Source organism: Paenibacillus sp. FSL H8-0168 (assembly GCF_038592955.1).
Taxonomy (GTDB): Bacteria; Bacillota; Bacilli; order Paenibacillales; family Paenibacillaceae; genus Paenibacillus; species Paenibacillus polymyxa_B.
Genome location: NZ_CP151948.1, coordinates 5,453,529 through 5,511,199 on the forward strand (window position 1 = coordinate 5,453,529; position 57,671 = coordinate 5,511,199).

51 protein-coding genes, 1 pseudogene and 1 riboswitch (2 of these 53 cut by a window edge) are annotated in these 57,671 nt (G+C 47.6%); of the genes and pseudogenes, 14 read left to right on the forward strand and 38 right to left on the reverse strand.

The annotated features are described in order from the left end of the window. The 3 genes from glpK to MHI21_RS24180 form a co-directional block, all read right to left on the reverse strand. Window positions 1–900, reverse strand: the 5' portion of a protein-coding gene (gene glpK, locus MHI21_RS24170; protein ID WP_342419036.1) for a glycerol kinase GlpK. 591 nt of this gene lie to the left of the window's left edge; 900 of the gene's 1,491 nt are visible here — the first part of the coding sequence; the start codon lies at window positions 898–900; its stop codon lies beyond the left edge, outside the window. 57 nt (window positions 901–957) lie between these two features. Further along, window positions 958–1,515 carry a glycerol-3-phosphate responsive antiterminator gene (locus MHI21_RS24175; RefSeq protein WP_025721809.1) on the reverse strand — a complete coding sequence of 186 codons (558 nt, stop codon included), beginning with the start codon at window positions 1,513–1,515 and terminating at the stop codon, window positions 958–960. 204 nt (window positions 1,516–1,719) lie between these two features. Then, window positions 1,720–2,673: an alpha/beta hydrolase gene (locus MHI21_RS24180; RefSeq protein ID WP_342419037.1), complete on the reverse strand. Its 954-nt coding sequence runs from the start codon at window positions 2,671–2,673 to the stop codon at window positions 1,720–1,722. A gap of 260 nt (window positions 2,674–2,933) precedes the next feature. Between MHI21_RS24180 and MHI21_RS24185 the strand changes: the two genes are divergently transcribed. Next, on the forward strand, window positions 2,934–3,569 hold the full coding sequence (locus MHI21_RS24185; protein ID WP_039271761.1) for an NAD(P)-dependent oxidoreductase: 636 nt from the start codon (window positions 2,934–2,936) through the stop codon (window positions 3,567–3,569). Between the two features lie 158 nt (window positions 3,570–3,727). Here MHI21_RS24185 and MHI21_RS24190 read toward each other — a convergent pair whose 3' ends face one another. The 8 genes from MHI21_RS24190 to kduI all read right to left on the reverse strand — a co-directional run bounded on the left by MHI21_RS24190 (window position 3,728) and on the right by kduI (window position 12,337). Further along, window positions 3,728–4,915, reverse strand: a complete 1,188-nt coding sequence (locus MHI21_RS24190; protein WP_342419038.1) for a cation:proton antiporter — start codon at window positions 4,913–4,915, stop codon at window positions 3,728–3,730. Between the two features lie 315 nt (window positions 4,916–5,230). Beyond that, window positions 5,231–5,818, reverse strand: a complete 588-nt coding sequence (locus tag MHI21_RS24195) for a GNAT family protein (protein ID WP_342420242.1) — start codon at window positions 5,816–5,818, stop codon at window positions 5,231–5,233. 65 nt (window positions 5,819–5,883) lie between these two features. After that, entirely contained in the window at window positions 5,884–7,245 is a 1,362-nt protein-coding gene (locus MHI21_RS24200) for an MFS transporter (protein ID WP_342419039.1), read from the reverse strand. Between the two features lie 93 nt (window positions 7,246–7,338). Further along, on the reverse strand, window positions 7,339–8,490 hold the full coding sequence (locus MHI21_RS24205; protein ID WP_341162814.1) for a winged helix-turn-helix domain-containing protein: 1,152 nt from the start codon (window positions 8,488–8,490) through the stop codon (window positions 7,339–7,341). Then, window positions 8,471–9,709: an MFS transporter gene (locus MHI21_RS24210; protein ID WP_103047280.1), complete on the reverse strand. Its 1,239-nt coding sequence runs from the start codon at window positions 9,707–9,709 to the stop codon at window positions 8,471–8,473. The genes MHI21_RS24205 and MHI21_RS24210 overlap by 20 nt, the downstream gene beginning before the upstream one ends. 247 nt (window positions 9,710–9,956) lie before the next feature. After that, window positions 9,957–10,733 carry a 2-dehydro-3-deoxy-D-gluconate 5-dehydrogenase KduD gene (gene kduD / locus MHI21_RS24215; protein WP_061831955.1) on the reverse strand — a complete coding sequence of 259 codons (777 nt, stop codon included), beginning with the start codon at window positions 10,731–10,733 and terminating at the stop codon, window positions 9,957–9,959. Window positions 10,734–10,782: 49 nt separating this feature from the next. Further along, window positions 10,783–11,427 carry a bifunctional 2-keto-4-hydroxyglutarate aldolase/2-keto-3-deoxy-6-phosphogluconate aldolase gene (locus MHI21_RS24220; protein WP_025683172.1) on the reverse strand — a complete coding sequence of 215 codons (645 nt, stop codon included), beginning with the start codon at window positions 11,425–11,427 and terminating at the stop codon, window positions 10,783–10,785. A 79-nt stretch (window positions 11,428–11,506) separates the two neighbouring features. After that, the gene (gene kduI / locus MHI21_RS24225; protein ID WP_061831956.1) at window positions 11,507–12,337 is read right to left on the reverse strand and encodes a 5-dehydro-4-deoxy-D-glucuronate isomerase; all 831 of its coding nucleotides are present in this window, start codon (window positions 12,335–12,337) and stop codon (window positions 11,507–11,509) included. Window positions 12,338–12,677: 340 nt separating this feature from the next. On the opposite strand from kduI, the gene MHI21_RS24230 reads away from it, so the two are divergent. Continuing rightward, complete coding sequence (locus MHI21_RS24230; RefSeq protein WP_254349924.1) at window positions 12,678–13,634, forward strand: sugar kinase; 957 nt, start codon at window positions 12,678–12,680, stop codon at window positions 13,632–13,634. Window positions 13,635–13,815: 181 nt separating this feature from the next. Here the strand turns inward: MHI21_RS24230 and MHI21_RS24235 are convergent, their stop codons facing one another. Both MHI21_RS24235 and MHI21_RS24240 read right to left on the reverse strand, forming a co-directional pair. Continuing rightward, entirely contained in the window at window positions 13,816–14,829 is a 1,014-nt protein-coding gene (locus MHI21_RS24235; RefSeq protein WP_322158928.1) for a LacI family DNA-binding transcriptional regulator, read from the reverse strand. A 257-nt stretch (window positions 14,830–15,086) separates the two neighbouring features. Further along, window positions 15,087–16,496, reverse strand: a complete 1,410-nt coding sequence (locus tag MHI21_RS24240) for an MATE family efflux transporter (protein WP_023990870.1) — start codon at window positions 16,494–16,496, stop codon at window positions 15,087–15,089. A gap of 357 nt (window positions 16,497–16,853) precedes the next feature. Between MHI21_RS24240 and MHI21_RS24245 the strand changes: the two genes are divergently transcribed. The 3 genes from MHI21_RS24245 to MHI21_RS24255 all read left to right on the forward strand — a co-directional run bounded on the left by MHI21_RS24245 (window position 16,854) and on the right by MHI21_RS24255 (window position 20,301). Further along, on the forward strand, window positions 16,854–17,861 hold the full coding sequence (locus tag MHI21_RS24245) for an acryloyl-CoA reductase (RefSeq protein ID WP_254349923.1): 1,008 nt from the start codon (window positions 16,854–16,856) through the stop codon (window positions 17,859–17,861). 234 nt (window positions 17,862–18,095) lie between these two features. Next, a complete protein-coding gene (locus MHI21_RS24250) occupies window positions 18,096–18,656 on the forward strand; it encodes an RNA polymerase sigma factor (RefSeq protein ID WP_025721972.1) in 561 nt (186 codons plus the stop codon). Continuing rightward, on the forward strand, window positions 18,616–20,301 hold the full coding sequence (locus MHI21_RS24255) for a DUF4179 domain-containing protein (RefSeq protein ID WP_342419040.1): 1,686 nt from the start codon (window positions 18,616–18,618) through the stop codon (window positions 20,299–20,301). The genes MHI21_RS24250 and MHI21_RS24255 overlap by 41 nt, the downstream gene beginning before the upstream one ends. 108 nt (window positions 20,302–20,409) lie before the next feature. On the opposite strand, the gene MHI21_RS24260 is transcribed toward MHI21_RS24255, so the two are convergent. The 14 genes from MHI21_RS24260 to MHI21_RS24325 all read right to left on the reverse strand — a co-directional run bounded on the left by MHI21_RS24260 (window position 20,410) and on the right by MHI21_RS24325 (window position 35,195). Continuing rightward, the gene (locus MHI21_RS24260) at window positions 20,410–21,234 is read right to left on the reverse strand and encodes a carbohydrate ABC transporter permease (RefSeq protein WP_023990874.1); all 825 of its coding nucleotides are present in this window, start codon (window positions 21,232–21,234) and stop codon (window positions 20,410–20,412) included. Continuing rightward, window positions 21,234–22,100 (reverse strand): sugar ABC transporter permease, encoded by an 867-nt coding sequence (locus MHI21_RS24265; RefSeq protein ID WP_053326352.1) that lies wholly within the window; start codon window positions 22,098–22,100, stop codon window positions 21,234–21,236. Before MHI21_RS24265 ends, MHI21_RS24260 begins: the two co-directional genes overlap by 1 nt. A 16-nt stretch (window positions 22,101–22,116) precedes the next feature. Further along, the gene (locus MHI21_RS24270; RefSeq protein WP_342420243.1) at window positions 22,117–23,349 is read right to left on the reverse strand and encodes an extracellular solute-binding protein; all 1,233 of its coding nucleotides are present in this window, start codon (window positions 23,347–23,349) and stop codon (window positions 22,117–22,119) included. Window positions 23,350–23,546: 197 nt separating this feature from the next. Next, window positions 23,547–24,314 carry an ABC transporter permease gene (locus MHI21_RS24275; protein ID WP_342419041.1) on the reverse strand — a complete coding sequence of 256 codons (768 nt, stop codon included), beginning with the start codon at window positions 24,312–24,314 and terminating at the stop codon, window positions 23,547–23,549. A gap of 12 nt (window positions 24,315–24,326) precedes the next feature. Continuing rightward, window positions 24,327–25,127, reverse strand: coding sequence for an ABC transporter permease (locus MHI21_RS24280; RefSeq protein WP_342419042.1), 801 nt, complete (start codon window positions 25,125–25,127; stop codon window positions 24,327–24,329). After that, entirely contained in the window at window positions 25,124–25,852 is a 729-nt protein-coding gene (locus MHI21_RS24285; protein WP_342419043.1) for an ATP-binding cassette domain-containing protein, read from the reverse strand. Before MHI21_RS24285 ends, MHI21_RS24280 begins: the two co-directional genes overlap by 4 nt. A gap of 344 nt (window positions 25,853–26,196) precedes the next feature. Further along, window positions 26,197–28,272 (reverse strand): ABC-F type ribosomal protection protein, encoded by a 2,076-nt coding sequence (gene abc-f, locus MHI21_RS24290; protein ID WP_342419044.1) that lies wholly within the window; start codon window positions 28,270–28,272, stop codon window positions 26,197–26,199. 104 nt (window positions 28,273–28,376) lie between these two features. Then, complete coding sequence (locus MHI21_RS24295; protein ID WP_179085895.1) at window positions 28,377–28,520, reverse strand: RAxF-45 family protein; 144 nt, start codon at window positions 28,518–28,520, stop codon at window positions 28,377–28,379. Window positions 28,521–28,601: 81 nt separating this feature from the next. Further along, the gene (locus MHI21_RS24300) at window positions 28,602–29,780 is read right to left on the reverse strand and encodes an MFS transporter (RefSeq protein WP_341162802.1); all 1,179 of its coding nucleotides are present in this window, start codon (window positions 29,778–29,780) and stop codon (window positions 28,602–28,604) included. 69 nt (window positions 29,781–29,849) lie between these two features. Then, a riboswitch (purine riboswitch) is annotated at window positions 29,850–29,949 on the reverse strand. 57 nt (window positions 29,950–30,006) lie between these two features. Then, window positions 30,007–30,966 (reverse strand): alpha/beta fold hydrolase, encoded by a 960-nt coding sequence (locus tag MHI21_RS24305; protein WP_341162801.1) that lies wholly within the window; start codon window positions 30,964–30,966, stop codon window positions 30,007–30,009. A gap of 11 nt (window positions 30,967–30,977) precedes the next feature. Further along, window positions 30,978–32,027 carry a glycoside hydrolase family 130 protein gene (locus tag MHI21_RS24310; protein WP_165177988.1) on the reverse strand — a complete coding sequence of 350 codons (1,050 nt, stop codon included), beginning with the start codon at window positions 32,025–32,027 and terminating at the stop codon, window positions 30,978–30,980. Between the two features lie 60 nt (window positions 32,028–32,087). Beyond that, the gene (locus MHI21_RS24315) at window positions 32,088–32,921 is read right to left on the reverse strand and encodes a carbohydrate ABC transporter permease (protein WP_025721962.1); all 834 of its coding nucleotides are present in this window, start codon (window positions 32,919–32,921) and stop codon (window positions 32,088–32,090) included. 2 nt (window positions 32,922–32,923) lie between these two features. Continuing rightward, entirely contained in the window at window positions 32,924–33,808 is an 885-nt protein-coding gene (locus MHI21_RS24320; RefSeq protein ID WP_061829466.1) for a sugar ABC transporter permease, read from the reverse strand. A gap of 67 nt (window positions 33,809–33,875) precedes the next feature. Next, window positions 33,876–35,195 carry an extracellular solute-binding protein gene (locus tag MHI21_RS24325; protein ID WP_165177990.1) on the reverse strand — a complete coding sequence of 440 codons (1,320 nt, stop codon included), beginning with the start codon at window positions 35,193–35,195 and terminating at the stop codon, window positions 33,876–33,878. A 235-nt stretch (window positions 35,196–35,430) separates the two neighbouring features. Between MHI21_RS24325 and MHI21_RS24330 the strand changes: the two genes are divergently transcribed. From MHI21_RS24330 to MHI21_RS24340, 3 genes are all read left to right on the forward strand, one after another. Continuing rightward, window positions 35,431–36,606, forward strand: a complete 1,176-nt coding sequence (locus MHI21_RS24330; RefSeq protein WP_342419045.1) for an AGE family epimerase/isomerase — start codon at window positions 35,431–35,433, stop codon at window positions 36,604–36,606. Further along, complete coding sequence (locus MHI21_RS24335; RefSeq protein WP_250260144.1) at window positions 36,603–37,802, forward strand: glycosidase; 1,200 nt, start codon at window positions 36,603–36,605, stop codon at window positions 37,800–37,802. Before MHI21_RS24330 ends, MHI21_RS24335 begins: the two co-directional genes overlap by 4 nt. A gap of 249 nt (window positions 37,803–38,051) precedes the next feature. Further along, the gene (locus MHI21_RS24340) at window positions 38,052–39,065 is read left to right on the forward strand and encodes a substrate-binding domain-containing protein (RefSeq protein WP_342419046.1); all 1,014 of its coding nucleotides are present in this window, start codon (window positions 38,052–38,054) and stop codon (window positions 39,063–39,065) included. 157 nt (window positions 39,066–39,222) lie between these two features. On the opposite strand, the gene MHI21_RS24345 is transcribed toward MHI21_RS24340, so the two are convergent. Next, on the reverse strand, window positions 39,223–39,435 hold the full coding sequence (locus MHI21_RS24345) for a cold-shock protein (RefSeq protein ID WP_025721956.1): 213 nt from the start codon (window positions 39,433–39,435) through the stop codon (window positions 39,223–39,225). A 119-nt stretch (window positions 39,436–39,554) separates the two neighbouring features. Next, window positions 39,555–40,070, reverse strand: coding sequence for a DUF2179 domain-containing protein (locus MHI21_RS24350; RefSeq protein ID WP_023990890.1), 516 nt, complete (start codon window positions 40,068–40,070; stop codon window positions 39,555–39,557). A 156-nt stretch (window positions 40,071–40,226) separates the two neighbouring features. Between MHI21_RS24350 and MHI21_RS24355 the strand changes: the two genes are divergently transcribed. Then, complete coding sequence (locus tag MHI21_RS24355) at window positions 40,227–40,403, forward strand: CsbD family protein (protein WP_068939077.1); 177 nt, start codon at window positions 40,227–40,229, stop codon at window positions 40,401–40,403. A 255-nt stretch (window positions 40,404–40,658) separates the two neighbouring features. Next, window positions 40,659–41,705, forward strand: a complete 1,047-nt coding sequence (locus MHI21_RS24360) for a stalk domain-containing protein (RefSeq protein ID WP_342419047.1) — start codon at window positions 40,659–40,661, stop codon at window positions 41,703–41,705. Between the two features lie 81 nt (window positions 41,706–41,786). Here MHI21_RS24360 and MHI21_RS24365 read toward each other — a convergent pair whose 3' ends face one another. After that, a complete protein-coding gene (locus tag MHI21_RS24365) occupies window positions 41,787–42,584 on the reverse strand; it encodes a copper amine oxidase N-terminal domain-containing protein (protein WP_342419048.1) in 798 nt (265 codons plus the stop codon). A gap of 238 nt (window positions 42,585–42,822) precedes the next feature. Here MHI21_RS24365 and MHI21_RS24370 point away from each other — a divergent pair. Continuing rightward, window positions 42,823–45,371: pseudogene (locus MHI21_RS24370) on the forward strand (LamG-like jellyroll fold domain-containing protein). A 110-nt stretch (window positions 45,372–45,481) separates the two neighbouring features. Here the strand turns inward: MHI21_RS24370 and MHI21_RS24375 are convergent. After that, complete coding sequence (locus MHI21_RS24375) at window positions 45,482–46,663, reverse strand: NAD(P)/FAD-dependent oxidoreductase (RefSeq protein ID WP_061829474.1); 1,182 nt, start codon at window positions 46,661–46,663, stop codon at window positions 45,482–45,484. A 27-nt stretch (window positions 46,664–46,690) separates the two neighbouring features. After that, the gene (locus MHI21_RS24380) at window positions 46,691–47,122 is read right to left on the reverse strand and encodes a DUF1641 domain-containing protein (RefSeq protein ID WP_013312528.1); all 432 of its coding nucleotides are present in this window, start codon (window positions 47,120–47,122) and stop codon (window positions 46,691–46,693) included. A 501-nt stretch (window positions 47,123–47,623) separates the two neighbouring features. Between MHI21_RS24380 and MHI21_RS24385 the strand changes: the two genes are divergently transcribed. After that, window positions 47,624–48,019: a rhodanese-like domain-containing protein gene (locus MHI21_RS24385; protein ID WP_023990896.1), complete on the forward strand. Its 396-nt coding sequence runs from the start codon at window positions 47,624–47,626 to the stop codon at window positions 48,017–48,019. Window positions 48,020–48,043: 24 nt separating this feature from the next. Here MHI21_RS24385 and MHI21_RS24390 read toward each other — a convergent pair whose 3' ends face one another. Next, window positions 48,044–48,871, reverse strand: a complete 828-nt coding sequence (locus MHI21_RS24390) for an HNH endonuclease signature motif containing protein (protein ID WP_209947656.1) — start codon at window positions 48,869–48,871, stop codon at window positions 48,044–48,046. Window positions 48,872–49,134: 263 nt separating this feature from the next. Between MHI21_RS24390 and MHI21_RS24395 the strand changes: the two genes are divergently transcribed. Next, window positions 49,135–50,652 (forward strand): alpha-amylase, encoded by a 1,518-nt coding sequence (locus MHI21_RS24395; protein ID WP_342419049.1) that lies wholly within the window; start codon window positions 49,135–49,137, stop codon window positions 50,650–50,652. A gap of 64 nt (window positions 50,653–50,716) precedes the next feature. Here MHI21_RS24395 and gpmA read toward each other — a convergent pair whose 3' ends face one another. The 5 genes from gpmA to MHI21_RS24420 form a co-directional block, all read right to left on the reverse strand. After that, on the reverse strand, window positions 50,717–51,466 hold the full coding sequence (gene gpmA, locus MHI21_RS24400) for a 2,3-diphosphoglycerate-dependent phosphoglycerate mutase (RefSeq protein ID WP_190298221.1): 750 nt from the start codon (window positions 51,464–51,466) through the stop codon (window positions 50,717–50,719). Window positions 51,467–51,600: 134 nt separating this feature from the next. After that, on the reverse strand, window positions 51,601–52,341 hold the full coding sequence (locus MHI21_RS24405) for a Bax inhibitor-1/YccA family protein (protein WP_023990900.1): 741 nt from the start codon (window positions 52,339–52,341) through the stop codon (window positions 51,601–51,603). A gap of 146 nt (window positions 52,342–52,487) precedes the next feature. Next, window positions 52,488–52,775: a hypothetical protein gene (locus MHI21_RS24410; protein WP_190298222.1), complete on the reverse strand. Its 288-nt coding sequence runs from the start codon at window positions 52,773–52,775 to the stop codon at window positions 52,488–52,490. A gap of 235 nt (window positions 52,776–53,010) precedes the next feature. Continuing rightward, on the reverse strand, window positions 53,011–55,305 hold the full coding sequence (locus tag MHI21_RS24415; protein WP_342419050.1) for a glycoside hydrolase family 2 TIM barrel-domain containing protein: 2,295 nt from the start codon (window positions 55,303–55,305) through the stop codon (window positions 53,011–53,013). Window positions 55,306–55,506: 201 nt separating this feature from the next. Beyond that, window positions 55,507–56,571 (reverse strand): LacI family DNA-binding transcriptional regulator, encoded by a 1,065-nt coding sequence (locus MHI21_RS24420; protein WP_341162790.1) that lies wholly within the window; start codon window positions 56,569–56,571, stop codon window positions 55,507–55,509. A 179-nt stretch (window positions 56,572–56,750) separates the two neighbouring features. On the opposite strand from MHI21_RS24420, the gene pepT reads away from it, so the two are divergent. Next, on the forward strand, window positions 56,751–57,671 hold the 5' portion of the coding sequence (pepT, locus tag MHI21_RS24425; RefSeq protein ID WP_023990904.1) for a peptidase T. Its footprint extends 315 nt past the window's final position; 921 of the gene's 1,236 nt are visible here — the first part of the coding sequence; the start codon lies at window positions 56,751–56,753; the stop codon falls past the right edge of the window.

The window sequence follows — 57,671 nt, forward strand, 5'->3', positions numbered from 1 at the left end:
CGCATACTTTACCTGACCGTTCAGCCCCCATGCAATGGTCGTAATCAGTCCATGCTCCGAATCACAGGGTTCATCTCCCGTATTCATCAGCATAAAGCATCCTGTACCGTATGTATTTTTAATCATGCCCTTGTCAAAGCATCCCTGACCGAATAGAGCTGCTTGCTGATCGCCCGCCGCTCCGGCAATAGGGATTTCCTGCCCAAAAAAGTGATAATCCACCGTATGAGCATATATCTCAGAAGATGATTTCACCTCTGGTAGCATAGACGCAGGAACGCCGAGAATATCCAGCAGCTCCTCATCCCATTTTAGCTCATATATGTTGTACATGAGTGTGCGGGCCGCATTGGAGTAGTCCGTTACATGTGCTTTACCACCGGACAATCTCCAGATTAGCCAGGTATCAATCGTACCAAACAGCAAATCCCCACGCTCCGCTTGAGCTCGTGCCCCTTCGACGTTGTCGAGTATCCATTTGACCTTGGTGCCAGAAAAGTAGGGATCAATGAGTAGTCCCGTTTTGCTATGAAAAATATGATCAAATCCACGGCTTTTCAATTCCTCGCAGATCCCGGCTGTTTGCCGTGACTGCCATACCAGTGCATGATATACAGGCAGACCCGTATGTTTATCCCACACCACTACGGTTTCCCGTTGATTCGTAATACCAATCCCGGCAATTTGGCTGGCTTTCACACCTGATTCCGACAAGCAGGAGGCGATGACGGCCAAAATAGAGCTCCATATCTCATTTGCGTTTTGCTCTACCCACCCCGGCTGGGGAAAATACTGTGGGAACTCCCGTTGTGCCTTGTATACCACTTTTCCCTGCCGATCAAACAAGATGGCCCGCGAACTGGTTGTGCCCTGATCCAAGGCAAGAATGTATTGCTCCATCGTTTTCCAGCCTCCTTGCATATTTATGTATGGTTGCCCACTTGATTCAAATAAAAGCTATTGCTTATAATGCTCGAACAGTTGTTTATTGGAGGTCGTAACTGCTGTGGCTCCCGCAGCCAACGCCGCTTCCACATCCTCAGGGGTGCGAATAAGTCCGCCCGCCAAAATAGGAATGCCCGTGCGTTCGCTAACTTCCTTAATCATCGGTGGAACAACACCGGGCAGCACCTCAATATAATCAGGTCGTGTTTTTTCCACCAGCGCGTAGCTTTTTTCCAGCGCAATCGTATCGAGCAGGAACACCCGCTGTACAGCAAGAATCCCCTTCTTTTTAGCGGTTGCAATCACCCCGGATCGGGTCGAAATAATCCCAAACGGCTTAATTTCCTGACACAAATATTCAGCCGCATACTCGTCATTCTTCAAGCCTTGCACCAGGTCGGCATGCAGAAGCATTTGCTTGTTGCGACTTCTAGCCATCTGGTACAGGTTGCGCAGCTGCGCTACATGCGTATCCAGAAAAACCGCATACTCATAAGAACTGTCCAAAATACCCTCCAGCTGCTTCATATGCTTAGCTGCAGGTAGAATGCGTTGCCCCTGAAATGGCATGAATATCCCCCTTAGGCTGAATGTCAGTCAAACTCGTTCAAATTTTATATTATCACTCTGTTCGACGAACGTGAAGCGGTTTCATTGCAGATATGTATAAAGGCTGCCTTCCCTGTAATAGATGTCAGCAGGAAGAAGACAGCCAATCGTTCAAAGAACTGGATCAAATCACACGACGGCACCCTTAAAACGCTCTATAGTGTACTAGCCCTCAAACCCTTGGCGCAGCCATGAGGTAGCGAGCGTGATCGCACCGCGCTTGGCCGCGGTTTCCGACAATGGGTTCAGCATCACAAAGTCGTGGATGATGCCCTGAAAGCGTGCAGCGGTTACCTCTACCCCTGCTTCACGCAGCTTGTTCGCATAGGCCTCACCTTCATCGCGCAGCACATCGGCCTCGCCTGTAATGACCAGCGCACGCGGTAGCCCTTTGAGCTGTTCTCTGGTGGCACGTAATGGGGAAGCCGTGATCTGCGCTCGTTCATTGGGATCTGTCGTATATTGATCCCAAAACCATTGCATTCCTTCGCGGCTCAGGAAATATCCTGTGGCGAACTCCTGGTAGGATTCCGTGTCAAAGGAAGCGTCCGTCACCGGATAAAATAACAACTGCTGCCGGATGGAAGGACCACTGCGTTCTTTGGCCAGCAGCGTTACGGCCGCGGTCATGTTACCGCCGACACTGTCTCCGGCTATCGTCAGCGTATCGGGCTTCAGTCCATGCTCGCGCCCATGCTGTGCCACCCATTGAACGACCGCGTAAATTTCCTCAATCGCCGTCGGATATTTAGCTTCAGGTGCCAAGCTATATTCCGGGAATACAACGGCTGCCTGTGAGCCGACTGCCAATTCACGAATCAGACGATCATGCGTGTGGGCATTACCGAATACCCAGCCTGCTCCGTGAATATATACAATGACCGGGAGATCGCTTGTCACTTGTTGTGGACGAACAATTCTGACATTTACCTCACCGCCAGGCCCACCTGGAATAGTTAGATCTTCTACATCTGCGGCAGGTTTGTCTGCTGGACCGGATTGAACCTCATTGACCGTTTCACGTCCTTTTTCAGGACCCAAATCATATAGAAACGGAGGCTTGGCATTATCGTCTGCAAATTTTTGTGCTGCGGTTTCAAGCTGTACTTTTTTACTCATATCGGTTCACTCTTCCTTTCTTATCTGTGGTCTACATATATCCAATATGGCTTAAGTTTGCTCATTCAGTTTCACCTTATATATTTAAACGAGTTCCTCTCTTTCCAATCGGAGGACTTTAGTTTGCCCAACAGAAGAACTTGACTTTTATTTTATATTGTAACTATAATAGTTACATATTAAAGTTCGTAAATGCACTGGGTACATTTACGATCAAACGAATGAATCATCCACATCATATTTATAGGAGGCTATCTATTATGAAAATTGCAGTTATTGGTGCAACCGGTAAAGCAGGAAGTAATATCGTAAAAGAAGCATTAGACAGAGGGCATGAAGTAACCGCCATCGTCCGTGACTCGGCTAAAGTAACAGAAAGTCGTGCTACTGTAGTACAAAAAGACGTTTTTGATCTGAAAACAGATGATCTGAAAGGCTTTGACGTAGTCGTTAATGCATTTGCCGCTCCACTCGGACAAGAGCATCTGCATGTCGATGCAGGTAACGTACTAATTGAAGGTCTGCGTAATGTATCCGGTACTCGCCTGATTGTCGTAGGTGGTGCAGGCAGCTTGTTCACTGACGAATCCCAAACACTTTTGGTAAAAGATGCCCCCGGCTTCCCTGATTTCGTATATCCAACAGCAAATAACCAAGGAAAAAACTTGGAAATTTTGCGTGGTACCAGCGACCTGAACTGGACTTTCATTAGTCCTTCTGCGGAATTTGCTCTGGGTAAACGTACAGGCTCTTACCAAGTGGGAAAAGACACGCTGTTGGTTAATTCCAAAGGTGCAAGCTATGTCAGCTACGAAGATTATGCAGTTGCCGTAGTGGACGAAATCGAAAAACCACAACATCTGAACCAACGTTTCACTGTGGTGTCCGAGTCCTAATTTCCCTATTCTTGCAGCACATTTAGCATAAAAAAGACCCTTTGCCCATTTTCTCATGCTGCATGGAAAGTCCGCTTTACTCTAAATCAGACTTTCCATGCACGCTATGAGAAGCTGTACCCGAAGGGGCTTTTTGTTATGACCTGTTGAAGCTCTCGTTATGACTTGTCAATGCTGGCCTTCTTTTCTGTATCGTGAGCGGAAGTCTCCCTCTTATCGCTAAAACACAGCTTGAGAATCGGAGGCGAAGCCAAGGTCGTCAGAATGATGGCAATGATCACCGATGTAAAATATTGCTGTGCCAACAGACCCGACTGTAGACCGGTAGCTGCGATAATAAGTGCGACCTCGCCGCGAGATATCATCCCGGAGCCGATCGCAAGTGCAGAACGGTTATCGAAGCCCGTCAGCCGCGCCCCGAGACCTCCCCCGATTAGCTTTGTCACCAGCGCAATCAGTGTCAAAACAACAACAAATCCGAGCTGCTGTCCTACTCCCTCAAAGGAAACATTTAATCCGATGCTGACAAAAAATACAGGAACAAAGATGGAATAAGCGATGGGCTCCACCTTTTCTTCTACGACGTGCTTAAAGCTGGTTTGTGCAATGGCAATCCCGGCCGCAAAGGCTCCGATAATCCCTGCCATCCCCAACATATCCGCAAAATACGCAAACCCAAAGCAAATAATCAACGCAGTCGTGATGACTGCTTCAGTCACCTTGAGTGGAGCAAGTATTTTCATAAGCCATGGAACAACGAACCAGCCCCCTAGAATAGCTACGACGAAGAAAACTAGCTTTTTGCCAACAAGAAGCCCCAGCGAAGTTTCTCCACCCATACCGAATATACTCATTACTACCGCTAGCAGCACCACGACAAGCACATCATCCAGCACTGCCGCACCCAAAATGGTCGAGCCTTCCCGGGTATTCAGCTTATTCATATCCTTGAGTACCTGTACCGTAATGCTTACCGAGGTAGCACTCAGAATAATTCCTAGAAACCAGCCTTCATGCACCGAGAATCCAAAGGCTTCCCCTACACCAAAACCGCAAATTAACGGTAAAATAATTCCTCCAACCGCCACAGCTACCGCAGGCTTCCAGTTACGTCGAAGTTGATCCAGATCCGTCTCCAGTCCAGCAATGAACATCAGCAGCAGCACGCCGATTTCAGACATATCATGAATCAGCGAATCATTCTGAACCCATCCTAATACGGCTGGGCCCAGGACAATTCCTGCGATAAGCTTTCCCAACACCGCTGGTTGACCGAGCTTGACGGACAAATGACCCGCGACTTTTGTGAACAGTAGAATCAGCAGAAGATATAGTATAAATTGCATAGGCTGATAACCTCCTTTTATTTAATCCTTGAACTCATCTGCGCATATCCCACAATATTGAAGAAAACTGATAATCATAAAATGCTAAACAAACGTGCAAAATATGTGTCTGACCTAAAACAAACGGCTCGCAAAATAAAAAGGGAAACCCGAAATACAGCACAGGTTCCCCTAAAAAAGACATAAAGGAGCCTTGGTGACAGGCTCCTCCGGTAAATTCATATATTCATTTGATGTTGTCGGTCATACTTGCGCAAACGAGCAATCTTATCTTTTAATTATATCTCTTCTGCAAACCCGTGTAAACGTGTTGAATCAATTTTCTGCTTTTTTCACATAGCGGTCGCGGTATTCGTGGTCCAGCATACTCATCAGAATCGAATCATGGTATTCATAATTGTAGAATAAAGCATCCCGCTGCACACCTTCGCGCTGAAAGCCTACTTTTTCATAGCAACGAATGGCACGTTCATTAAAATCAAATACATTCAGCTCAATCCGATGCAGATTACAGATACCGAATCCGTAACCCAGCATGAGTACAAGCGCTTCGGTACCGTAGCCTTTCCCCTGATTTCCCTGCTCATTGATCGCAATACGGATGTTGGCACTGCGGTTCAGGCTGTCCATATCCTGCAGGGCTATATCCCCAATGACACGATCATCTTCGCGAAGCGCAATCAACAGCAACAGGCTTGAGGCATCCTGTCCTTTAGCTTCAATATAACGGGCAATTTGATCCTTGGTAAAGCTGCGTTGTGTGCCTGTCAGCCTCCGCACATCCTGATCGAACAATGTATTATAGTATAGCTCGGTGTCCTCTACGTTAACGGGACGCAAGTATACCCGTGATCCTTCAAGTAACCGTGCCACAGGCTCTGAGGATGAAGTTTGTTGAGTCATCATGATCTCTCCCATGCTAAAAATATAAATGACGAAAATCAAAGCAAATTATTGCGCAAGATCGACTACGCAAGGTCTGCATTTTGCTCCGTAGTCAGGCTAGAATCAGCGAGGGACTCGCGCCAAATTACGGATTGAAGCAGCAGGCCTGCCAAACCCAAGATTCCAACAGTCATCCCGATCCAGACAAAAGCCGTTCCCGCCCCTGCTATTCGGATCAATACTCCCCCTGCAAGCGGGGAAACGACCATGATTGCTCCAATCACGGTACTTTGGATACCAAAGACGCGCCCCACCATATCAGCAGGGGTTTTGGCTTGTAATATATAATTTTGGGTGATAATGTACAGGCCGTTGCCCACGCCCAGCACGGCCCCGATCATAAGCAGTACAGGAAATCCTGTTCCGGGTTGTGCCCAGCCTAAAGCAGCAATAGCCCCGCCAACCAGCACATATCCACCACCGAGCCCCCAGCCTGCGCTTATGCGATTCAAGCGATTAAGCACAAGCATGCAGCCGACGGCGCCAGCACCAATGGCTGAAACCAGCCAGCCAAGCAGCGATTCATTACCTGGAGCGAGCACTCGCAGCAATGTAGGGAACTGGTAGTCGATCATGAGAATGGCGATCAAGCCGAAAAGTCCGAATATAAGCGTATGCAAAAGCATTCGACTGCGCCATAAAAACGCCCAGCCCTCACGCCATTGGTTGAAAAAACGAGATGCGCGGACATGCTCCTCCCGCATTTTGGCTTCATCAGCCTCAGGCGCCGTATGCGCAGCCGACTTTCCTTGCTGCCCGGCTGCAACAGCTTGTTGGTCTGCGCTGACCAGCGCCGGACCGATTCCGCGCAGCGGCCACAGCAACAGGCCGGAACAGAGACGCAGCAATGCATTGAGAATAATGCATGCCTGAGGGGACAACACAGTCAAGGTCATAGCGCCCAGTAATGGGCCCGCCACTTTGGAGGCCTGATTGACCAGCCCATTCAGCGAGGTCGCCCGAAACAGGTCGTCGCTGGCGACTACCGTGCGGGTCAAGCCTTGCTGTGAAGGCATTTGGAATACGCCAGCCGCCGCGCGCAGACCAAGCAAAGGCAGCAGCCACGCCGGGCCCGGGACGGCGAGGATGGCCAGCGTCAATAAGGCGATAGCTGCATCGCAGACGATCATCAGCCTGGCCTTGTGTACCCGATCGGCTAACGTGCCCGCGATGGAACCCAGCAGCAGACCCGGTAGGGCCATCACTACCGGAATCAGTGCAATCATCATAGGGTCGGCTTCCCAGCGATAGGCAACAAGCACCTGAATGGCGATAGCATCAAACCAATCGCCAAAGGAGGCAGCCGTGTGCGCCGCAAACATCCGTCGAAAACGGCCATTGCGCCAAATGCTAGGCGTGGATTGCAGTTCTTTCTTTTCCTTCATTATCTACTCACCCTGCTCTCATTTTCAGCTTCTTTTAGCAATAAGAACATTCTAGCGGGTCTATATCAGAGGAAAATCAGACGGCTAAAAACATCAGACGACAGAAAGTGTTTGCTCCAACCAGTGCCTTAGCGCCTGACGATGCAGTGTTAAACTGTTGTCCCGGTCAAGCCGATCATATTGAGCCGCATATTTCTCTTCCAGCGTGGGATAGGTGCCACAGAGCTTCAAAAAACCGCGGATTTGGCAGACCGCCTTGATTTTTAGCAATTCCTGTTTAGCCATATCAAGGGTGTCCAGCCCTTCATCCATGAGCCGCTCGGCGTTGTTCACATCTCCAGTACGTAAAAGCATAAGTCCGCGCATCATGCGATAACGGCCCAATTCACGCAAATACGGAGCCTCCGACAGCAAGCCTTCCAGACGATCAGACAGTTCCGCAGCCTTTTCCATATGATCGGAAACCAGATGCATGTACATCTCCATCAGTGCAACAGGCATCACAAATTTATCGAGATTATCCCGTTCCATTACCCTCAAGGTTAGTGGTAGACCTTCCTGTGCGCGTTCAGGTTCTCCATTTTCCACATAAGCCTCCAAGATGTTGAGAATGCGTAATTCCCGTTCCTGTTCACTGGACAGCAGCCTGCTGGAAAGCGCACACTCACATAGAGCAATCCCCTCGTCCGTTACCCCTGCTGTGCCCGTAAATAGCAGCAACATCCAATACAATCGGTCTACGGGGGCAAAGTCCTCCCGCTTCAAGAACCAAGCCACATCCGCCTGTACAAAATGGGTATACATTTGATAAAAGGCGGACATTTGAAAACCCATCTGCTCCTGCTGGGCAGCCAGCGCTACGATGGAATTTCCCTGCCCCAATAGCTGGTATTTCCGGAATAGTCCATGTACAGCGTCCTGCACCTCCTGATCGTGCAAGGACGGATGATTCTGTGGCTGCACGTCAGTCAAGGTCAAGCTGTAGCCATACCCTCTAACCGTATGAATACGGAGCCCATCCCATGACTTAAGTTTTTTGCGCAATCTGTAGATATGATCATCCACCGTACGTTCCACCGGATACTCCAGCGGCCACACACGATCCAGCAGTTGTTCCCGGGTGAACACCTGATTCCGGTTATCGTACAGAAAGCGCAACAGCGCAAATTCTTTAGCCAACAACATAACACGATCTGCATTACAGACCACACTGTAGCCATCTGCATCAAATTGTAGCCTGATCATCCACCTCGCCTCCGACATATCGTTTCTTGGCTGCACCCAGCCCTATAAACATAAGCAACACACTCAGACACAAGAGCAGCAGCAGCGGGATTGTCCAGCCTTGCGTCGCATCATGCAGATAACCGAACAGCGTCGGTCCTGTTGCTGCTAGCAAATAACCAAAGGATTGTGCCATACCAGACAGCTCTGCTGCCTGCTGCGGTGTCCGCGTCCGCAAATTAAAGAACATCATCACTAACGGGAAAGCAAAACCACCCGCTATACCGATACAAATGACCCAAATCACACTCCACTGTGTAGCCCCAAGCAGAAATCCACCCAAACCGATAAAATACAGCGCAGCCATAATTAGAACCAATACCCGCTGATCCTTCACCCGCGCTGCCCAAATAGGCACAATAAAAGTAAATGGCATTTGCGAAAACTGCAGCACGGACAGCATCCATCCCGCAGTCTCTGAATCCATTCCCTGTCCGCTCATCATTTCGGGAAACCAAGCGGCAGGAACATAGAACAAGGCAGATTGCAGCCCCATAAACAGCGTCACCTTCCAAGCCAAAGACGATGTATATACATTCACAGTTCGGGCAGACACTGCCGCTTTATTGGCTGTTTTGCGGGCCTTAAGGAGTTGGGGCACCCAGAGTAAAATACCTACGACACCCACAATCGCCCATATTCCCAAAGCACCTCGCCAGCCCATACCTCCATTCAAAGCCAGCGGTATACTCAGCCCGGATGCTGTTGCAGCGACCACGTTCATAGATACTGAGTATACGCCGGTCATCAGTCCGCTGTTGCGAGGAAACTCCTCTTTGATCAGACTGGGCAGCAACACATTACACACGGCAATAGCCAGTCCCAGCATGGCGGTCCCGACAAATAATGCGGTCACCCCCAGCGTTGAGCGCACCACAATACCTGCGGTCAATAGCAGCAAGGCTGCAAAAATAATAAGAGACGACCCGAAGCGGCGCGACAGTTTGGCTACAAAAGGCGACAACAGGGCAAAAGCCAGCAGCGGCAATGTCGTTAATAGGCCACTCAGTGTATTCGAAATATGCAAAGAATCCTTAATCAAACCGATAAGAGGTCCTACCGAGGTAATCGAGGCGCGCAGATTGGCACCTACCAAAATGATCCCTACGGCAAGCACCCAAGGACCGGCATGCCACAAAGATTTGTATACCAAAGCTCGTTGATGTTGCTGTGAACTCATCTCTCCATTCTCCAATCTATCTGTGTTATGCTCAAAGGCTCCAACCAAGTGTACGGCTGGAGCCTAGCAATTTTTATCTCATTAAATTATAAAGGCATTCGTGACATATGCATAGGACGGATCGATACAGCGCTCCAAGTCTTCAAGTTCAGCATATAGCTTCATTAAAAAAACAAAAGCTGCCTGAAAGGATAGTTTCCTTTTGAGGCAGCTTTCAGTTCATAAACTTCGATGCGACCAGCGCTGCTTAACGTACCAGCCAGCCGCCATCCACCGCCAAGATATGACCGTTCATGTAGTCGGAACCCTGACTGGCGAGGAAAACCACAACTCCCATCAAATCAGACGGATCGCCCCAACGACCCGCAGGAATACGCGACAAGATTTCTTGATTACGACTTTCATCCGCACGGATTGGAGCTGTATTTGCCGTAGCAATATAACCCGGCGCAATCGCATTAATCTGAACGTTATGAACTGCCAGCTCATTCGCAAATGCCTTGGTCAAACCAGCTACCGCATGCTTGCTCGCTGTATACGGTGGAACGAACTTGCCACCCTGAAAAGCAAGCATAGAAGCGACATTGATAATCTTCCCGCTTTTTTGCTCTACCATCACCTTTGCCACTTCCTGGCTCAGGTGATATACGGCATTCAGGTTAATCTCCATGACAGCGTCCCAATCCTCATCTTTATACTCCAGCAGAGGGGCGCGACGAATCGTACCTGCATTGTTTACAAGGATATCAATTTTACCGAATTCATTGACGCATTCTTCTACAATTTTTTTAATGGATTCTTTCTCTGTCAGATCAGCCTGATAAAAGGCAACCTTCACACCCGTTGGCTCCAGCAAACGTCTTGTTTCTTCATATTCATCATTGTTAGCTACAATGAACAGATTTGCACCTGCTTTGGCCAAAGCTACGGAATATCCTTGACCCAAACCAGTGTTGCCTCCTGTTACAATCGCCGTTTTACCTTTTAGACTGAAAAAATCCAATGAAAAATTGTCCAGACCCATGCCTACGCCTCCATCACAAATTAGTATAAAAACCTATAATTCCTGAAGCCTATAGCGCTGCGCGTACTTCCTTATATTTAGCTACATAACGTGCTGCATTTTCTGTGATCAAGTCGTAGCGACCTTCCTTGGCTGGAGCCGTCAAATTACCCCCAATTCCCACGGCTACACATCCGTTACGCAGCCAGGTTTCCATATTGTCCAGATCAACGCCACCAGTTGGCATAATCTGTACATGAGGCATTGGACCTCTGACAGCCTTCACAAAGTCCGCCCCCATTGCACTGCCTGGGAACAACTTCACGACATCGCTACCCAATTTCATGGCTTCCTTGATCTCATTCAGCGTCATACAGCCGGGCATATAAGGAATCGCGTACAAATTGCATAGCTTCGCTGTTTCTTCTTCAAAAGAAGGACTCACGACAAACTCTGCTCCGGCTAGAATAGCAATTCTTGCCGTCAGTGACTCCAGTACCGTTCCTGCACCAATCACTGCCCGATCCTTAAATTCGTCTCTCAATCTTCGAATGACCTGATCCGCATCCGGCGTCGTAAACGTAAGCTCAATATTATCCAAGCCGCCTTCAATGCAGGCTTTAGACATTAGATATGCTTCCTCCGCCGTGTTTCCCCGAATGACTGCGACGACACCTACTGAAGTGATATGTTCCAAAACTTTCTTTTTCGTCATGTTCCTGATCCTTTCCACGAATGGGATGACCATGTACCCTCAGCCACTTGCAGGTTCACGCCCCAATACACTAATTGGATTAACGCAACTCGCTCATGGCAACCTGGTCCATGTCTTTGTATGTTTTATTTTCACCGGCCATGCCCCAAATGAAGGTATAGCTACCCGTAGCCGCACCGCAGTGGATAGACCAAGGTGGAGAAATAACGGCTTCATCATTTTTCATCACCAGATGGCGCGTTTCGTTCGGTTCACCCATCAGGTGGAACATTCTCGCATTCTCATCCAGTTCAAAGTAGAAATACACTTCCATACGACGGTCATGAACATGTGTCGGCATGGAGTTCCACACACTGCCGTTCTCCAACGTCGTCATCCCCATAACCAATTGGCAACTTTGAATGCCTTCATCATGGATAAAGCGACGCAACGTACGGTTGTTGGCTGTTTCCTGCGAACCCAGACTTTCAGACGGTACATCGGCAAAAGACTGCTTCGTCGTCGGATACGTGGTATGAGCCAGGGCCGAAACGATATAAAATTTCGCAGGCTTTTCACTGGAATCGCTTTCAAAGATCAACTCCTTGCCCCCTCTGCCTACATAGAGACAGTCTTTTGTGGCCAGCTCGTAAGTTTCACCGTCCACCTTGACCGTACCGCTGCCGCCGACATTAAAAATGCCCAGTTCGCGGCGCTCCAGGAAAGTTTCTGCTTTGATTTGATCGTTACCTTCCAGCGCAACAGATTTATTCACGGGATAAATGCCCCCGATAATGACACGATCTTCATGCGTATAGACCAGCTTTACCTCCTCAGGTACAAACAGTTCCTGGATCAAATAGTGCTGACGCAACTCTTCAGTCGTAAAATGCTTGGCATGTTCGGGATGAGTTGAATAACGCATTTCCATAAAAACATTCCTCCTGTTTAGATAAACTTTTTTATCAACGGAATTGTTATAAAAGCGGTTTCTAACTCTACTTCTTAGCTAGAATTGTAATAATTATCTAAGAGGGTGTCAACCCAAAACTTCACCATTCCTAGAAAAACCCTTAGTACATACGAAGTTTCACACACTTTTTACCTTTTGATAAACAAAACCACATTTTTTTATCTGTATTACCTAAAAAGTTTTTAGCCAATATATCAACTTCATCATTGTGAAAAACCGATTTATGTGATAATTTCAATTTATTCAGTTGGTGCATGCGCTTACAGATTAAGTTTACTAAACATAAGGAGGAATACAAATGACCGCAACATTGGATGCTGTTACCTTCGGAGAACCGATGGCCATGTTTTATGCCAATGAAGCAGGCTCTCTGGATGAGGTGCGTTCATTCACCAAAGCGTTGGCCGGGGCAGAGACGAATGTTTCAGCCGGTTTGGCGCGTTTGGGTCTACGGGCGGGACTCGTGACTAAACTCGGCGAGGATACGTTCGGCAAATTCATTGCCAGTGCGCTACGTCAGGAAGGGATCGACACACAGAACGTCATGTTTACCAAAGACCACTCTACCGGGATGCTGATTAAATCCAAAGTTACAAGTGGGGACCCCGAGGTGGAATATTTCCGCAAACATTCCGCCGCTTCTACATTAAGCATCGCTGATTTTAACGAGGCTTACTTTTCCGGAGCTCGCCATCTGCATTTTACAGGTATTTCTGTCGCCCTCTCCCCTGAGTGCCGTGATTTCGCACGTCATGCGCGGCAATTTATGAAAAAGGCTGGCAAAACCGTATCCTTTGATCCGAACCTCAGACCTAAGTTATGGCCTGACACGAAAACGATGGTGGAGGCGATTAATGAGGCATCTGAGGGGTGCGACTGGCTTCTACCCGGCATTCATGAAGGTAAAATATTAACAGGCTACACCTCACCGGAGGATATAGCTTCGTTCTACCTCGATCGCGGCACCTCGCTGGTCATCATCAAGCTGGGAACCGAAGGCGCATATTACAAATCCGCAGATGCTGAGGGATACGTCAAACGCTTCCGCGTAGAGCATGTCGTGGATACCGTCGGTGCCGGTGACGGATTTGCCGCAGGCGTTATCAGCGCGCTGCTGGAGGGCTTGCCCCTGGCAGAAGCAGTCAAACGCGGGAATGCCCTCGGCGCACTGGCCGTCATGTCAGCCGGAGATATGGACGGCTATCCGACACGAGCCGAGCTGGAATCCTTTTTGCTCAGTGCCAGCACGAATTAGTCCGGGTTTATTCCCCGCATAACCTTCACCGCTATAAGCGCAAGCTCAACAAGGCCGAATCCAAAGTCAGCCTTAACTTCCAATAGCCCGTATTCGCGTTTGTACGATCTGAGCAGCATACGCATACTCAGATCGTACAAAGGAATACGGGCTATTTTTCTAATATATGACACATTGCTCGTTACAGCGTTTTGACGGATTCTCCCCGATTGATATCCGGCACAAATCGGTAAATAATCGGAACCGATTCGCCGCCTTCCTCAATGCTGGACAGCAGTGTTTTTGCCGCCTGCTTCCCCATATCCGCAATCGGTTGTGTAATGGTCGTAATCGGCGGATTGTAAATATGGGCAAACTCCGCATCGTCAATCCCGATAATGGACAGCTCTGCCGGAATACGTATACGGCGGGCATTCACATACTTCAACACCTCAGCCAACACGATATCATTCCCGGCCAACAGCGCAGTCGGCGGCTCCGGTAGTTGGAACAGCTCCTTCAGCGTCTGCTGGATTTCTTCTCTCGGCACACTGTGCATATATTCTTCACGAGATGGCAAGCCATGCTCCTCCAGCGCCTTTTTGTATCCGCTGAGCCGTTCCACTCGTGGAGTAATCCGATTCAAGCCAAGGGGCAAAGTAATCAGCGCAATTCGCTCATGCTTGTGAGCCACAAGTTCCTGAATCGCCAGCTTAATCGCCATTTCGTTATCCAGTAGCAGGCTGCGCGTATTTACCCCATCTACCAAACGGTCCAAAAATACTAACGGATACTTTTCACGAATGAGTTGGTTGTAAATATCTGCATGCTTGCCTGTCGGGAAGATGATCAGGCCGTCCACCTGCCGAGCCTTGAGCATCTCAATATACTGGCTCTCCTTGTCTGGATTTTCATCGGCGTTGCAAATGATCACCTGAATGCCAAAACGCTGCAATTCCTCCTCAATCGCACGGATAGACTGGATCGAAAGGGTATAGTCAATGTTGGCTACAATGACCCCCACCATAAACGTCCGGTTTTGCTTCAAGCTGCGGGCCAGCCCGTTAGGCTGATAGTTCAGCTCTTGAATAACCTCGGCAATCCGGTCTCTGGTCTGGTCGCTCATATATTTATATCGTTTGTTCAGAAATTGCGAGACAGTGCTTTTAGACACTCCTGCTTTCTGGGCAACATCTTCAATCGTCGGCTTCTTCATCGGTACACTCCTTGTCTTTCATGTACTGCGTTAGTGCAACAAAAGTATATCTTTTTTTTAGTAAATTTACCATACTTCTATTTATGAATGCCATTATGATATAAGTCGAACTTCAAAGTTGCCTATCGTGCCCCCGTGTAGAAGTATGGTTCTTCAGCAGCAAAAAGAGGCAGTTCAAGATGTTCTCTTGAACTGCCTCCGCGTACACAACTCTATCGAAAAGCTAGGCTCCAGCTGGCCCTAAATGCTGCTCGACATCAATGTGCCGGAACGGGCGTTGCAGACTGATCTGGTGTATCGTGCTCGACCAGCGCATGCTTTTCCCATAACCGGCTTTTCCAGCGGGCATACATGATGACAGCACGAGTCCATTCATCAGCAGCAATCGCCAGCCACACGCCGGCGAGCCCCATGTCCAGCTTGAACACAAGCAGATAACCAAGCGGCAAGCTCATGCAAACCATGGAGATCAGACCCATAAAGACCGGGAACTTTGCATCTCCAGCAGCACGCAACGAGTTAATAATGACGATATTCGTGGTCCGACCAGTTTCTAGCAGAATGCTAAGTAAAATGACCTGCGCTCCCAAACGAATAATTTCAGGGTTTTCCGTGAACAAACCAAGCAAGGGAACACGGAAAAAGATGACCACCGCATCAATAATCACGGTCACGAGCAACGCCCATTTCACACTGGTCAGTACACGTTTATAGGCAGTATCCTTCTGTCTGGCTCCCACGAGTCTTCCTACCACAATAGCCGTACCCATACCGACTGCCATACTGAACAAGTAAATATAGCTTGAAATATTATTCGCATATTGACGTGTCGCCATTGCTTCTGCGCCCAGATAAGTCACGTACAGTGTGAAGATGAGCTGACACGACTGATACATAATGGACTCCAGCGCGGATGGTACACCAATACGCAATATTTTAGAGATGAACTTTTTGGACAATTGGACGTAATATTTCCACTCAACACGAACCTCAGTGACCCGGTACATCAGCCAGAAGAAGATCAGGAGACAAATAAAGCGGCTACCTACTGTAGAAATAGCAGCACCCTCTACTCCAAGTGCAGGCATTCCCCAATGCCCAAAAATCAAAACATAGTTGCCGACCACGTGGATCACGTTCATAAAAACCGATACATACATTGTTTCTTTGGTAAAACCATGTGTACGAATAGTCGCCGCCAGCGCATTAATCAATGCTTGAAGAAAAATGGCACCTCCGACGATGCTCATATAAGACTCCGCGTAAGCCAGAATCTCACCCTGGACATTCAGCCATTGCAACATGTGCGTACCAAATACGAGAAAAATTACGCTAAGCAAAAGACCTACCATCAAATTCAACGTAATGGCCGTACCTGTAACCTGGGCCGCTTCGACTAGTTTCTTAGAACCGATATATTGAGCTACGACGATAGCAGCGCCGTTGCCGATAACCTCCAGTACAAGGATAGCAATTGAAATAATTTGATTGGACGCGCCCACACCCGACACCGCATTATCAGATACAGAACTGATCATGAATGTGTCGACGCTCCCCATTAGCATAAACAGAAACAATTCAAGGAAAATAGGCCATGTTAAACGGAACAAATTCAGTTCCTTAGCTTCGGACAATACCGAACCTTTTTTTAGTGCTCTGGTTGTCATTCATTCACCTTTCTTCATAGATTTATTTAACGATCAAAAGGTATGTTAGCACAGTCATTCTGAAAATACATCCCGTTTACGTAAAATGATTTGCAAAATGCGTAAGAATTCATTTATCACCCTCTTTATAATTGATTATCGAACTTTATTGAAACAGGATATTGCAAGAATATATCAGTAGTCTGGTCTTTTCGACGCAATTATGAGCTAAAGAGTATAATAGAATACGAGCCTGTGAGCATTGCCGCTGACAGGTTGTGAAGATTGTTGTATGCTTCCTAAGCATAATTTGTGAATTAAATATGGAATATATAGGACATTCATAGAGTTAAAAGGTAATAAAGGAGGCTTTTACAGATGACTCAATCATTTCAAGCTCTTGTCGTCGATCAGACACAGGACGGTGAAGTTCAAGCAGAGGTACGTTCTCTGGAAGCTAGCAGTTTACCTGCTGGAGAAGTATTGATTCGTGTCGCTTATTCCAGCATCAATTATAAAGATGGGCTTGCTGCCCGCAAGGATGGCAATATTGTCAAAGCCTATCCGTTCGTACCAGGCATAGATTGCTCGGGAACCGTCGTCTCTTCGGAGGACAGCCGCTTTAGCGAAGGACAAGCGGTGCTCGTTACCGGATATGGGCTGGGTGTGTCTCAATTCGGGGGATTCAGCCAATATGCACGTGTGCCTGCGGACTGGGTGGTTCCACTTCCGAACGGACTCACGCCGAGAGAGGCAATGATTTTCGGGACAGCCGGATTCACCGCAGCCCTGTCGTTATATCGACTGGAACAAAACGGCGTTACTCCCGAGCAGGGCAAGGTACTCGTCACCGGAGCGACGGGCGGCGTAGGCGGGGCAGCCATTGCCTTGCTGAACAAGAGAGGCTACCATGTCGTAGCCAGCAGTGGCAAGGCCGATGCGCTCGATTACCTCAAGGCGCTCGGAGCAGCCGAGGTTATTTCCCGCGAGGAGGTCTACGACGGTGCGGAGAGCATCCGCCCGCTGGGCAAGCAGCTTTGGCAAGCGGCTGTTGATCCTGTAGGCGGAAAGCCGCTCGCTTCGCTGCTCAGCCAGATCGCCTACAACGGCTCCGTTGCCGTGAGCGGCCTGACGGCAGGCACCAAGCTGCCTACGACGGTGCTGCCGTTTATTTTGCGCGGCGTAAGTCTGCTGGGCATAGACTCTGTCTTCTGCCCATACGACACTCGCGTAGCGATCTGGAAGCGGCTCGGCAGCGAATGGAAGCCGGAACAGCTGGAGCAGCTCGTTGAGCGCGAAGTCGGATTGGCTGACCTGCCAAGCGCGCTCGAAGACATCCTTGCAGCTCGCTCACAAGGAAGAACGCTAGTACGACTGGTTGACTAAGCGGAGTAGGTCCGCAAGCTATCCATTGACGGTTTTCGCGTGAAGAAGTGTCATCCCTTAGGGTCTAGCTTAGGAACATGTAAGAAGCCTGTAAATCTGCAGTTTTGAGATTTACAGGCTTCTTTTTTTGTGTGGTACATTTGAAGCAGACGGTTTACTTTTCGCAACCAAATGAACCTTTTGAGAACCTCAGTTGTTATATAGATAAACTGCACGAGAAAGGAGAGCACATCATTGGAGAGCAATCGAGAGTTGTTTGATTTGTATCAACGAGATGTATACCGAACCTGCTACTACATGGTACATAATGCATCGGATGCAGAGGATTTAACGCAGGAAGTGTTTATCATCCTGTTTCGCAGCAATCGTGAACAGATCGAACAACTAAAAGCTTGGATTATGAAGATTACGGTCAATCATTGTCTGAATTACCTTAAACGCCAGAAAAGCCTGCATTTGAAGGTATCGGCTAATCCCTATCTATTTAGCGGGGCGGAAGGTAAACCTGTAGACAGGCTGGTGGAAGAACGCGAATCGGCAGAGGAATGGGCCGTTTATATGAATCGCCTTCCGGCCAAAATCCGCGCTGTGCTGACACTCCGCTATATGCATGATTTCACGCTGGCGGAAATATCCAAACTGCTAGAAATTCCGCTAGGAACCGTCAAATCGAGGACTCACAAAGGACTAAAGTTATTGGAGCAAATATTGCGGGATGCAGGGGTACAAATTCCCGAGATGGAAGGAGAGAACTATGAACAACATAGAAAAGGCATTGAAGCGCAAGTTAAATGATGATTCGGAAATGGCCTATCCTGACTTCGGTGAGATGTGGAACCGGATGGAACAGACAGGACATACTGCCCCTACGCTAACCGACACTTCCGATTCATTCACTCCCCACCGACACAGAAACTGGCGCAAAATAGCTATTGCCGCCTCTCTAAGCGCACTTCTGGTTGCAGTTCCTGTCTATGCCGCCATCCACTACAACTGGGACAATCTGCTACGCGGAAGAAGTGGCATCCAGACAGCATTAAATCAAGACCTTGGACAGCCCTTGGAGCAATCCGTAACCAGAGACGGAGTGAAGCTGACGCTACATACCGCTATTGTCGATGAGAACCGGACCGTGATTCTGTACAGCTTGGAGGTCGGAAAACGAGCAGAAAACGAGTTTTGGAATGTCAAAGGCGTATCGCTAAAAAGTGCCGCGGGGGAAAGCAGTGCAGGGGAATATAACTTTCAGCAATGGGACCCGAAAAATCAACGGTACAACGGGTACTTTGAAAGTGATTGGACACCGCAGCAAGAAACAGAGAACGTGCGGCTGAACGTAGATCATATTGAGCTCACCAGCGTTCAAGAACTGGAATTGCCGCTCGATATCACATCGTCTCAGATGCAGACGTTCAAGCTGGATCGTAATGGCTTACAAGATATGAAAGTGCAGGTATTTGAACAAGGGAAGGATAAGCTGATGCTGTCCTCGGCAATTACCTTCGATTCGTCGATACCCAAGAGATGGGATAATCCGCAAATTGTTGCTTACAGAGGCGGCGAGCCAGTGATGTCGCAGCCTGGAGGGGCTTTTGGCAAACCCGGAGATAACGGGGAGTATACCGCACAACAATATTTTACTAAAGCAGATATACCGGAAGGACAGACTGCTTTCAAACTGCAATATGCACAAACTGAGAAAAGTATACATGAACCCATAAACTTTGATCTGCAGCTAAGCAAGAAGAAAATGGAAAGTGGGACGATTAAAAGCGTGCTGAACACTCCATTGGAGAACGGCAATCCGAATTTTACGCTAGAACAAATGATTGTCACACCTACACAAATCCGTGTCACAATCAGAAGCGAAAAGAAATTCGCCATGTTACCTTATCAAAAGTACTTTCTTTCTGTGAACGGCACAACATTAGAAGGTAGTCGTTGGTCTTCACCTGATCAGGAACACGATCTGAACACAATCCGTTTTGAACGGCCGTCCAATCTTGTGATTACCAAGGATAGTCCTATTACTTTTACAGGCAAATACAAGGTTACGACCCATTCGGACGACAAAACGCCACAGCGTTTAACTGATATTTCTGAGCAAAAGCAGACGCTAACGACGCAAATCGGTGGCTATCCTGTGAAGTGGACCTACTACAAACAGGGATCAGACTTATTCGTAGAAACCGAAAGCGAGGACGCTCACTTTGGAGGGATTAACCAGACACATATTGGCCTGGATAAAGAACGGATTATCGGCAAGCCGATCACAGCCAATTTCGCCGGAGATGGCAATAACAAGGCAGTGGATGTCTACAAGAACTTCAAAGGGAAGGAAGCTTCTATCTATATGTTCTACTATACAACGGACGACCCGGAAGCAGAGACAACCGTACCCTTACAGCCTCTGACAAGCAACAGCAAAGCATCCAAATAGCAATGCTATAAAAAGAGGGTCCTCTATACCTGTGTGAACTGCGGTATAGGGAACCCCTTTTTATTTTCCTAGGAAAGCACAGTCTGCCTGAAACGATTGACTCACGCCCTACTTCACAGAACCTTGCGTAACGCCATTGATAATCCATTTTTGTGCAATCAGATAGACAATAATCATCGGCAGCAAGGCCATTAGATACGAGGCAAAGGCCAAATTAAAGTCGGTATTGAACTGCCCCTGGAACACATACTGAACGAGCGGTAGCGTATATTGCTCTGCATCGCTAATAATAATGAGCGGCAGCAGGAAGTCGTTATAGGTGGACAGACAAGTGAGAATTCCCACCGTAGCACTAATCGGCGCCATCAGCGGGAATATAATGCGCCAAAAAGTACCCCATGTCGTCGCACCATCTACCGTGGCCGCCTCTTCCAATGCCACCGGAATGGAGCGAATATAACCAACATACACGAAAACATTAAACGCCAAACCATACACCGTATGCAGCATAATGAGACCCAACAGATTAGTCATATGAAGGCCCGAGGCCAGTTTTACAATCGGCAGCATGATGATCGGGAAGGGTATAAACATGGCGCTCACAAAGTAAAAATATAATCCCTTAAAAAAGCGTCGCTGCATATTACGGGCAATCGCATAAGCGACCATCGAATTGGTTAGCAAAGTCAATATGACCGTCGATGTCGTGACCATCACACTGTTCTGAAAAGCGCTGAAGAAGTTGGTCATTTCTACTGCACGACTAAAATTTTCCCAATGCAGCTCGGTCGGAAAGGCAAAGGCGGAATGCGCCATCTGTTCGGGATTTTTAAGTGCTATCGTTACCGTCATATAGAGGGGAAACAGGATAAATATTGTCCCCAACGCTACCAGAAGCAGCACAGGCCAGTTGGTACGTCTGCTTGTTTTCATCAGTTATCCATCTCCCTTCTCTGGAGGAATCGCAGCTGTAAGATGGAAATGATCGCGATCACAATAAAGTAAATAACAGAGTTAGCCGACTGATAAGCAAATTCTCCGCCTCTAAATCCCCCGGTGTATATCAGGTGGGAAATCGACTGGGTGGCTCGTCCCGGCCCGCCATTCGTCAAAGCCACGATTTGATCGAACACCATCAGGGAATTTTTCATCGCCAATACCATATTAATCGTGAAAAACGGTGCAATTAACGGAAAGGTAATGCTCCAGAATTCGCGCCATTTACCCGCACCGTCCAGGTTGGACGCCTCATACAGACTTGTCGGAATGGTTTGCAGCCCGGCCAGATAGAGAATCGTATTAAAGGCAATCCCCTGCCATACAGCTACGATGACAACCCCCACCCAAGCCAGTTGTTCGCTGCCCAAAATGTTCGTCGACAATGAGGTAATACCTAAATTTTGCCCCCAAATCGTAAACACGTTCGAGAATAAGTAATTGAATATGTAACCCACGATTAGCACGCTCAAAATATTAGGCAGAAAATAAATACCGCGGAAAAAGTTACGAAACCGTATTTTAGCATTCAGCCCTAGCGCAATCAGCAAACTAAGGATATTAGTCGCAATGGTAACCACAATCGCAAATTTGAAAGTAAACCAGTATGCGTTCCCCACATTGTCGTCCTGAAACAAATTAATATAGTTCTTAAACCCGACAAAGTGATACTGATGACCAAAGCCATTCCAGTTCGTAAGCGAATAATAAAAGCCCTGCAAGGCAGGCAAGGTCAAAAACACAAAAAACAATAGCACCGCCGGCACCGTCATCCAGTAAAAAGTCGTTAGTCGCTTATTCATGTCTCCTCCTCCTCTCCTATCGGCGGTTAGCTACCTTATCCCATTCTCGGTCCAGCTTGGCCAGATAAGCGTCGATGTCTCTGTTTTGCAGGAAGGCCTGCACAATCGAATTCAATTGGACCGCCTTGGGAATATAGTGATCGGCAAAATCAACGACGCGACCCGATTTAAAATACGGCAACAGCTCTGCCACACTCGGATCATCCTGCGTGACTCCCTTCACCGCCGAAAACAGCGTTTGCTCTGTAATGTATTGCTTGCTGTTCTCCGGCTTCAACAAGAAGGCAATGAACTCCTCGGCTTCCTTTTTATGCGGAGTGCTCTCCGATACGGCTAATAGCGTATCTATACCGGACACCAGTTTGACCGCCTTTTCGTCATTCCCTGTTGGTAATGGGAAAAAACCAAGCTCCACTTTCGGGTTAGCTTTGCGAATTTCAGATATGGCCCACGAGCCCTGAATGTACATCAATCCCTGCCCGTTAGCGAAGGCACGATTACCGTCGGCATAGTTTTTGCCAAAATTATCGCCATGTCCGTATTTCAATAGCTCCAGCTGCTTTTCAGCAACCTCGCGGTACTTGTCCTGAAAGGTGACCTGATTTTCACGCCGTTGCAGGAAAAAATCAATGCCCACCAGATTCGGGCCCAGCGCATTAAAGGGGAGGTTCGTTTGCCAATCATCTTTATATGTAAAATAGAACGGGATTTTTCCAGCAGCCTTGATCTTTTGCGCCGTTGCAATCAGCTCATCCCACGTTTTGGGTACCCGTAATCCCATTTCCTTAAAAAGCGTTTTGTTATACATCACACCATTCGCATTCGCAGCATAAGGAATTCCATACACGGGATCGACCCCGGTTACATCCTTAAGCATTTTGAGGTAAATCGGGTCAATCGTACGTGGCAATTCTGTATTCGCCAGGTCCGTAAAAATACCACTTTGTGCCAAAATGGAGTAGGTATCGGTGGCCCCAAGCCCTACAATGTCAGGTACATCGTTTTTGACAACCCGGGTCAATAACACAGTCTCTGCCTCTGGCGGGTTGACCTGTGTCACTTCAATACCGGGATGTTCCTGATTGAATTGAGAGATTAGCTTATCGAATGAACCCTTGGCCTCCGGCTTGTTTTGAAAAAATTCAATTTTCACCTTACCCGAAGCATCGTCCTTGTTGCATGCGCTTACAAAAAAAGCCAATAAAAGGATCGCCGCCAGTGTAGACAGCTTTTTGACCCAACACCACATGCTCATACCTCCTTTTCCCCTATGTCAATCTATGCGGGACTAGACAATTAATACCCGTCCCTTATGGAAAAGAAACGATACTGCTACAACAATCTGATAACAGGAGGAACCAATGTTAAAAAAGATCCAATTGACCCTCAAACGGTCGGTTGGATCTTTCTTTTACTTTTATGATGTTCAGGTTACAAGTCTTATTTCTAAACAATCTTTTTTTCCCATCGTGTAAAACTAATAATGATACTTACCAGAATCAATCCACCTGCACACATCCAAAAATTAAAAGAACTGTCTACTCTTAAAGCAAGCATTATTTGCTGAAATGGGTCCATTAACATAATGAGGGGCCTAAACAACTCAAAGAGAAATACGGATAAGATAAGAATCACTATATAAGCAAACAGTGGCCGTGACATGAACAAACATACAGCGCTACTCAACATGAGCTTTACCAAGCAAACCAGCGTTAATACCAAATAAAACGAAAGTATGTAGGGTACGGCATCTGATGGGGAAGAGGCGACGGATGAACCATATTTAAAAAAAGTAGAGCTGTGTGGGAAAAACAACCATCCAGCGAATACACCTATAAGCAAGCTTGTCCCCATAAAAATGGCCGTTGAGGCTGATAGTGCGAGCAACTTGGCAAGCCAAAAATGAAAACGTCGATACGGTCGTAGCATATATAGCCTATATGCTCCAGAATAGAGATCGCCGCTTAACTGATCCACGTACAGAATGGGCAGGATTGCTGTAACTAGAAATAAGGCAACCTCACTCATCATCAGCCACGGCAGGTTCAGATTATTTACGACCACAGTTCCTTCACCAAAACGTAAGACCTTCGTACCCGTTACTTTATGGCTCCATATAATTGCAACCACGATGAATATATAGGTTATATATAATAAGAGAGTGGATTTGCGATTCCAAATTCGTTCCATTTCACTTCGCCAGATTGCCAGCATGAGGAAATCCCCCTAATACAGATAATCATCAGTCACAAAACGGCGGTATGCGCCCCAAGTAAACAAGATAAGATATAGACTAACAACGGTGATAATCGCCCCATTCACAGACGAATTGCCCATTAAGGACCTATCTAATCCTGTATGCTGCATATATGGAATAATCATAAATGCGATCACATTGTATAGGTATGGGATATGAGAAACAAAAGAGGCCAGTTTTAAATATAATGAATCAAACAACAGAGAGCCCAGATTGTATACCATACAAACACCGATGGCATACGTTACACTTTTGCTATACATAGCGACGAAACAATAGAAGGAGCTTATTGCCAATAATGAGGCAAGCGCCCAACCATAGTATTTAAGCATCTGCAGTCCTTGAGATTCGGACAACCCCGCATCACTTACATCATATGAAAGAGTCCATACTTCAACGATCACCTGCGATGATACTGCAAATACAATGAGAAGAAACAAAATAGTAGCATTTAAAACCAGCAGCTTACTCCAGAAAATTTGCCCGCGGGTAAATCGGCGCATAAATAACAACCGCAGTTGCCCGCTTCGAAATTCCTCTGTGTATACAGCAGCCGCTAAAGCAGCTACAGCTATGTTGCATACTAAAAACAAATTCTCACGTAGACCAGTAACGACAAAGTTTAAAGATAATACCTCAACAGGAACCTTCATCGTGCGCAAAAAATATACTCCTGTCGAACAAGCGAGCAGCGGCGTACATAACACCATGAGCCAGAACCACTTTCGTCTCCATAAGCGATCGAACTCACTGTATATTAATGATTTCATAGTCCCATCAATCCCATGAAAGCATCCTCTAGCCGTTGGCCGTCCTCTACTAGTTGATCAGCAGGTCCCTGCCAAACTAGCCTGCCCTCTTTGATAACAATGAGTTCGTCACACATCTGTTGCAGTTCATCCAACAGATGACTGGAGATAAAAAAGGCATAATTCGCTGAATCACGTAGCTGAAGCACGATATCTCTCAGCTCCCGCATTCCCATAGGATCGAGACCATTGGAAGGCTCATCAAGCAACAATAGCTCAGGGTTACCCAACATAGATTGGGCTATACCAAGCCGTTGTTTCATCCCCAGCGAATAGGTTTTGACCTTATCATCCCCACGATTTTCCAGCCCCACCCGTTCCAACAATTCTTTAATATGTATCTCCCGATCTGAGGGCGCAATCTCAGAGTGTAACCGTGACAAATTGCGCAAAACCTGTCTGCCTGTCATATAATCAAAAAAGACTGGAGATTCAATAATAGCCCCCACCTTGGACAGCGCCTTTTCCCGATCCGTCTGTACATCGTATGAAGCTATCTTTACAGAGCCGCTGGTTGGCTGCATTAATCCGGTCATGATTCGCATCATTGTGGTTTTGCCAGCTCCATTAGGTCCGATGAATCCATATATCTTCCCTTTCTGAAGCTTAAAGGAAACACGGTCTAACAAATACCTTTTCCCCATTTTCTTCGTTACCTGACTGACCTCCAGTAAGAAGTCCGACATACTATTCCCTCCATCCATAACAAATCACAACATGTTCCAACGCGTGCATTTGATATGTAAAATCATGATGGATAACATAAACTTCTTTTAACAATGACTCATATTATTTATTCAATTTAAAAAGTATCACATGTTGCGAAATGCAAACAACTCTCTTTATATGTAAAATATAATAACAATAATACATCAATACCATTTATCTTAATTAATGGTCATTAATTTTCGTGATGATATTTTTGTCTTTACACTGCAAAAAAAGGTAGCCCTTCAGTAAACGATCTACCTCAGGGCTACCCTCTATATAAAATAAACTGTTTTCTATCCAGTAACTACTAGCCTGTCACCTACTCCAGTTCAACCCACTCGCCGAGCAACGTGTCCAGCTCGGCTTGCAGCCGCTCACGCGCATCCCACAGCTCCGCCATGTGGATCGTGTCGCCGTTTGTGCCGAGCAGCTCCAGCTCGGCATCCGCTGTCGCCAATTCTGCTTCTTTGGCCGCGATGGCCCGCTCCAACCGCTCGCTGGATGCAGCGGGCGTACGTGATGGCTTCGCAGCCTTCGCTCCGCGTGCCCCAGACCCGGCAGCGGGCGAGCCCAAGCGATTTGAGCGTGTACGGCTCGCATCGGCTCCCGCAGTCGCTCCCGTATGCGCAGCCGGCCCCGTGCCATTGCTCGCTGCACCGGAATGTGCAACTGAGCCCGAGCCTGAGCCGCCACCGGATGCGGCTCTGCTTGCAGATGTCGGGCGCGTCCCGGTACCCCCCTCGCTCTGTAGACGAGCGTTTTCCATCTCCCGCTTCTTCGCTCGGTACTCATCAAAGCTGCCCAGATAAAAGGTCAGCTTTCCAGCCTCCAGCTCCCACACGCGCCCTGCCAGCTTATTCACAAAGTAGCGGTCATGTGAAATCGCCAGCACCGTTCCCGTGTAGGTGTCTAACGCTTCCTCCAGCGCCTCGCGTGAGTCAATGTCCAGATGGTTCGTCGGCTCATCCAGCACCAACAAATTTGGCTTTTTCATGACCAGCAACGCCAGCCGCAAGCGGGACCATTCGCCACCGGACAGCATACTCACGGGCTTAAACACATCAGCACCGTAAAACAAATACTTCGCTAGCAACCCGCGTGCCTCGCCTTCTTCCACCCCTGCTTCCTCCTTGAAGTAAGCAAGCACAGTCGCCCGGCTATTCCGTTCTCTCTCTTGCTGCGCCAAATATCCATACTCCACACGCGCACCCCACTGGACCGTGCCTGCATCCGCGCTTTCCTGACCAAGCAGCAGCTTGAGCAGTGTCGTTTTGCCTGAACCGTTATCGCCCAGCAAGGCCACCTTTTCACCGAATTCCAGGCTGCCCGTTGCCCCGTTTAATATCTGTCGCTCTCCATAGGCTTTAACAATTTCTTCAAACTGCAGTACCCGGCGACCGGAACGATCCTCCAGCTTTAGGTGAAATTCCGCCCCCTGCGGGTCCAATACAGGCCGCTTCACCAGTTCCATGCGCTCCAACGCCTTACGAATGGAGGCTGCTTTTTTGAAAAACTTTTCGTTGTCGCCATTGCGACCCCACTCTTCAAAACGCCGAATGGCCTCTTTCATCTTTTTGATCCGCTTTTGCTGTTCCTTATAATCTTCAAATTGTAGTAGCAATCGTTCTTCCTTTTCTTTAACATAGCCGCTGTAGTTCGTATAATACGTAAACGCCTCGCCATCCTCAAGCTCAATCATTTTAACGGCGACCCGATCCAGAAAATAACGATCATGGGATACAACCACACACGCACCTGTATAGCCCTGCAAAAATTGCTCCAGCCATTCCAGCCCTTTCAAATCCAGATGGTTGGTCGGCTCATCCAGCAGCAGCAAATCCGGTCGTCCGATGAGTTGTGATGCCAGCGCTATTTTTGTTTTCTCTCCACCCGACAGCGAGCCGAAGCTGCGCGTATACATACCTTTGGGGATACGCAACCCATCCGCTACCTGGTCAATGTTTGCATCCATTTCATAGCCGCCATTGCGTTCAAACCGTTCCTGCAAGGCAGCATACGATTGCAGTAGCTTCTCCAGAAGGCTCGCATCCGCTGCCACAACCGGATCTGACATTTCCCGTTCCAGTGTGGTCATCTGATTGCGGCAATCCTTCAGCTCACGATAGGCGTAAGCCAGCGTTTCGTACACGGTGAAGCTCTCAAACTCCGCCGGAATTTGCGGTAAATAGCCGATTTTCGTATCCTTGGCGATGACGAGCTGCCCTTCATCCGGGCGGGACAAACGTGCGATTAGGCGTAATAGGGTGGTTTTACCGCTTCCGTTGCGGCCGATGAGCCCCACCTTTTCTCCCGTATGGATATCAAACGATGCACCATCCAAAATCAGATTGGCAGCGTGGTATTTTTTCAATTGTTGACCGTTTACTATATACATGTTCAGGCTCTCCTTTATTTAGGAAGACCCTTACCCAGGTAACACAAAAAAGAGCCGCAGGAGCAACCCCGCGACTCTTCGGAAGATACAGAAATCCGTTCGAGTTAAGGTAGGCGTCTTCTCGCGATGTTTACAACCGTATGATTAAAATTGGACAGACTTCTCCCGTTGGATGGAAAAGCATGAACAATGCCAGCCATAGCAATCGGCAGCTGGCTAATACGGTTGTTCAGCATCTCGTGATTCACCTACCTCACCTCCTTCTTCATAATTGTGTGTTAGTATAACATGTTTGCTCGTATTATGAAAGAGGACGATGGTCCAGCGAATTATGAAACAGAGTGGTGTCCTCTGACAGCCTGCGAAGTCCCGGCTCTGGTAATCGAAAATACGCCGCAGACAAAAGCAACAATCACAAATGCCCCACCTACCCAAGCGTTCGTGGCAACAGATTCACTATTCTCAATCACTACTCCTCCCAAGGCAGAACCGAGAGCGATCCCGACCTGGAGCGCGGAGAAATTAAAGCTTTGCTGAATACTACCCGATTCGGGTGCATGTTCAATAAGATAACTTTGCATCGGGGGCGACAAGGCCCAACTCAGTATGCCCCAGATAATCAGTAGTGGCGCAAATACATAAATCGAGTGAATTGAGAATGGCAGCAAGAACATCACGGCGATAAACACGCCTACGACGACTAGAATACTTTTCGCTGTGCCGAACCGATCTGCCAAAGAGCCGCCAATAAAACCACCGCTCACTGCCGCCATCCCAAAGACAAAATAGGCCACACTAACCCAAGAAGCGTTCAAGCCCATCATATTTTCTAAAAACGGAGTGAAATACGCATATAACGTGTAATGGCCCGCCAGTGTCAGCGTGGTTACCAAATGAGCACTGATGACTTTAACATTTTTTAAGGATTTCAACTGATCACGCATAGGTACAACATGTTCTGTCGGAATCCGCTCCATAAACAAGTTGATAACGATCATAGCAACGACCGTCAACAAAGCAATGATCAGGAAAAGCACCCGCCAGCCAAACGCATTTCCAATCAGCACCCCGGCTGGAATACCTAGAACGATGGAGGAGCTAACCCCCATGGAGATGACACCAAGGACACGGGCCTGATAAGCCTTGGACACCACTTTGACTGCAATGGTCAGTGACAATGTCACGATCAGCGACCCGCTTGCAGCGGTAATGATACGAGATACAAACAAGACTGCATAATTCGGACTCCAGAAGGCCAGCAGACTTCCCAGAATAAAGATAAACATCGACCACAGGTACAGTCGTTTTCGTTCAATTTTGGCTGTCAACGCCAACAAAGTTGGCCCAGCAATAGCATACACGAGCGCATAGATCATGATAAGCTGTCCTGCCGTGCTTACGGAGACATTCAAATCCTGTGCAATTTGGGGTAGCACGCCACCGATAATCAGCTCCACCAGCCCCACCGTAAAGGTCGCAATCGTTAAAATAACTACTTTGAAGTTCATTACATTAGCTCCTTTGCTGTCATGTAAATTCCCTCGTATTACGCAAAAAAATCCTGACCACAAGAAATGTACAAGACGTACACTTTTTGTAATCAGGATTTATCGGTTCCTGGTAGAGACCCTCAAACCATATTATTGAGGTTATACAAATGGGGCATTCATTTATTACGCATTCACGAAGGTTATAGCTATTACTATAAAGGAGCCTGTGGCTAAGTTCAACCCCCTACAGCCGCAAAAATTCGCTCATAGCACGATCCGACAGATAAGGTAGGTACTCATGACCGTATTCGTGATACAGGAGTATTTCCTTGTCTGATACGATTTTATTGTACACCGCAAACTGCGTGGAAGGCGGACAGATGATGTCCGACAGTCCTGTCACAAACAACACACGACCACGAATACGATCTGCCAAATGTTGAATATCGATGTAGCCTAGTCGGTGAAAGAGCTCCTCCTCGCGCAGATGGTTCGGATCAAACCAACGAAAATAATAAACCAGTTCTTCATATGCAGATGTAGTGGCATCCAGCATCCAGGCTCTTTTATAGTCCGACAGAAACGGATATACCGGAACTGCCATACGGACACGCGGCTCCAATGCAGCGCAGGCAACCGTCAGGGCCCCTCCCTGGGAGCAGCCAAATGCGCCGATCCGTTCAGGGTCGACCTGCTCCATAGACATCAGAATGCGCACCGTCTGCACGGTATCCAAAAATACATTGCGGTAATACAACCGATCCGGGTCCGGGTCGTCAATCCCTCGGATGATATGGCCGCGTACCGTCGTTCCCTGAACCTGCAAATTGTCCTCGGACAGCCCACCTTGCCCCCGGCAATCCATGGCCAGCACAGTGAATCCGTGTGCCGCATAGCTTACCTTGTCGAACCAGTCGCCACTGTCGCAGGAATATCCATGAAACAAGGCCAAAGCTGGCCCTTGTTCCGTAAGGTGCTTGGGACGAGCCAGCTTCCCATGAACCTTTGCTCCGCCCACTCCAGTAAAATATAGATGGTAACACTCCACCATCGGAGAGACAAAATCAGCAGGCTCCAGTGTATAATCAAGCGGCTGCCGCTCCATCTCCTGTAATGCCCGTTCCCAGTATGCGTCAAAATCCGGCGGCTTCGGGTTACTCCCCATATACGACTGCAATTGCTGTAAAGACATATCCTCCGGCATTCAAGTTCCTCCTACATCCGACCTGACTCACGGTCGTCTGCGACCACTTCATCCGTTGCGATGACATACTTCATAATGTCAGACACTGTCGTGTATGCAATACCTACATACGTGTCAGCGGCTCCATAATAAATCGCAATCCGCCCGGTGTCCGCATCATGCAGCGTAGCACACGGGAACACCACATTCGGCACAAAACCCCGTTCTTCGTACCATTCCTCCGGGGTCAGCACGAAATTCGAGGAACGATATTTAACTTTAGACGGATCATCCAGGTCAAGAACGGCTACGCCCATACTGTATACCAGCCCATTGCACGTGCCTGTCACCCCGTGGTAGAACATCAGCCAGCCCTCTGTCGTCTCAATCGGAGCCGGTCCGCCGCCAATCTTTACCGATTGCCACCAGCCCTGTCCGCCCTTGCTCATGACATGACGGTGCTTGCCCCAATAGACCAAGTCAGGACTTTCACTCAGAAAAATGTCGCCAAACGGTGTATGTCCGCTGTCGCTCGGACGGGATAGCAACATAAAGTTTCCGTTTAGCTTGCGGGGCAACAGCACACCATTGCGATTAAACGGCAGGAACGGATTTTCCAATCGTACAAAGCTTTTAAAATCCTTCGTTTGTGCTATTCCCAACGCTGCACCGTAAAAATCTGTGCACCAGATGATATAATACGTATCCTCCACGCGGACCAGACGCGGATCGTAAGCATAATTAGGCTGGTAATCGCTTCCTTCCTCATCGACCAAATGCAGACGTTCTGTCTCAATGTCCCAAGCCAACCCGTCGTCACTCCAGCCTAGATGCAAATGCGGACGTCCATTAATCGTTTCAGCCCGGAATACCCCTACAAACCGTCCCTCATACGGAGCTACTGCACTGTTGAAAATACGGGCAATGCCCGGCACCGGATTCCGCCCAATGACCGGATTCTCACTATGCCTCCACACCGGAGCCTCGCTACCTTCCGGCTTATCCTGCCACGGCATTTTCGACAGACTTTCTCCCACAATTCGTACGTTACCTACATCCAAATCCACATTCAATTTACTCATACGTATATTCTCCTCTCACCGAGATACTTGATCTCATCATTTTTCTATTTCGCCGTTATTCTATTTCACCGAACCCTGCGCGAATCCGTTATAGATATATTTTTGTAATGATAAAAACGCAATCAGCGTCGGAATAATGGCAATGATAATGCCCGCGCTAATGACTTCCCATTGCGAGCCATATGGCCCTTTAAACTTGAATAGCGCCGTCGATATGACCTGAAGGCTTGTTTTGGGCATATACAGGAACGGGGTGTAAAAGTCGTTGTAAATATTAACGCCCTTGATAATGATCACCGTCACAATGGCAGGCTTCAGCAGGGGCAAGATAATGCGCCAGTAGATCGTCAGATAGGAGGCCCCGTCCAGCATGGCTGATTCATCCAGCGCCACCGCAATGGAATCCAGAAATTGCAGAAAAATATACACCGCAATAATATCCGTTCCCAAATACAGCAAGATCGCCGCCCAAGGCGTGTTAAACAACTCCAGCTTGTTGATAATTTGGAATGTCGATACCTGTGTCGTCACCCCCGGAATGAGCGTGGCGAGCAAGAACGCACCCAGCATGAGACTTTTGCCCTTAAATTTAAAACGGTTCAAAATATACGCGATCATGGAACCGGTCAACGTAGCTCCGATGATCGAAATCAACAGGATAAAAGCTGTGTTCACAAATCCGGTCAGCATATTTCCGTTAATAAAGGCTTTGGTATAGTTAGCCCAATTCAGCCAGTTTACGGGGGGAGTCAGAGGACTGGTTGCCGCATATTCAGCCTTCGTCTTCAAAGATGCAAACAAAATGACGACAATCGGCAGCAGTGCAATGAACGCACCTAGTAGAAGCGCGGCATACTTGATGCTGCTACCCAGTATTCTTTTCAGCTTATACATGATTAGTCCTCCTCTCCCCGAATTAGCAACCGTTGAAGCAGTGTGACAGCAATCACGATCAGCAGCAGAACGACCGCCATCGCTGAGGCCAAACCGACCTTGCTGTATTTGAATGCCACATCAAGCGTCTGAATGACGAATGTTTCACTGCCGTTGGAGCCACCGGTCATAATATACGGGATGTCGAACGCACTGATCGCCCCGCTAATCGCCAAGATGAGATTCAATTGCAAAATCCGCTTGATACTCGGCAAAATAATAGAGCGGAATTGATGCCAGCGGTTAGCCCCGTCTATATCAGACGCTTCATACAGATCACTGGATATGGAGGAAATCGCACCGAGAAACACGATAAAGTTAAAGCCCATGTATCTCCAGATCGACGTGCCAGCCAGCGAAATATTGATAATCTCCGGGTTGCCCAGCCACAGCTTGACATACGAACCCAGCCCCATCGCCTGAAGCAGTGTATCAAGGGTACCGTCTGGCTTAAAAAAGAATAGAAAAATAAAACCAATAGCTACCCCGTTCATCAGGGAAGGAAAAAACAAAACGCCTTTAAAGAAATTTTTAAACCAGGTTTGAAAGCTGAGAATGGTTGCAAAATAAAGGGCCAGCCCCATCTGTACAAACGTGGCTACAAAGTAATACAGACTGACTTTAAACACCGAGAAATACTCGGGGTCGGTAAAGATTTTGATATAGTTTTCAAAGCCCACATATTCCAGACGCTTACTATAGCCATTCCAGTCCGAAAAGCTGTACTTAAACATATTGATCACTGGCAAGTACGCAAAAGTGATCAGCAGCGCTAGCGGAATAATTGAAAAGGCAACAATAATCGCCAATCTTTGTTTAGAGTAGCTGAGATTCGAAAATTTTAACATGCTGCACCTCCTGGCTATCCGTCCATCGACTGCTACGTCGATCCTTTCTTTTCGTCAGTTCAGATGGTTATTTTGCTTCCTTTGCAGCCACTTCAGCACGCGCCTTCACCCATGCATCGTTCAGATCCTTCATAATGGCATCATACGATTCCGGGCGGTTACCGACCGCTGCCTCAATAATGCGTTTTTTGAAGTCAGGCTGCCACAAGCCGATTTCTCCCTTTTTGTCGATTTTATCGACAATCCCTTCCTGTCCTTTTGGAGACGGAGTGAGCGTTTCAAAAACGACTCCCTGATCTTCGTATTGCTTCAAAATGCTAGGCATTGGGGCACCCTTCAGCGGACTAATGCTACCTGCCTGCTCTACGGCATAGTTGGACTTTTCGGTAAACCAATCCACCCAGGCACGGGCCGCCGGTTTATTTTCACTGTTTACGTTAATACCGAGGTTAAAATCACCAGCCAGAGGCACAAGTACCTTGGAGGCATTCGTCGGGAAAGGCATAAAACCGATATCATCCTTGTTAGAAGCTGTGCTTTTGATCTGGTCAATCGCCCAAGAGCCAAGCACCATCGTACCGATTTTGCCTTGAGCGAGATCCGCCTTGGAGGTCTCCCAATCTGTAGTCGTTGGATCTTTTTCAATCAGGCCTTTTTTAGCCGCATCGTACAGGACCTTATACAGTTCATAGTGGGGCTGGCCCTTCGTGAAATTGTCATCTGTATTCGGTTGTGTGACATTCACATATTCCTTCGTACCCGCCAATGTTGCCAGACTAGACTCCCACTGGGTCAGTGCCCAACCAGAGGCATAGTTCGTAAACAGCGGCACTGCCTTGGTTTTGTCCTTAATCTGCTGTAACGCTGTCAGGAATTGGTCCGGTGTTTTGGGAAGCTGCGTGATTCCTGCGTCCTTGAACACCTTTTTGTTATAAATCACACCAGAGTAAACCATCGCAATTGGAATACCGTAGCTGTTATGATCCACCGTACGTTCTTCAAGGCCGGTATACTTGTTTTTCATCTCCTCATAAGTACCCAGCGGCTCGAAAAAGTTGGGCAGCTCTTCAACTGGAATACTGCCAGGAATCAGCAAAACATCTCCATAATCCCTGGTCCCCATACGGATTTTAATTTGACCCTCATAATCGGCCAATGCCTGAAAATTGACCTTCACGTTCGGATAAAGTTTGTTAAATTCCTTGGCGTAATCCTGAAATACGGTATCCACAATATCAGTCCGCTGTGTGATAACCGTAATTTCACCTTCCACACCCTTCGGATCAGAGCTGGCAGCTGGCTCATCCTTCTTTGAGGTACAGCCAGTAAACAGCCCCGCTAACAAAACCACGGATAGTAATGACATCAAAACCTTGGACAACTTCATGAGACGACTCCTCCTGTTGTTTTCGAATAAGGTTATCGTTAAAGTAACAAAATCATTTTATTATGTTAGCGCTTACTATGTCAATTGCAATATTCTTTTTGTAAAGTGGAATGGGTCACATCTTATAAAAAAACACCAATTTAGCATGGTTGACAGTTTACAAACAGCTAGATATGATAATCCTGTAAAGTTAACGATAACCTAATAATTCATTTTCCGAAGGAGGCTTTGTCTCTTGGAAACATTACTGGACGAAATTAGACAGGAATGGAAGGAGCACATACTCCCATTCTGGCTTGGACTGAAGGATGAGACACACGGTGGGTTTTACGGCGAGGTGGACGTGGATCTGCACATTCATAACCAAGCTAACAAAGGCGGGATTGCCACTGCACGGCTACTCTGGTCATTCTCGGCGGCTGCCCGTGTAACAGGGGAAGATACCTATGCAGAAGCCGCACGACATGCATTCACATTCCTGCGGGATCACCTGCTTGATCCATTACATGGAGGAATGTACTGGATGGTGGACTACACCGGGCAACCCGTGGACACGTGCAAGCATGTATACGCGCAGGCATTTGCGATCTATGCGATAGCAGAGTATGCACGTGCCACAGACGACCCGAATGCATTACCACTAGCTATGGAGCTGTTCCACCTGCTGGAGCAAAAAGGATATGATCCCACCCGGCAGGCATACGGCGAACAATATGACCGATCGTGGAACACGCAGCCTAATGAGCTACTCAGCGAAAATGGGGTTACCGCGCATATCACCATGAATACGCATATTCATGTTTTGGAGGCGTACACCCAATTGCTGCGCGTCTGGCCAAATGAAGAGGTTCGAGATGCACTGACGAACGTACTGGATATTTTATATCATCGTGTTTACGATGCTTCTGCCCGACGACTGGGGGTATTTTTCGACCATGAATGGCGCTCTCTGCTTGACCTGACCTCATATGGTCACGACATCGAAGCCAGCTGGTTGATTGAGGACGCTATGAGTGTGTTGGGTTATTACCCGTCAGAATACGTGGATATGGTGATAGATATTGCCAATGCGGTAGCAGAGCGCGCTGTTCAGCCAGACGGATCGCTCATCAATGAGCGGGAAGGAGAGCGGGTAGACACCTCACGTATCTGGTGGGTACAGGCCGAGGGGATGGTTGGTTTTTATAATGCGTTTCAACGTACAAAAGACGAACGATTTTTGCAAATTGTCCGTAATCTGTGGGCCTATACTCGGCAATATATTATAGATTCGCGCCCTGGAGGCGAATGGTTCTGGTCAGTTCAAGCGGATTGTAAGCCTGATGCGAGAGAGATTGCAGGACCCTGGAAGTGCCCTTATCACAACAGCCGATTTTGCATAGAAATGCTAGAAAGGATGGAAAACCAATGATCCATAGCAAATATAATGAGCTGCGGTTGCAGCAAGAGGAACTGATTACACGCCCCAATGAGGTTAAAACTACCTTTTATAATGGTATCTACGAACGCTACATCTACCCAGTGCTCACACGCCATCATGTTCCACTTCACTGGCGGTTTGATCTGGATGCGCAAACCAATCCCTTTTTCATGGAGCGGCTGGGTGTAAATGCAGCATTGAATCCAGGGGCGATCTATCATGAAGGAAAATACATTCTTGTTTCGCGCACCGAGGGACTGGATCGAAAATCATTTTTCGCTTTGGCAGAAAGCGATAACGGCATTGATCAATTTCGATTCATTGACGCCCCCCTAGTATGGGAGGATATCGACCCAGAAGAAACAAATATGTATGATATGCGGCTGGTGAAGCATGAGGACGGCTGGATTTACGGTATTTATTGCTCAGAGAAAAAAGACCCTGACGCACCACCTCACGATACCTCCAGTGCTGTCGCTCAGGCCGGACTGGTCCGCACTCGTGATCTTCGTACATGGACCCGGCTTCCCAACATCACTACCCAGTCCCCACAGCAACGCAACGTTGTCCTGCACCCTGAATTTGTGGACGGTCAATACGCTTTCTATACTCGTCCCCAGGACGGATTTATTTCCACCGGCTCGGGCGGTGGCATCGCCTTCGGCCTGTGCAAAGATATTACACAACCCGTGATTGAACACGAAACCGTCATTGATGAGCGCTGTTATCATACGGTGTACGAAGCTAAGAACGGGCAGGGTCCTGCCCCAATCAAAACCAGTCGCGGCTGGATTCATATCGCTCACGGGGTACGCAATACGGCCGCCGGGCTGCGGTATGTACTATATACCTTTGCCACCAGTTTGGAAGACCCTACGCGCGTCATTGCCAAGCCCGGCGGGCACTTTCTGGCTCCTTATGATGAGGAACGCGTGGGCGACGTTTCGAATGTTATTTTTTGCAATGGGGCAGTCGTTAACGAACAAGATGAAGTCTTTATTTACTACGCATCCAGTGATACCCGTATCCACGTAGCGACGACCACCATCGCTCGACTGGAGGACTACACCTTCAATACACCATCCGATCCGTTGCGCTCTCTCGGCAGCGCCGCTGTCCGCCGTGAACTGATCCATCACAATGAAGCGCTATTGCAAGCACACTCCCGTCCTTCCCAGCGGACATAAGCCGCAGGCTTTATCCTGCTTGCGGAACCATGTATACTATCCATAGAACAACTGTTACCCGCAGGCTAATAGTTGTTCTATGGGCAGCCATGCTGCCAGTCTTTGTATCTTTACAAGACAACTTTGCTGCTAAGTCTTTGTATCTGTACAGGTGGCTAAGTTAATAATATATTCCCCCAGCATTTTTCATCCATTCTCTGGAATTATGCAAAGTGCTTATCTTTTTAAAATTGGAAGGCGGAACAGGAAATGAAGAGCAACGTTACGATGCGGGATATTGCAGATAAGCTGGGAGTAAGCAGCGTGACCGTGTCGAAGGCGCTCAATGACAAGGATGGGGTTAGCGAGGAGCTAAAAGAGCGTATTAAGACGCTCGCGGGCGAAATGGGTTATCGTTTCAATACCGTTGCCAAGTCCATGAAGGAGGGCCTCACCTATAACATTGGTGTTGTCATCCCTGAACGATTTACCGGCCCCGGCCAATCGTTTTATCTGCACATCTACCAGCAAATTTCACGGGCACTGGAGCCATATGGCTACTACGGTATCCTTCACATCCTCCATCGCGAAGACGAAGAACAGCTTAATCTGCCACGTATCTATTACGACCGCAAGGTGGACGGCTTCATTCTCCTGGGTCAAGTGAGCAAGCCATATATTGAGCTGGTACAAACCATGGACCTGCCCAAAATGTTTCTCGATTTTTATGATGAGCATGCCGATATCGACTCCGTGGTGACGGATAATTTTTACGGAGCCTACGAGCTGACCAACTATTTAATCGCCCAGGGACACCGGGATATTGCATATGTGGGCAATCTCTATTCCACCAGTAGTATTCAGGATCGTTTCCTCGGCTACTATAAATCCTTGCTGGAGCACAGGTTGCCCCTCCGTAACGAGTGGGTGCTCAGTGACCGGGACGACGAAGGTACTTATGTTGAAATGGAGCTTCCTCAGCCGCTACCAACTGCCTTTGTATGTAACTGCGATCAGGTCGCTCACAATCTGGTACACAAGCTCATTGGTCTGGGATACCGCGTACCTGAAGACTGCTCTGTGGTCGGATTTGACAACGATGTATACGCCACTCTTATTGTTCCGCAACTGACCACGGTCGGAGTAGACATCGAGCAGATGGCACGTACCGCGATTGATTCAATGATGAAAAAAATAAGCCATCCCGGCAGCCGCTTTGGTCGAGTCCTGGTGCAGGGACATATTGTATATCGCGATTCCGTGCAGCCTATCGAGAGACCATGATCAACGCATACCTTACTTGGGGACAGGTCACCCCTATTCTCAATGTTCCACAACCAAAAGCCGCTCAGCATGTCGCTGGAGCGGCTTTTGACGTTCATAAATTCTGCAGTGTGATCATCGTACTCACATTCAATTGTAGATTTTGCGAAATCCTGGATTAGGAGCGCTGGGCGACAAAGGAATTGCCCGCCCGATTGAGAATCGGCAGCATCCGCATTTCTTGCCCCATCGAGGCTTGGCAAAATGGACAAGCTGGCTCGTTCAAAAAGGTGAAATCCGTTCGCATCCAACCGTTGCAACCCTCGTTTGTACACGACCAAATAGCCGTATTTTCCTCTGGAATGATTTCCGGGGCCTGGCGTCTGTACATCTATATCCCCCCTCGGTTTTTATAGGGTAATATCCCCTGTCGGCTTACTGTTAATTCCCACCTGTCCGGGTATTAATATGCTCCAACCTCCGAAAAATATGCGCATTTTACCAAAATGTTTATTTACGGATAGCCTTGGTCCAGAAACCGCCATGAAATTGCTTCGGCTCTACTGTAATGACAAAAGCCTTAGGATCCAGCTCTAGAATGGACTGATACAGCTTATTCTGGTTTTTCCGTTTAGCCAAAATTTCCATCACCAGGCGCTCTCCATCACGCCCACTGCCCAGCCAGGCTGTAACGCCGTATCCCTTGTCCCGCAGCGCATTGGCAATTCCTCCATTGATCTCATTGCTGATCACCTTAACGGTGACATAACCGAGCGCTATTTTTTCCTCAATCCATGCTCCAATAAGAATGCCCAATGCATAGCCAATGGCGTATACTGCAAGACTTGCCACTTGATCCAGGTACTTAAGCACAACATTCAAGCCCAACACATAGACCGTAACTTCCACGGTGCTAATGAGCGCAGCAATGTACTTCTGTCCTTTCAGCGTCAGAATCATGCGCAGTGTATACGCCGATACGTAAATAATTTGAATAACGAGAATAAACAATAAAATTTTGAGCATGCGCTCACTCCCCACTTCACGTTCTGATTTAACCCGTATCCCACATTATACCCCCGTCTGTGATATACAGCCTCTGGTTTCGTATTACCCTCGCTCGGGTAATGACTAACTACAGCATGCTAAATGAAAGTTCAATCACATAAGGAGGGCTACAACATGAAGGATAACGGAATTAGCGATAAAATCAAAGGTAATGTGAACAAAGCCAAAGGTGAAATCAAGGACCAAATCGGGAACGCTACCGATAATAAGTCCCTTCAAGCCGAAGGCAAACTGGATAAGGCCAAAGGCCATCTTCAGGAAACAGCAGGCAAACTGAAGGACGGCAAATAATCCTGAATGGATAACCTCGACGCACTGTTTTACCAACAAGTCACGCTGTCTTGTGCAGCGGGCTTGTTTTGTGTTGTTCGGATACTTTTGGAAAAACTTTTGCGCAAACAGGGCAACTTTTACGGTTGCTGTTGCGTCTAACCAATATAAGCACAACCCATAATGACTCTCCAAGCTGTTGGATTTTGTAGGCATTAATGTTACTCTAGTCTATGAACCAGGCTATAATTCTTAAATAAAGGGGTAGACCAACGAATGAAATCACTGAAATCTATCAAAAAACCTGTCATCATCACTGCCGTATCCGCCTTGGCCATATCCGGGGCTCTTTTCAGCCAATCCACATATGCCGCACAAGTGACTAAGCCGATCCAAGCAGTATATAACAATATTAAAATTATCTACAACGGAACCGAGGTTCCTGCTGATGCTAAAACAGAACCATTTCTGCTGGATGGCGTGACGTATATCCCGCTGAAGCTGGCAGGTACAGCTTTGGATAAAAAGGTAACATGGGATGGTACAAACAAACGCGTAGTCATTGCCGACAACGGCGTTCCGATTGATCAGTCTACAGTGACGGCGTTGAACAACCAGATTACGACGCTGACTCAAGAGCTCAACACAGCAAAAGCAGCAAACACGACGAAAGACGCTACCATCGCTCAATTGCAAAAAGACAACCAGACGCTAAAAGATGAAGCGAGTAAAAACAGCTCTAGCTCCTTGAAGGATCTCCAAAAGAAACTGAACGATGATCACAGGGATGACTACAACACCAACTCGGATATCACTCTGGATGGTAACAAAAACGATATTACGGTGACCATCGAAATGACAAAATCCAGATGGACTGAGCTATCTGACAGCAGAAAGGAAAGCTTCCTGGAGGACATCGTGGAAGATATTTTGAAAGAGTATAAAGATGCCGATGTAGAGGGTACGGTTAAAAACTCTAGTAATAGAGATAAATTAGCAACCTTTACAACCAATAGCAGAGGCGATGTTACTTTGAAGGATGTAGCTTCTTCCTTGGATGCAAGTACGATTCAACGCGATTTGGTTAATAGATATGGCAATTACGCTGGCGTTGGCTTTGATTTCACAGTAAGAGGCGACAGCAGTGAAGCTAGCGTGGATGTATATGTAAAGACTGACGCTTGGAACAATACACTTACTAATGCGCAAAGAAACTCTCTTATAGAGAATGTTCTTTATGAGCTTAAAAACAGAAACTCGGTATCTCGAGTAGTGGGTAAAATTAAGTCTAGCGAAAACAGCAACACGATAACTTCGTTCTAAATCGCACTTTTTTCAAAAAAAGCGACAAAGGCTACAAAGCCTTTGTCGCTTTTTTATGATGTACAAGAAACATACATTCCACTACTTAATTAATCTGCCAACAGAAGTAATATATTTTATATAATCTTCATCCGCATTGGTCGTATCTATATTTCTCGTATAAACCAGATTACCAGGACTGGTTATTTTAACTTTGTAAAACATACTGGGTTTAGAATAAGGATTTACACTATAGGTCCCTTTGCTATAAACAATCATAGGATTAAAGTCAATTTGCTTGAAGGCGGGCGATAAGTCGCCCTCGTACATAGCATAAATATTCAATATGCCTTTCCTGCGATCCCAATCAAAGGAAGTAAGATCAAACGCATTCGCATCAATGACTTGGGCCAAGTCTTGTCCCTTAAACCTCATAAGAACTGGACTTTCCGTAAAGCTATCATGTCTTAGTTTCAATAAGCCACGTTTGGGATCCCATTCCATCTTCGCATCTGTATCCTTCAACAAAATGGATACCGGCAAAAACATTGCGTTGCTTTTCATGATGGGGACTGTGTCCATTGTCATCGGCTCACCGTTAACTGATATTTCGGGTGATCCAATCGTTGCCGTTACATTACGCCCCAACAGATCGACAGCAGCCGTCTTGTTCGCTGCATTATAAGTTACTTTGCCACCCAGTATATCCTCAGCCACTTGGAGCGGTATAAGCAGCCTTCCCTTCGTATCCACAAAGGGGGATGCAGGGTAGGTGTATAAAACGTAATGATCATTGACCTTCAAGTGTATGGGGGTATGAGCTTGAGCTGATGTCGAATTGGAGTGTGCAGTAGCAAAACTTAGTAGAATCATAAGGCAGACCAACAGTCTGATTTTCATAATGCTCTCCTTTGTTAGCGTTTAGGCTAAAACCAAAATTATTTTAAACAATCGTTCTTATTAGCCTTTTCTTAACTAGATTACCCTCACAAAATCACAACGTCAACCATAATTTATAATTTTTACCTAATAGACAAGTGATTCATAAATACATTAATAATACTCATAAACATAAAGGTATTTAGCAATAAAAGCAGAATATATCACTGTACTCCAATTCAGAAAGGGGCAAATGTGTATGATGAGAAGTTTTGTTAAACGTAAAGTCAGGAAAAGCATTGCAATAACACTAACATTATTATTAGCAATCGCAAGCGCACCATTAGGTGCAATAGACGCGGCGGCAACGGTGCCAGACCAGAATAATAAGCAGGATGCGCCAACCTTCTCTAATGTATCGGTTCATGACCCTTCCATTGTCAAAGACGGTGACACTTATTATGTATTTGGGTCACACATCTCTGCGGCGAAGTCAAAAGATCTTACAAACTGGACTTCTTTTGCAAACGGTTACACTACGCCTGGGAACACACTTTACGGGGACTTATCGAAGAATCTAGCTGGATCTTTCGCTTGGGCGGGTGAGAATGATGCGGATAGTAAGGGAGGATTCTCGGTATGGGCGCCCGATGTATTTTGGAATGAGCATTATGTCAATGAGGATGGGACAAAAGGGGCATATATGATTTATTATAGTGCATCTTCCACCTACATTCGTTCCGCGATCGGCATTGCAGTTGCACCCAAAATCGAGGGTCCATATCAATATGTGGATACAATTATACACACTGGTTTTACGAAGGAGACTGCATTCGATAAAGATAGCAAGGTAGATAAAAAATGGACAAATACGCCGATTCAACAACTCATTAAGGAAGGCAAGCTCGAGGGGCTCAGACCAGGATGGTTTAATACCGATGGTTCTTATGCGAACCGGATGTTCCCAAATGCAATCGATGCAAGCGTTTTTTACGATGCAAATGGGCGCTTGTGGATGACGTATGGATCATGGTCCGGGGGAATATTTTTACTGGAGCTGGATAAGCCAACTGGCAAACCCATGTATCCAGGTCAAGATGGAACTACGGAGGACGGCCGTCTGATTGATCGTTATTTTGGCACCAAGATTGCAGGTGGATACGGTGAGTCCGGGGAAGGTCCGTATATTGAATACAACCCAAAAACGGGTTATTACTATTTGTATGTAACCTACGGCGGTCTTTCAGCCGACGGAGGGTATAACATGAGGTTATTCCGTTCTAAAAAACCGACAGGACCTTATAAAGATGCCAAAGGACAGAATGCTGTTTTGCCGGCAAACACCAAAAATACAACTTATGGCAACAAGTTGATAGGTAATTTCTTGTTCGATAGTAAGATAGGAGACCCCGGTACAGGCACTGGCTACGGCTATGTTTCCCCTGGACACAATTCTGTATACACCGATCCTGCTACTGGACAAATGTTTGTCGTCTTTCATACCCGATTCCCTCAGCAGGGGGAGACACATGAGCTGCGTGTACACCAAATGTTTATGAATCAGGATGACTGGCCTGTCGTAGCTCCTTACCGTTACGGTGGCGAGACGCTAACAAAGCTGGATGAGAAACAATTCATTGGCGATTATCAATATATTAATCATGGTAGTGATTCTTCGGCTACGATCAAGAATACACAATTCATTCAGCTTAGAGCAGATCATACCATCGAAGGCGATGTCCAAGGAACATGGCGCAAGTCGGGAGAGGCGAATATCCAATTAACACTGGATGGTGCTGTATTGGATGGGGTGTTCTTAAGACAATGGGATCAGGTTACGAATCAATACATCCTGGCGTTTACAGTTTTATCGAATAAAGGTGAAATGGCTTGGGGCAGTAAGCTCCCTGATATGACCGATACGACAGTAGTGGACAGTGTATATCGTGAGTTAGATCTTGGCGATACAAGTCGGGTGACGGCTAGCCTGAATCTTCCGAAGGAAGGCAGTCGGCAAACCCGGATTACCTGGAAAACTTCAGACCAAAGCGTCATTACGGATACAGGTGAAATCAAGCGTCCAGGAATCGGAGAAAAGGCTGCATCTGCCACTTTGACGGCTACCATTACCAAAGGAGAACGTAGTCGGGACAAAGTTTTTAACATCACGGTATCCCCTTATGAGAAAGCAACATTGACTGCGTCATACACATTTGAAAATAATCTGGAGGATCAGCAGGATGCTTTTGCTATGGCAAAGTTATCGGTGACCGAATCGATCGCCAGGGAGGAAGTGTATCCTACGCTGAAGGCGTAAAGGGCCAAGCTATAGTCCTTGATGGAAAGTCAGGCATTGCTCTACCTGAAGGACTCATATCCAGCTCAGCATATTCCGTGTCACTGTGGGTAAAACCAAGCGATTTAACTCTGCATACACCAACTTTCTTTGGAGCTATGGATAGTAACCACTGGATTAGCCTTCTGCCCAGAGGACCCGAGAAGGATAATACAATGGTCTGGTCCGGCAGCTCACTTTGGTATACCGGCAGTACTGGCCTAAAGATCAAAACAAATGAATGGACCCATCTCGCCTTCACTGTAGAACGTGGGGTGTTAGCCGTGTATGTGAATGGCGAGCTTCAATTTATCGGTTCAGAATTCCCCGATGTCTTTACCTCCAAATCTGGAACATTCAGCTTAGGTGTCAACTGGTGGGACCCTGCGTTCAAAGGATCTATTGATGATCTGAGTATATTTGAAGGTGCGCTCCCCCCTGTACAGGTGGCAGAGTTAGCGAAGATGAAGTGAATTAAGACTAATGAATCGTAAGCAACTCTAGTGTCGAAAAGAAAAGCTACAAAAAAAGAGAGCGCTGAATAGCGCTCTCTTCCAATGAAACATATAAAATATAAAGAATATTAATAGGCCAATGCAAAAAGTCCTTTGATGTGGGACAAGTAACGGATGTTACTGCCTTCCTTCATCAAAGTAGCTACAGCGCCTTTCAGTTGGGTGCCATTCGCGCCTACAGTACCGATCGCGTCTGTTCTGCCCAAGCTGCCCAGTGTACCGGAGAAGACTGGTGTAAAGCGTTCCATTTTCGCTCCGTTGAAATAAGCGAAGATGTTGTAACCAACTAATTCGCCCATTTGCCAAGCCAACTGTGCAGTTGGAGGGTATGGACGCTCGCCTTCACCCGGGAACACCACTGCGCTGTCGCCAGCGAGGAAGATGTCTTCGTGAGAAGTCGATTGCAGTGCACCATTCACAGTTGCGCGACCACGGTTTACTTCGATACCAGATGCGCCAACCAGTGCATTACCTTGTACGCCGCCTGTCCAGATCAGTGTGTTCGTTTTGATCGAACGTCCGTCTTTCAAGAGAACTTCGTCAGCTTTCATTTCTGTAATCGGAACACCCGCTACGATTTGAACGCCACGTTTTTCAAGGCTTGTTACTGCACGATCAACCAGTGGTTGAGGGAAGCCTGCCAAAATAGATGGTCCAGCTTCTACGCAATACAAGTTGATATCTTCGTAGTTAATACCTTTTTCGCGACAAATTACAGGCAATTTGTCAGCATATTCACCCACCAGCTCAACGCCTGTCAGACCGCCACCACCGATAACGATTGTAGCGTCTGCTTGGTTACCCGATTGCTTGTAAGCATCCAGACGAGCTTCCACATGTGCGCGAATGCGATTGGCTTCTGCCACTGATTTCAGCGTGAAGCTATGCTCTTGCAGTCCTGGAATACCGAAGTAAGCCGTTTCGCTGCCCAGGGAAATAACGAGAGCGTCATAGCTCAACGTAGCACCACTGGCCAAGGTTACTTTTTTATCGTCAGGCTTGATTTCGGAAACAGTATCCACTTTCAGGATAATTTCTTTGTTACGCAGCAGTTTTTCCAAAGGAAGCGCAACAGCTTTTTCGGCAATTGTACCTGCCGCCAAACGGTGCAGTTCCGTAATAATTTGGTGCGACGCAAAGCGGTTAACCACTGTAATGGTGGCTTGGCTAGCGTCCATATGCTGGCGTGCTGTAAGAGCGGCCAGCAATCCGCCGTATCCGCCGCCCAAGATCAAAATTTGCTTCGACATGTCCATCCTCCGTTCTCGATCAGGTAATTATTTGCTTTCGCGTTGGCGCTCATTCAGAATATCCAGGAAAGCCTGGCTGAAACGCAGCGTTTTTTGTACATTCGGATCTTTAAGCATTTTGAGCAGGCCAAACAGACCTACACTGCCGTCCGTAGTTTGTACACGGTCATTTGCTTCAATTGCAGCAGAAGCCAATCCTTTAGCCGAATCTGTAACAGGCTTCACAAACTCTCCCATGGAGCTTTTCATATCTCCGATAAAGACAGGGTCAGTCGCCAGACTGCGAGCTACATCATAAGCGTCGGTCATCAAAGTAACCATCTCAGTCAACTTGGGCAGATTTTCTACCAGCACGGTCAGCGATTGCTGAACCTCCGGTTTCATCAATTGGTCCAATACATCCCGAGACTCTTTGGTAGCTTCCTGTGTTACTGCCACCTCTTGTTGGTTTTCAGACATGCGTGAACGTCCTCCTTTACTGTGAAAATAGAAGTCCATTCCTTTCTCGTAACCTGTATCCATAAACTCTAGCAATAAAACGTTCATCGAATTCACGCCCTTAAACATGCAAGAAGCACAGCTAAAACCGGCCTATACCCTACAGGGCAAGACTGATTTATCGCAGATGCCAATTGTATATTGCTCAGACGGTATTCTGTTGTTACTGCTGCGGAATATTCCACGAAGCGCTCCTTCGTGACTACAACAGGCCGAAACGGAACCCTATACCTCTATATTACACCTTTCACGACACAATCGTCGAAGAAATTTTAAATTTGCACAAATTTCTGCAAAATTTTTATTGTTATTTTAGATAAAAATTAGAATAAGCTCGATTTTTGTCCAAGTTTCCCTTAAAAGAAGGGTCATCTTATGCTAGAGGAGGGTAATAAAGAGAGTGCGTTTTAGTTCGATAATATAAAAATAACACAAAATATATTCATACGGAGGTTTTAAATGATGGCTAAAACATTTGGAGATATGGTTCAAGAAGCGAGGCAGCACGTTCAGGGCATTGATTCACAGGAGGCACGTCAGCGAATGGAGGCAAATCCAGATACATTTGTTATCGATGTACAGGACTCCCATGATGCAGGCGCTTGCGGTCTGATTCGCGGAAGCGCCAATATTTCATTGGGCATGCTGCCCATCCGCGCTGACTTGGAGGTTCCACAGGATTTGCGTGACGAACGTCTACGTGACCGCAACCGCCCGATTATCACCACTTGTGGGGCAGGCGGACAAGCTGCATTGGCAGCTTATACACTCCAGCAGATGGGCTTTACCAATGTAGCTTTTATCGAAGGCGGAACAACAGCCTGGAAGGAATCCGGCTTTGAAGTAGAACTGTACTAAGGGATCTACGCTCCAAGAGTCGCCCTACGTATGTAGGGTGCCTTCAGAAGCGTCAGGATTATCAGGTGCCTCGAAATCATCAGGAGACGGCTGCGGTACACCAGACTCAATGAACTCATCTACATCGCGGGCAGCCTTAACTTGATTGCATTCATTGCAAGCACATACACAATTGACCGGCGTTGTGTGCCCCCCTTTTGCCCGAGGCAGTAAATGATCAATCGTGTCACCGTAGCCCCCGCAAAAAAAGCAAGTATAACGGTCACGCTTAAGCACATATTGACGAAATTCCTTGTTGCTATACAGTCTGCGCACGGTGTATGGATTAACAATCACCGCCATACGCTCTCTGACCAGGGTCATGGCCAGATCAAGCTCAATCTCTTGATGCCAGCGTCTCCCCTGGTCGGTTTTGCCTCTTAGCCGAATCATGCCATTGCGATTGAGCCGCAACGCCCGGGTATCCGCAGGCTTCAGCCTGCTAAGCAGATGCCGAACCCGTTGCCGGTGGCACTCACGCGCTTTGTCCGTGACCGGCTTCCTGCGGGGGCGTTGTGCCTCCATAGGTAGCGACGCCTCTAGGCTGTGCGCAGCCGTATTTGCTTCAAGGCTATGCTGCATCACGGGAGCAGCCGAGGGATTTGTTTCCTCGCCGGAAGGAGCGGACGTAGCCGCACGTTCTTGCGGGGCCAACCCCCGGCAGGAACGGCAAGGACCACGCCGGGAATAAGGACCAGCCCGGCGACCCGTTCTGCGCTGAAAGTCCGTTAAAGGTTTCATCTCCTGACAATACGTACATTTCTTTATCAGCGGTTTGCTCGCTTCATCCTTGTTCTGCTGTGGTTCTGTCACGTCCACTCCTCCTTTCCTCTGTTTCTCACGCTTCACAGTTTGCCCAAAACCCGAACTATTGTTAAGTTAGATTCATTTTACCGTTTTCACGTTCCCTTTTCTAGCTACCCGAGTCGTTGGGAACACTTAGGTATAACAAATTTTAATGATTTAGCATACGTTATACAGCGATCCTCGTTCTTCATTCAGCATCATATTGACCGTCTGACGTTTAGCCCCCCTCACTTGGTGGGTAACTTGTTATATATGAAGGAGGGACGCACATGAAAAGGAACCATACGATGATGCAATTTTTCGAGTGGAATGTCGAAGCTGACGGTTCTCACTGGAAAAAGCTTACCCGCCTGGCTCCGGAACTGAAGGCCAAAGGAATTGACGCGATATGGATTCCACCTGTCACCAAAGGCCAATCGCCCGAGGATACGGGATACGGCGTCTATGACCTTTACGATCTGGGCGAATTTGACCAAAAAGGTGCGGTGCGCACCAAATACGGAACCAGGGAAGACCTGCTGGAGGCTGTTGCCGCCTGTGTTCGCCACGGCGTGGCCGTCTATGTCGATCTGGTCATGAATCATAAGGCCGGCGCGGATGAAACTGAAGTATTCAAGGTCGTCGAGGTTAACCCGGATAACCGCAATGAAGTCATTTCCGAGCCCTTTGATATCGAAGGCTGGACTAAATTTACGTTCCCCGGCCGTCAAGGTCAGTATTCCACATTTCAATGGAACTTTGAACATTTTAACGGAACCGATTACGATGCTAGCCAGGACCGGACAGGAATCTATCGTATTTTAGGTAAAAATAAAAGCTGGAGCGAAAATGTAGATGATGAATTCGGCAATTATGATTATTTAATGTTCGCCAATATTGACTATAATCATCAGGATGTGCGCAAAGAGATGATCCGTTGGGGAAAATGGCTGGTAGATACTCTGCAATGCAACGGATTCCGTCTGGATGCAATCAAGCATATTAATCATGAATTTGTACGAGAGTTTGCTACAGAAATGATTAAAAAACGCGGGCAGGATTTTTATATGGTAGGCGAGTTTTGGAAACCGGATCTGGAATCGTGTCAAAAGTTCCTGGATACCATTGATTATAAAATCGACCTATTTGACGTATCCCTCCACTACAAACTACATAGCGCTTCCTTGGGTGGCAAGGATTTCGATTTAAGCACCATTTTCGAGGATACGCTTGTTCATACCCATCCCCTCAACTCGGTTACTTTTGTCGATAATCATGATTCCCAGCCGCATGAAGCGCTCGAATCCTGGGTGGAGGACTGGTTCAAGCCCAGCGCCTATGCACTCATCTTGCTGCGCAAGGACGGTTATCCCTGTGTGTTCTACGGCGATTACTACGGTATCCAGGGGCAAACGCCCGTCAAAGGCAAGCAGGCTGAGCTAGACCCGCTTCTATATGCCCGGTACCATAAAGCTTATGGTGAGCAAAAAGATTATTTCGATGATCCCCATACGATTGGATGGGTTCGTCAAGGCGTGCCTGAACTGGAAGGCTCCGGATGTGCTGTGGTGATCACCAACGCAAATGACGGAGAAAAGCGCATGTTCGTAGGCAAACAACGTGCAGGGGAAGAATGGATGGATTTGACCGGACATCACGATCATACCGTAAAAATTGAGCAGGATGGCTACGGCATATTTCCCGTTCGTGCCGGCAGTGTATCGGTGTGGGCACTTCCCGCAGAGGAAGACAGCCAGGAAACAGAAGAAGAAGAAGAAGAAGAAGAAGAAGAGGAAGCGAACGCTTAATCTATACCCAACACAAAGAGGACAGGATGCGAGGAAGCGCCCTGTCCTCTTTGTGTATGGAAAGTCACTCCGTTACCTTGCTTTGGTTGGCCACGGCCTGCTTCTTAGCCTCTACATGACTCGGATCACCGAGATAAAAACGCCGGATGGGATCTATATGCTCATCCAGCTCGTACACCAGTGGAATGCCTGTCGGAATATTCAAATCCAGTAATGCCGTTTCATCCAGATTCTCCATATACTTGATTAAGGCCCGTAAAGTATTACCATGTGCAGAAATAATAACTCGATCCTTTTTGAGAATCAAAGGTACAATCCGCTGCTTCCAAAACTCACCGACCCGATGCACGGTGTCCTCCAGACTTTCCCCAAGCGGCAGCTCTTCTGGCTTAATATTGCGATAACGCTCTTCCCGATGCGGACTCCGCTCGTCCTGCTCATCCAGCATGGGGGGCCGCACCGTCAGACTACGCCGCCAGATATGAACTTGCTCCTCGCCGTATTGCACGGCGGAATCCAGCTTGCTAAGCCCTTGAAGAGCACCGTAATGGCGTTCATTCAGCTTCCATGACTTCTGCACAGGTATCCACAGATGATCCAGCTCATCCAAGATGTGATACAGCGTGCGGATAGATCGTTTTAGCACAGAGGCGAATGCCAAATCAAACGTATAACCAGCCTCCTTGAGAATACGTCCCGCCTCAATGGCCTCATGAGTCCCTTGTTCAGTCAGGTCCACGTCCGTCCAGCCCGTAAACAGGTTTTGTCGGTTATACACGCTTTCTCCATGCCTAACCAGTACCACTTGATACATACACTCACTCCTCTCCTGTCTGTCTTTATGTTTTACCCAACTTCTATGTATTTAACGTAAAATGCAATTTTTAAACCGTCTATTTAATACAAAAAAGGACGGCATTCAGCCATCCTTTTCTTCTTACCCTGCACTTAGTCCCTCTTACTGAATTTGGCCAACAGATCCAGAATCCGTACATACAGCCAGACTAGAGTCACCAGTAATGCAAAAGCACCATACCATTCCATATATTTGGGTGCACCTTGATCTGCTTGCTCTTCAATAAAATTGAAATCAACCAGCAGATTCAAAGCCGCAATGATCACGATAAATAAACTAATGCCAATTCCCAGCCAACCTGTTTCATGGATATAGGGAACATTCATACCGAAAAAGTTCAAGATAAAATCAACCAGCGTCACCAGAAAAATCGCCATCGTACACAGGACCACGAATGAGATAAAGCCGCGTGTCACCTTGATGATTCGCTGTGTGTACATAAAGAGCATCAAGAACAAGATACCCACGGTCAGCAAAATGGCATTGGCTACAATTCCAGGGTACTCATACTCCATAAAAGCTGAAACGCCACCCAAAGCAAAACCACTCAGAATCGCATATACAGGAGAGAGTAATGGAGCCGTTTTGGGAAAAAAGGATATCGCAAGTGCTACGCCTGCCATACCAATAAAGCCTGCCGTCAGCAAGGATAGCACCTCTACGGTTCCTTCGTAGGTCATGTACCAGGTAATACTTCCAGAGACGATGAGCAGAACCAGCAGAAGCAACGTTTTGTTCACCGTTCCTCCGATGGTCATGCGTTGTTCACTAGCTTCTCTTTCATCTTCGCGCAAAAAGATGTCATCACGTAAAACCGGATTGCTAAAGCTCATACAGGGTACTCCTTTTCGATGTTGTTGTTTGCTATGCTATATGTATATATCGGCACAACATGAAAAAAGTTTCAGAAAATTCCAACAAAAAAACTCTAACCTTGCCATACGGCAAAGCTAGAGTTAGAGGATCAGGTCGTTACAGGTTAAAAATCAGCTGTCGCAATCTGGATCGTACCCGTAGCTGCTCCAGCTGCGGTAGTCTGCAGAGCAGCTACCAGCAGTAAAGCAACCTCTAACGTGAGGCTGTTAGTTGGGGGGATAACATAAGTGATCACAGGTGCATTGACACGAGTTACGACAAGATTGATCGGTGCCGGACCGTTATTATTAACGGTAATTGTAGCATTCGCGCCACCGTTCAAGTTTTCAAAGTATGATTTACCAATATTAGCTGCGAGAGAATAGAATTGCTGAGGTAATAGAATCGCCATAGGATTCACCTCCCTTGCGCTTGATAGTGTATTCTATGCTTCCAATCTACGAGCGTAACGTTAAGTGACTCAGTAATAAGACACAATTTGAAAGACTCATAGATTAACGTACCCTAACCTATGCTAAAAAGGAGTTGCCCTCTCAGATCCTTTGCAGAATCTGCGGACAACTCCTTCTGGGAATCATGGATAACCACTTACGATATATAACCGCCTGTATAATGCCTTTGCTTCCTTATTGCACGTCAATGCTCAATTCCTGCGAACCGAAACGAGAAGGCGCGGAAACTTTCACGCGGATATTGCCAGCCTCACCCTTTGTACGAATCCAGAATGCAATGCGTCCACCAATTAGGGATAAGCTTGAAGGACCGATCAATTCACCCACTCCCTCGACCTCCACCGAAACAGGATCTGCATAGAACGGCAGGGCATTGCCGTATTCGTCCAGAGCATCCACTACTACTCGGGTTACGTCCCAATCGCCAGCTTCCAGCACCATATCATCTGCAGCTACCCGTAGCTCTGTCAGCACCGGATTACGTGAATAGTATTTGCGGATCACTTCTTGCCCGTCTACGTACCCAATGAATACAGCGTGTTCCCACTTCATGCCCCAGTGGCCTGTCAGCTCGTCGATCACGACAGGGGGGTGAGGAAGCGCCGGGTACTTTTCTCGGTTCGGACGATAAACACCTTTGCGCTCATGACCGTAGATGAACTCCACCTCATCGCAATTGGTGAACACGACCAGCGGCACGATGCCTCCGATATTCCGCTCGCCACGAGACCAGTAAGTGACCGGCTCCATAATGATTTCCTGTTCGACGTTCTTCTGGCTCCGGTACACGCTCGCTGCAAATTTAGGTAGGCGGAACATATCCATGACACCGTGGTAGCAAATTTTATCACCGGAACCAAAATCAGCATGCGTGTTATAGTCAAAAGCACACCAGCCAATCGCTCCGGCAATGCCCTCATCGGCATAGGAAGCATTTTGGACCCGCGTATGGCGCAGTGCATGCTCCATTACCCGTTCCTCCTGGTCAAAACGCTTGGTCGGGTACATATGCCCGTTATATTCCGTTACCAGATAAGGGACCGGATGATCCAGCTTTGTAACGAGAGACGGCTGGCGCAAGCCTGTCGTTTCGCCATCTACGCCTTCTGTATCGTCATACGTATCAAAATTGCGGATTTCCTTCGCCAAATATTTTTTGTGCCCACCATCATGAACAAAATCATTTATCGTATATACGTCTTCCAGCAGCTCACTGCCTACAATATAACGCACACCACCCGTAGCACGGGTCGGATCTAGCTTTCGTGCCAGCTCATTGGTACGCGTGTACAGATCATGGTCATCCTGCGACTCATTAATTCGTACCCCCCAGATTACAATGGAGGGATGATTACGATCACGGATAATCATGTCCTCTACGTCCCTCACTGCCTGCTCCTTCCACGCTTCACCGCCAATATGCTGCCAACCCGGAATCTCTTCGAAAACGAGCAATCCAATCTCATCACAGCGGTCTAGAAAATGACGGGACTGAGGGTAGTGGGATGTCCGTACCATATTCAGCCCCAGCTCCTCCTTGAGCACATCTGCATCACGACGCTGCGCTCTTTTGGGCATAGCATAACCAACGTACGGATAGGACTGGTGACGGTTCAGGCCGAGCAGCTTGATCTTCCGCCCGTTCAAGTAAAAACCGTCCGGCTGAAATTCAGCCTGGCGGAAGCCAAAGCGCACGGTCACCTGATCCAACTCTTCTCCGCTTCGTAGCAGCGTCAGCTTCGCTTCATACAGCTTGGGATCATCTATATCCCAAAGTTGCAGGCCGCCCAGCTCTTTCAGCTCCAGCGTTACTTCCGCCGCCGTCACCGCTGCCAGCTCGATCTCCGCCTTCACGCTCGCTCCGTCCAGCAATTGCAGCGCGACCGTCAAGTCGTCCTGCTGATCGCCGATGCCCTCCATCTCCACGACCACGCGCACCGCCTTTTTTACCGCAAGCGGCTCCGGTGTCTGAATGAATATCGTTCCAAGGTGTACAGGCTCCACTATTCGCAGCTGCACTTCGCGGTAAATACCGCCGTAGGTCAGATAGTCAATGACTGCCCCAAAGGGAGGGATGTCGTCCCGTTCCGTGGAATCGACAATGACTGTGAGCACATTGGAGCCGCCATACTCGGCAAGTTCGGTCAATTCAACGCTGAACGGTGTATATCCACCTTTATGCTCCCCCGCTTTTACCCCGTTTAGATATACCTGGGCATAGGTCATGACTCCTTCAAAATCAACATACACTCGCTTACCTTTGGCATCTGCCGGAATGTTCAGCTCTCTTTTATACGTAGAAATAAACTGAAATGCCTTGTCGTCAAAATAATTATACGGAAGCTCTACATTGGTGTGCGGCAGCTGAATTGGCTCATACCGACTTGCATCAATGCCTGCGCTTACTTCGCTCTCGACATATTCAGGAAGGTAAAACCATTGATCATTCAACGGCAAAATGGTACGCATGGGCAGTCACCTCAACCTTTTATTTTCCACTCTTATACCATAGTAAAATATTTAAGTAAAAATGATGAGTAAAACTTAGTAAAATAAATATATGTTCAATGTAAGCATTTCCAAGACAATTGTCAATCCATTTTTGTATCTTTTTATAATCAAAAAAACAGCCCCGGAAGGCGGGGCTGTCCAAATCCATAGCGTCGAATTTTATTTGGCATCGGTATGCAGCGGCGCACTGCTGTTGCGAATCATTAGCTCGGTCGGGATGATGACCTTGCGCCCCACCTCATTTGCACCATTGCGTACCGTATGCAGCAAGAGCTGAACGCCCGTTTCTCCCATCAGTTCGGTATGCGTTTTGACTGTTGACAGAGATGGGGTCAAATATTCCGCTGTCGGAATATCATTGAAGCCAACAATTGAGATACGTTCCGGCACCGCAAGCTGATGCTGCTCCAGCGCCTTCAACACCCCAATAGCCACCGAATCGCTCGCGACAAAGAAGGCTGTAGGCAGGTTTTCTGGTCCTGCCAGAATAGCCGCTTCCATCGCACGGAAGCCGTCTGCCGCCGTTCCTCCGCACACATGAATATCATCCGATGTGCATAGCCTGTGCTGTTCCTGATACCGCAAAAACGTCTCATAGCGGGCATCTAGCTCGACTCGTTCGGAATCATGGGACTGCTCATCCTTGCCCATACCTACATATCCGATGTGACGATGGCCTGCGCCCATCAAATAATCCAGTGCATCAGCCGCAGCGTGAGCAAGGTCAATGACCACATAGTCTGCCCCTGTACGCTCTACCGGATGATCCAGAAAGACGCAAGGAATGGGCAGTTCCAGCATACGTTCTACCTCTTCGCTGCTAAAATGCCCCAGCACGATTAGTCCATGTAGCCCTTCGGATGACGTCTTCAGCGCAGTCAGGTCCTCTCTTCTGAAAATACGCTCCAGCTGCGCCCCGCTTTGGCGGCACTCTTTTTCCACGCCAAACCGGATAGACAGATAATAAGGGTCTTCCAGTTCCTCGTACGCGCTAAACCAGTGCACCATACCCAACCGGATGGGTCCCTCTGCCTTCTTGCGGGGCTGACGACCAATACCGCCATTTTTACGCTTAACCGTCGTATATTTCATGCGCTCGGCAACCTCAAAAATTTTACGCCGCGTTTCCTCTGATACAGACAGTGTTTCATCATAATTCAGCACTCGGGAGACCGTGGATATCGAAACCTCTGCCTCCTGGGCGATATCTTTTAACGTAGGCATTGCAGACTCCTTTAATTGTTTTACTCTATTTTTACTTTTATTTTACTATTATCTTACTCGTCTCCCCTGTGCAACACAACCCGTCATTCCTAAAAGGGTCAACCATTTTTTTCATATTATAAGCCTAATCATGATAAAATACGTACCATAATAGAAATGACACTAAGGAGGATACACACATGAAACAGGAACTGATTGACCGCCTGACTACATATGTTCAGGTAGATACCCAATCTGATGAAAGCAGCCACACTTGCCCCACTACACCCGGACAGCTCACATTGGGCAACCTCTTGGTGGGCGAATTGAAAGCCATTGGTATGACAGACGTAACTATTGATGATCATGGTTATGTGATGGCAACCCTTCCTTCCAATACGGATAAAGAGGTTCCCGTCATCGGTTTTCTCGCCCACCTCGATACGGCTACCGAGCTGACTGGCGCAGGGGTAAAGCCGCAATTGACGGAAAACTATGATGGGGGCGATATCACGCTGAATGCTTCGCTTGGTGTGGTTCTTTCTCCACGTGAGTTTCCCGAACTGACTCAATATAAAGGCCACACCCTGATCACAACAGATGGTACCACCCTGCTCGGTGCAGACAACAAAGCCGGGATCGCAGAAATCATGACAGCTATCCACTACCTGATTGACCATCCAGAAATTCAACATGGCAAAATTCGCGTTGCCTTTACACCGGACGAAGAGATTGGAAGAGGGCCGGAACGCTTTGATGTAGCTGCTTTTGGCGCTGAATATGCCTATACGGTAGACGGCGGACCGCTCGGAGAACTGGAGTATGAGAGCTTTAACGCCGCAGCCGCCCATATTACCATTCACGGTGTGAACGTGCATCCCGGTACGGCTAAAAACAAAATGATCCACGCTGCCAAAATCGCTATGGAGCTGCACAGTCGGTTACCTGCAAACGAAGCCCCAGAATATACAGACGGATATGATGGCTTCTATCATCTCTTGGAGTCTACAGGCACGGCAGAACAAGCTAAGCTATACTATATTATCCGTGATTTTGACCGCGAGAGCTTTGAAAACCGGAAAGCTTATTTAACAAATGTAGTCAAAGAGCTGCAGGCCGCA

Excerpts from the sequence above, each read along its gene's own strand:
- MHI21_RS24175 (WP_025721809.1), bottom strand. The coding sequence starts at position 1,515 with ATGCCATTTCAGGGGCAACGCATTCTACCTGCAGCTAAGCATATGAAG.
- MHI21_RS24180 (WP_342419037.1), bottom strand. The coding sequence starts at position 2,673 with ATGAGTAAAAAAGTACAGCTTGAAACCGCAGCACAAAAATTTGCAGAC.
- MHI21_RS24185 (WP_039271761.1), top strand. The coding sequence starts at position 2,934 with ATGAAAATTGCAGTTATTGGTGCAACCGGTAAAGCAGGAAGTAATATC.
- MHI21_RS24190 (WP_342419038.1), bottom strand. The coding sequence starts at position 4,915 with ATGCAATTTATACTATATCTTCTGCTGATTCTACTGTTCACAAAAGTC.
- MHI21_RS24195 (WP_342420242.1), bottom strand. The coding sequence starts at position 5,818 with ATGACTCAACAAACTTCATCCTCAGAGCCTGTGGCACGGTTACTTGAA.
- MHI21_RS24200 (WP_342419039.1), bottom strand. The coding sequence starts at position 7,245 with ATGAAGGAAAAGAAAGAACTGCAATCCACGCCTAGCATTTGGCGCAAT.
- MHI21_RS24205 (WP_341162814.1), bottom strand. The coding sequence starts at position 8,490 with ATGATCAGGCTACAATTTGATGCAGATGGCTACAGTGTGGTCTGTAAT.
- MHI21_RS24210 (WP_103047280.1), bottom strand. The coding sequence starts at position 9,709 with ATGAGTTCACAGCAACATCAACGAGCTTTGGTATACAAATCTTTGTGG.
- kduD (WP_061831955.1), bottom strand. The coding sequence starts at position 10,733 with ATGGGTCTGGACAATTTTTCATTGGATTTTTTCAGTCTAAAAGGTAAA.
- MHI21_RS24220 (WP_025683172.1), bottom strand. The coding sequence starts at position 11,427 with ATGACGAAAAAGAAAGTTTTGGAACATATCACTTCAGTAGGTGTCGTC.
- kduI (WP_061831956.1), bottom strand. The coding sequence starts at position 12,337 with ATGGAAATGCGTTATTCAACTCATCCCGAACATGCCAAGCATTTTACG.
- MHI21_RS24230 (WP_254349924.1), top strand. The coding sequence starts at position 12,678 with ATGACCGCAACATTGGATGCTGTTACCTTCGGAGAACCGATGGCCATG.
- MHI21_RS24235 (WP_322158928.1), bottom strand. The coding sequence starts at position 14,829 with ATGAAGAAGCCGACGATTGAAGATGTTGCCCAGAAAGCAGGAGTGTCT.
- MHI21_RS24240 (WP_023990870.1), bottom strand. The coding sequence starts at position 16,496 with ATGACAACCAGAGCACTAAAAAAAGGTTCGGTATTGTCCGAAGCTAAG.
- MHI21_RS24245 (WP_254349923.1), top strand. The coding sequence starts at position 16,854 with ATGACTCAATCATTTCAAGCTCTTGTCGTCGATCAGACACAGGACGGT.
- MHI21_RS24255 (WP_342419040.1), top strand. The coding sequence starts at position 18,616 with ATGAACAACATAGAAAAGGCATTGAAGCGCAAGTTAAATGATGATTCG.
- MHI21_RS24260 (WP_023990874.1), bottom strand. The coding sequence starts at position 21,234 with ATGAAAACAAGCAGACGTACCAACTGGCCTGTGCTGCTTCTGGTAGCG.
- MHI21_RS24265 (WP_053326352.1), bottom strand. The coding sequence starts at position 22,100 with ATGAATAAGCGACTAACGACTTTTTACTGGATGACGGTGCCGGCGGTG.
- MHI21_RS24270 (WP_342420243.1), bottom strand. The coding sequence starts at position 23,349 with ATGTGGTGTTGGGTCAAAAAGCTGTCTACACTGGCGGCGATCCTTTTA.
- MHI21_RS24275 (WP_342419041.1), bottom strand. The coding sequence starts at position 24,314 with ATGCTGGCAATCTGGCGAAGTGAAATGGAACGAATTTGGAATCGCAAA.
- MHI21_RS24280 (WP_342419042.1), bottom strand. The coding sequence starts at position 25,127 with ATGAAATCATTAATATACAGTGAGTTCGATCGCTTATGGAGACGAAAG.
- MHI21_RS24285 (WP_342419043.1), bottom strand. The coding sequence starts at position 25,852 with ATGTCGGACTTCTTACTGGAGGTCAGTCAGGTAACGAAGAAAATGGGG.
- abc-f (WP_342419044.1), bottom strand. The coding sequence starts at position 28,272 with ATGTATATAGTAAACGGTCAACAATTGAAAAAATACCACGCTGCCAAT.
- MHI21_RS24300 (WP_341162802.1), bottom strand. The coding sequence starts at position 29,780 with ATGAACTTCAAAGTAGTTATTTTAACGATTGCGACCTTTACGGTGGGG.
- MHI21_RS24305 (WP_341162801.1), bottom strand. The coding sequence starts at position 30,966 with ATGCCGGAGGATATGTCTTTACAGCAATTGCAGTCGTATATGGGGAGT.
- MHI21_RS24310 (WP_165177988.1), bottom strand. The coding sequence starts at position 32,027 with ATGAGTAAATTGAATGTGGATTTGGATGTAGGTAACGTACGAATTGTG.
- MHI21_RS24315 (WP_025721962.1), bottom strand. The coding sequence starts at position 32,921 with ATGTATAAGCTGAAAAGAATACTGGGTAGCAGCATCAAGTATGCCGCG.
- MHI21_RS24320 (WP_061829466.1), bottom strand. The coding sequence starts at position 33,808 with ATGTTAAAATTTTCGAATCTCAGCTACTCTAAACAAAGATTGGCGATT.
- MHI21_RS24325 (WP_165177990.1), bottom strand. The coding sequence starts at position 35,195 with ATGAAGTTGTCCAAGGTTTTGATGTCATTACTATCCGTGGTTTTGTTA.
- MHI21_RS24335 (WP_250260144.1), top strand. The coding sequence starts at position 36,603 with ATGATCCATAGCAAATATAATGAGCTGCGGTTGCAGCAAGAGGAACTG.
- MHI21_RS24340 (WP_342419046.1), top strand. The coding sequence starts at position 38,052 with ATGAAGAGCAACGTTACGATGCGGGATATTGCAGATAAGCTGGGAGTA.
- MHI21_RS24345 (WP_025721956.1), bottom strand. The coding sequence starts at position 39,435 with ATGTACAGACGCCAGGCCCCGGAAATCATTCCAGAGGAAAATACGGCT.
- MHI21_RS24350 (WP_023990890.1), bottom strand. The coding sequence starts at position 40,070 with ATGCTCAAAATTTTATTGTTTATTCTCGTTATTCAAATTATTTACGTA.
- MHI21_RS24355 (WP_068939077.1), top strand. The coding sequence starts at position 40,227 with ATGAAGGATAACGGAATTAGCGATAAAATCAAAGGTAATGTGAACAAA.
- MHI21_RS24360 (WP_342419047.1), top strand. The coding sequence starts at position 40,659 with ATGAAATCACTGAAATCTATCAAAAAACCTGTCATCATCACTGCCGTA.
- MHI21_RS24365 (WP_342419048.1), bottom strand. The coding sequence starts at position 42,584 with ATGAAAATCAGACTGTTGGTCTGCCTTATGATTCTACTAAGTTTTGCT.
- MHI21_RS24375 (WP_061829474.1), bottom strand. The coding sequence starts at position 46,663 with ATGTCGAAGCAAATTTTGATCTTGGGCGGCGGATACGGCGGATTGCTG.
- MHI21_RS24380 (WP_013312528.1), bottom strand. The coding sequence starts at position 47,122 with ATGTCTGAAAACCAACAAGAGGTGGCAGTAACACAGGAAGCTACCAAA.
- MHI21_RS24385 (WP_023990896.1), top strand. The coding sequence starts at position 47,624 with ATGGCTAAAACATTTGGAGATATGGTTCAAGAAGCGAGGCAGCACGTT.
- MHI21_RS24395 (WP_342419049.1), top strand. The coding sequence starts at position 49,135 with ATGAAAAGGAACCATACGATGATGCAATTTTTCGAGTGGAATGTCGAA.
- gpmA (WP_190298221.1), bottom strand. The coding sequence starts at position 51,466 with ATGTATCAAGTGGTACTGGTTAGGCATGGAGAAAGCGTGTATAACCGA.
- MHI21_RS24405 (WP_023990900.1), bottom strand. The coding sequence starts at position 52,341 with ATGAGCTTTAGCAATCCGGTTTTACGTGATGACATCTTTTTGCGCGAA.
- MHI21_RS24410 (WP_190298222.1), bottom strand. The coding sequence starts at position 52,775 with ATGGCGATTCTATTACCTCAGCAATTCTATTCTCTCGCAGCTAATATT.
- MHI21_RS24415 (WP_342419050.1), bottom strand. The coding sequence starts at position 55,305 with ATGCGTACCATTTTGCCGTTGAATGATCAATGGTTTTACCTTCCTGAA.
- MHI21_RS24420 (WP_341162790.1), bottom strand. The coding sequence starts at position 56,571 with ATGCCTACGTTAAAAGATATCGCCCAGGAGGCAGAGGTTTCGATATCC.